This window comes from Burkholderia sp. JKS000303, from assembly GCF_002563755.1.
Taxonomy (GTDB): domain Bacteria; phylum Pseudomonadota; class Gammaproteobacteria; order Burkholderiales; family Burkholderiaceae; genus Burkholderia; species Burkholderia anthina_B.
Genome location: NZ_PDBZ01000001.1, coordinates 4,104,828 through 4,162,498 on the forward strand (window position 1 = coordinate 4,104,828; position 57,671 = coordinate 4,162,498).

General features: G+C 68.2%; 50 protein-coding genes (1 of these 50 only partly in view). 29 read left to right on the plus strand and 21 right to left on the minus strand.

Annotation, left to right across the window (positions count from 1 at the left end):
* Positions 1 to 8: 8 nt before the first annotated feature.
* The gene (locus tag BX604_RS19330) at positions 9 to 695 is read right to left on the minus strand and encodes a type 1 glutamine amidotransferase domain-containing protein (RefSeq protein ID WP_098552213.1); all 687 of its coding nucleotides are present in this window, start codon (positions 693 to 695) and stop codon (positions 9 to 11) included.
* 348 nt (positions 696 to 1,043) lie between these two features.
* Here BX604_RS19330 and BX604_RS19335 point away from each other — a divergent pair, with 348 nt between their 5' ends.
* Positions 1,044 to 1,337 (plus strand): hypothetical protein, encoded by a 294-nt coding sequence (locus BX604_RS19335; protein WP_098552214.1) that lies wholly within the window; start codon positions 1,044 to 1,046, stop codon positions 1,335 to 1,337.
* A 116-nt stretch (positions 1,338 to 1,453) separates the two neighbouring features.
* Here BX604_RS19335 and BX604_RS19340 read toward each other — a convergent pair whose 3' ends face one another.
* The gene (locus BX604_RS19340; protein WP_098552215.1) at positions 1,454 to 2,203 is read right to left on the minus strand and encodes an SDR family oxidoreductase; all 750 of its coding nucleotides are present in this window, start codon (positions 2,201 to 2,203) and stop codon (positions 1,454 to 1,456) included.
* A 135-nt stretch (positions 2,204 to 2,338) separates the two neighbouring features.
* A complete protein-coding gene (locus BX604_RS19345) occupies positions 2,339 to 3,256 on the minus strand; it encodes a LysR family transcriptional regulator (protein ID WP_098552216.1) in 918 nt (305 codons plus the stop codon).
* A 192-nt stretch (positions 3,257 to 3,448) separates the two neighbouring features.
* On the opposite strand from BX604_RS19345, the gene pdxR reads away from it, so the two are divergent.
* From pdxR to BX604_RS19385, 8 genes are all read left to right on the plus strand, one after another.
* Positions 3,449 to 4,933, plus strand: coding sequence for a MocR-like pyridoxine biosynthesis transcription factor PdxR (gene pdxR / locus BX604_RS19350; RefSeq protein ID WP_098552217.1), 1,485 nt, complete (start codon positions 3,449 to 3,451; stop codon positions 4,931 to 4,933).
* A 94-nt stretch (positions 4,934 to 5,027) separates the two neighbouring features.
* Positions 5,028 to 5,465 (plus strand): carboxymuconolactone decarboxylase family protein, encoded by a 438-nt coding sequence (locus tag BX604_RS19355; RefSeq protein WP_098552218.1) that lies wholly within the window; start codon positions 5,028 to 5,030, stop codon positions 5,463 to 5,465.
* Positions 5,466 to 5,475: 10 nt separating this feature from the next.
* Positions 5,476 to 5,895 (plus strand): cupin domain-containing protein, encoded by a 420-nt coding sequence (locus BX604_RS19360; protein WP_096498854.1) that lies wholly within the window; start codon positions 5,476 to 5,478, stop codon positions 5,893 to 5,895.
* Between the two features lie 272 nt (positions 5,896 to 6,167).
* Entirely contained in the window at positions 6,168 to 6,866 is a 699-nt protein-coding gene (locus tag BX604_RS19365) for a TetR/AcrR family transcriptional regulator (RefSeq protein ID WP_098552219.1), read from the plus strand.
* Complete coding sequence (locus tag BX604_RS19370) at positions 6,863 to 7,825, plus strand: HlyD family secretion protein (protein ID WP_098552220.1); 963 nt, start codon at positions 6,863 to 6,865, stop codon at positions 7,823 to 7,825. Before BX604_RS19365 ends, BX604_RS19370 begins: the two co-directional genes overlap by 4 nt.
* Complete coding sequence (locus BX604_RS19375) at positions 7,822 to 8,793, plus strand: ABC transporter ATP-binding protein (RefSeq protein ID WP_098552221.1); 972 nt, start codon at positions 7,822 to 7,824, stop codon at positions 8,791 to 8,793. The genes BX604_RS19370 and BX604_RS19375 overlap by 4 nt, the downstream gene beginning before the upstream one ends.
* Complete coding sequence (locus BX604_RS19380) at positions 8,790 to 9,944, plus strand: ABC transporter permease (protein WP_098552222.1); 1,155 nt, start codon at positions 8,790 to 8,792, stop codon at positions 9,942 to 9,944. The genes BX604_RS19375 and BX604_RS19380 overlap by 4 nt, the downstream gene beginning before the upstream one ends.
* Positions 9,945 to 9,954: 10 nt before the next feature.
* Positions 9,955 to 11,442, plus strand: coding sequence for an efflux transporter outer membrane subunit (locus tag BX604_RS19385; protein WP_098552223.1), 1,488 nt, complete (start codon positions 9,955 to 9,957; stop codon positions 11,440 to 11,442).
* A 157-nt stretch (positions 11,443 to 11,599) separates the two neighbouring features.
* Here BX604_RS19385 and BX604_RS19390 read toward each other — a convergent pair whose 3' ends face one another.
* The 4 genes from BX604_RS19390 to BX604_RS19405 all read right to left on the minus strand — a co-directional run bounded on the left by BX604_RS19390 (position 11,600) and on the right by BX604_RS19405 (position 16,967).
* Entirely contained in the window at positions 11,600 to 12,817 is a 1,218-nt protein-coding gene (locus BX604_RS19390; protein WP_098552224.1) for a porin, read from the minus strand.
* Between the two features lie 474 nt (positions 12,818 to 13,291).
* The gene (locus BX604_RS19395) at positions 13,292 to 14,356 is read right to left on the minus strand and encodes a phytoene/squalene synthase family protein (protein ID WP_098552225.1); all 1,065 of its coding nucleotides are present in this window, start codon (positions 14,354 to 14,356) and stop codon (positions 13,292 to 13,294) included.
* Positions 14,357 to 14,649: 293 nt separating this feature from the next.
* Positions 14,650 to 16,275 (minus strand): rhodanese-related sulfurtransferase, encoded by a 1,626-nt coding sequence (locus BX604_RS19400; protein WP_098552226.1) that lies wholly within the window; start codon positions 16,273 to 16,275, stop codon positions 14,650 to 14,652.
* Between the two features lie 125 nt (positions 16,276 to 16,400).
* Positions 16,401 to 16,967: a cysteine dioxygenase gene (locus BX604_RS19405; protein ID WP_098552227.1), complete on the minus strand. Its 567-nt coding sequence runs from the start codon at positions 16,965 to 16,967 to the stop codon at positions 16,401 to 16,403.
* A 74-nt stretch (positions 16,968 to 17,041) separates the two neighbouring features.
* Here BX604_RS19405 and BX604_RS19410 point away from each other — a divergent pair, with 74 nt between their 5' ends.
* Positions 17,042 to 17,965: a LysR family transcriptional regulator gene (locus BX604_RS19410; protein ID WP_098552228.1), complete on the plus strand. Its 924-nt coding sequence runs from the start codon at positions 17,042 to 17,044 to the stop codon at positions 17,963 to 17,965.
* Positions 17,966 to 18,026: 61 nt separating this feature from the next.
* Here the strand turns inward: BX604_RS19410 and BX604_RS19415 are convergent, their stop codons facing one another.
* The gene (locus BX604_RS19415) at positions 18,027 to 19,340 is read right to left on the minus strand and encodes an acyl-CoA dehydrogenase family protein (protein ID WP_098552229.1); all 1,314 of its coding nucleotides are present in this window, start codon (positions 19,338 to 19,340) and stop codon (positions 18,027 to 18,029) included.
* A gap of 393 nt (positions 19,341 to 19,733) precedes the next feature.
* On the opposite strand from BX604_RS19415, the gene BX604_RS19420 reads away from it, so the two are divergent.
* The 8 genes from BX604_RS19420 to BX604_RS19455 all read left to right on the plus strand — a co-directional run bounded on the left by BX604_RS19420 (position 19,734) and on the right by BX604_RS19455 (position 27,858).
* Positions 19,734 to 20,819: an LLM class flavin-dependent oxidoreductase gene (locus BX604_RS19420; protein ID WP_098552230.1), complete on the plus strand. Its 1,086-nt coding sequence runs from the start codon at positions 19,734 to 19,736 to the stop codon at positions 20,817 to 20,819.
* Positions 20,820 to 20,839: 20 nt separating this feature from the next.
* Positions 20,840 to 21,685, plus strand: coding sequence for a class II aldolase/adducin family protein (locus BX604_RS19425; RefSeq protein WP_098552231.1), 846 nt, complete (start codon positions 20,840 to 20,842; stop codon positions 21,683 to 21,685).
* A 42-nt stretch (positions 21,686 to 21,727) separates the two neighbouring features.
* Entirely contained in the window at positions 21,728 to 22,762 is a 1,035-nt protein-coding gene (locus BX604_RS19430; RefSeq protein ID WP_098552232.1) for an ABC transporter substrate-binding protein, read from the plus strand.
* 4 nt (positions 22,763 to 22,766) lie between these two features.
* A complete protein-coding gene (locus BX604_RS19435) occupies positions 22,767 to 23,858 on the plus strand; it encodes an ABC transporter permease (protein ID WP_098552233.1) in 1,092 nt (363 codons plus the stop codon).
* A complete protein-coding gene (locus BX604_RS19440) occupies positions 23,852 to 24,667 on the plus strand; it encodes an ABC transporter ATP-binding protein (RefSeq protein ID WP_098552234.1) in 816 nt (271 codons plus the stop codon). The genes BX604_RS19435 and BX604_RS19440 overlap by 7 nt, the downstream gene beginning before the upstream one ends.
* Positions 24,668 to 24,720: 53 nt before the next feature.
* Positions 24,721 to 25,902 (plus strand): c-type cytochrome, encoded by a 1,182-nt coding sequence (locus BX604_RS19445; protein ID WP_098552235.1) that lies wholly within the window; start codon positions 24,721 to 24,723, stop codon positions 25,900 to 25,902.
* Between the two features lie 44 nt (positions 25,903 to 25,946).
* Positions 25,947 to 26,900, plus strand: a complete 954-nt coding sequence (locus BX604_RS19450) for an ABC transporter substrate-binding protein (protein WP_098552236.1) — start codon at positions 25,947 to 25,949, stop codon at positions 26,898 to 26,900.
* Between the two features lie 91 nt (positions 26,901 to 26,991).
* A complete protein-coding gene (locus BX604_RS19455; RefSeq protein ID WP_098552237.1) occupies positions 26,992 to 27,858 on the plus strand; it encodes an MOSC domain-containing protein in 867 nt (288 codons plus the stop codon).
* 150 nt (positions 27,859 to 28,008) lie between these two features.
* Here BX604_RS19455 and BX604_RS19460 read toward each other — a convergent pair whose 3' ends face one another.
* Positions 28,009 to 29,424 carry a sensor histidine kinase gene (locus tag BX604_RS19460; protein WP_098552963.1) on the minus strand — a complete coding sequence of 472 codons (1,416 nt, stop codon included), beginning with the start codon at positions 29,422 to 29,424 and terminating at the stop codon, positions 28,009 to 28,011.
* Positions 29,425 to 29,479: 55 nt separating this feature from the next.
* On the minus strand, positions 29,480 to 30,154 hold the full coding sequence (locus BX604_RS19465; protein ID WP_098552238.1) for a response regulator: 675 nt from the start codon (positions 30,152 to 30,154) through the stop codon (positions 29,480 to 29,482).
* A gap of 123 nt (positions 30,155 to 30,277) precedes the next feature.
* On the opposite strand from BX604_RS19465, the gene BX604_RS19470 reads away from it, so the two are divergent.
* From BX604_RS19470 to hpaR, 5 genes are all read left to right on the plus strand, one after another.
* Complete coding sequence (locus BX604_RS19470; RefSeq protein WP_098552239.1) at positions 30,278 to 31,378, plus strand: ABC transporter substrate-binding protein; 1,101 nt, start codon at positions 30,278 to 30,280, stop codon at positions 31,376 to 31,378.
* 114 nt (positions 31,379 to 31,492) lie between these two features.
* Entirely contained in the window at positions 31,493 to 33,265 is a 1,773-nt protein-coding gene (locus BX604_RS19475) for an ABC transporter permease (protein WP_098552240.1), read from the plus strand.
* Complete coding sequence (locus tag BX604_RS19480; protein WP_098552241.1) at positions 33,258 to 34,325, plus strand: ABC transporter ATP-binding protein; 1,068 nt, start codon at positions 33,258 to 33,260, stop codon at positions 34,323 to 34,325. The genes BX604_RS19475 and BX604_RS19480 overlap by 8 nt, the downstream gene beginning before the upstream one ends.
* A 161-nt stretch (positions 34,326 to 34,486) precedes the next feature.
* A complete protein-coding gene (locus tag BX604_RS19485; protein WP_098552242.1) occupies positions 34,487 to 35,578 on the plus strand; it encodes a porin in 1,092 nt (363 codons plus the stop codon).
* 277 nt (positions 35,579 to 35,855) lie between these two features.
* On the plus strand, positions 35,856 to 36,296 hold the full coding sequence (gene hpaR / locus BX604_RS19490; RefSeq protein WP_098552243.1) for a homoprotocatechuate degradation operon regulator HpaR: 441 nt from the start codon (positions 35,856 to 35,858) through the stop codon (positions 36,294 to 36,296).
* 111 nt (positions 36,297 to 36,407) lie between these two features.
* Here the strand turns inward: hpaR and BX604_RS19495 are convergent, their stop codons facing one another.
* Positions 36,408 to 37,607 (minus strand): SDR family oxidoreductase, encoded by a 1,200-nt coding sequence (locus tag BX604_RS19495; RefSeq protein WP_098552244.1) that lies wholly within the window; start codon positions 37,605 to 37,607, stop codon positions 36,408 to 36,410.
* A gap of 655 nt (positions 37,608 to 38,262) precedes the next feature.
* Here BX604_RS19495 and BX604_RS19500 point away from each other — a divergent pair.
* Both BX604_RS19500 and BX604_RS19505 read left to right on the plus strand, forming a co-directional pair.
* The gene (locus BX604_RS19500) at positions 38,263 to 38,610 is read left to right on the plus strand and encodes a DUF3564 family protein (RefSeq protein WP_098552245.1); all 348 of its coding nucleotides are present in this window, start codon (positions 38,263 to 38,265) and stop codon (positions 38,608 to 38,610) included.
* A gap of 378 nt (positions 38,611 to 38,988) precedes the next feature.
* A complete protein-coding gene (locus tag BX604_RS19505; protein ID WP_098552246.1) occupies positions 38,989 to 40,866 on the plus strand; it encodes a peptidoglycan D,D-transpeptidase FtsI family protein in 1,878 nt (625 codons plus the stop codon).
* Between the two features lie 146 nt (positions 40,867 to 41,012).
* Here the strand turns inward: BX604_RS19505 and BX604_RS19510 are convergent, their stop codons facing one another.
* The 5 genes from BX604_RS19510 to BX604_RS19535 all read right to left on the minus strand — a co-directional run bounded on the left by BX604_RS19510 (position 41,013) and on the right by BX604_RS19535 (position 47,824).
* Complete coding sequence (locus tag BX604_RS19510; protein WP_098552247.1) at positions 41,013 to 42,728, minus strand: cation:proton antiporter domain-containing protein; 1,716 nt, start codon at positions 42,726 to 42,728, stop codon at positions 41,013 to 41,015.
* A gap of 152 nt (positions 42,729 to 42,880) precedes the next feature.
* Entirely contained in the window at positions 42,881 to 44,278 is a 1,398-nt protein-coding gene (locus BX604_RS19515; protein WP_098552248.1) for a c-type cytochrome, read from the minus strand.
* Positions 44,275 to 46,053, minus strand: a complete 1,779-nt coding sequence (locus BX604_RS19520; RefSeq protein WP_098552249.1) for a GMC family oxidoreductase — start codon at positions 46,051 to 46,053, stop codon at positions 44,275 to 44,277. The genes BX604_RS19515 and BX604_RS19520 overlap by 4 nt, the downstream gene beginning before the upstream one ends.
* Positions 46,053 to 46,793, minus strand: coding sequence for a gluconate 2-dehydrogenase subunit 3 family protein (locus tag BX604_RS19525; RefSeq protein WP_098552250.1), 741 nt, complete (start codon positions 46,791 to 46,793; stop codon positions 46,053 to 46,055). Before BX604_RS19525 ends, BX604_RS19520 begins: the two co-directional genes overlap by 1 nt.
* Before the next feature lie 614 nt (positions 46,794 to 47,407).
* Positions 47,408 to 47,824 carry a DUF3995 domain-containing protein gene (locus BX604_RS19535; protein ID WP_098552251.1) on the minus strand — a complete coding sequence of 139 codons (417 nt, stop codon included), beginning with the start codon at positions 47,822 to 47,824 and terminating at the stop codon, positions 47,408 to 47,410.
* 350 nt (positions 47,825 to 48,174) lie between these two features.
* Here BX604_RS19535 and ald point away from each other — a divergent pair, with 350 nt between their 5' ends.
* The gene (gene ald / locus BX604_RS19540) at positions 48,175 to 49,290 is read left to right on the plus strand and encodes an alanine dehydrogenase (protein WP_098552964.1); all 1,116 of its coding nucleotides are present in this window, start codon (positions 48,175 to 48,177) and stop codon (positions 49,288 to 49,290) included.
* A gap of 21 nt (positions 49,291 to 49,311) precedes the next feature.
* Here ald and polX read toward each other — a convergent pair whose 3' ends face one another.
* The 5 genes from polX to BX604_RS19565 form a co-directional block, all read right to left on the minus strand.
* Positions 49,312 to 51,078: a DNA polymerase/3'-5' exonuclease PolX gene (polX, locus tag BX604_RS19545; RefSeq protein WP_098552252.1), complete on the minus strand. Its 1,767-nt coding sequence runs from the start codon at positions 51,076 to 51,078 to the stop codon at positions 49,312 to 49,314.
* Between the two features lie 164 nt (positions 51,079 to 51,242).
* On the minus strand, positions 51,243 to 51,635 hold the full coding sequence (locus BX604_RS19550) for a TraR/DksA family transcriptional regulator (protein WP_098552253.1): 393 nt from the start codon (positions 51,633 to 51,635) through the stop codon (positions 51,243 to 51,245).
* Between the two features lie 302 nt (positions 51,636 to 51,937).
* A complete protein-coding gene (locus tag BX604_RS19555) occupies positions 51,938 to 53,110 on the minus strand; it encodes a glycosyltransferase family 4 protein (protein ID WP_098552254.1) in 1,173 nt (390 codons plus the stop codon).
* Between the two features lie 145 nt (positions 53,111 to 53,255).
* Complete coding sequence (locus BX604_RS19560) at positions 53,256 to 54,668, minus strand: undecaprenyl-phosphate glucose phosphotransferase (RefSeq protein ID WP_098552965.1); 1,413 nt, start codon at positions 54,666 to 54,668, stop codon at positions 53,256 to 53,258.
* 11 nt (positions 54,669 to 54,679) lie between these two features.
* Positions 54,680 to 55,462 carry a Crp/Fnr family transcriptional regulator gene (locus BX604_RS19565; protein ID WP_098552255.1) on the minus strand — a complete coding sequence of 261 codons (783 nt, stop codon included), beginning with the start codon at positions 55,460 to 55,462 and terminating at the stop codon, positions 54,680 to 54,682.
* Between the two features lie 913 nt (positions 55,463 to 56,375).
* Here BX604_RS19565 and BX604_RS19570 point away from each other — a divergent pair.
* The 3 genes from BX604_RS19570 to BX604_RS19580 all read left to right on the plus strand — a co-directional run.
* Entirely contained in the window at positions 56,376 to 57,158 is a 783-nt protein-coding gene (locus BX604_RS19570) for a Crp/Fnr family transcriptional regulator (protein WP_179894827.1), read from the plus strand.
* Positions 57,159 to 57,326: 168 nt separating this feature from the next.
* Positions 57,327 to 57,578: an acyl carrier protein gene (locus BX604_RS19575; protein WP_175717055.1), complete on the plus strand. Its 252-nt coding sequence runs from the start codon at positions 57,327 to 57,329 to the stop codon at positions 57,576 to 57,578.
* A protein-coding gene (locus tag BX604_RS19580) for an acyl-CoA dehydrogenase family protein (protein WP_098552258.1) crosses the window boundary here: on the plus strand, positions 57,575 to 57,671 show its 5' portion. 1,100 nt of this gene lie beyond the right edge of the window; only the first 97 of its 1,197 coding nucleotides appear in the window; its start codon is at positions 57,575 to 57,577; the stop codon falls past the right edge of the window. The genes BX604_RS19575 and BX604_RS19580 overlap by 4 nt, the downstream gene beginning before the upstream one ends.

The following is a 57,671-nucleotide window of genomic DNA, read 5'->3' on the forward strand; positions in this document are numbered from 1 at the left end:
GCGAACTTTCATCGACGGCTGAGCTGCGCGAGCAGCGCCTCGGCCGCGGGCGCCGACGACGCGGGGTTCTGCCCCGTGATCAGCAGCCCGTCGGTCACGACATGCGGCGCCCAGTCGGCGCTGCGCTCGAACTGCGCGCCGTTGGTCTTCAGCATGTCCTCGACGAGGAACGGCACCACTTCCGTCAGTTCGACGGCCGCTTCCTCGCTGTTGGTGAAGCCCGTGACATGCTTGCCGCGCACGACCGACTCGCCGGTTTTCGGGTCCTTCACGTGACGCAGCACGCCCGGCGCGTGGCACACGGTCGCAACCGGCTTGCCGGCCGACAACGCGCGCTCGATCAGGCCGATCGAATGCAGATCCTCGGCGAGATCCCACAGCGGGCCGTGGCCGCCCGGATAGAACACCGCGTCGTAATCGTCGACCGACACGTCGGCCAGCTTGCGCGTGGCCGCGAGTTCGGCCCTGGCCGCCGCATCCGCATCGAAACGGCGCGTGGCGTCGGTTTGCGCGGCCGGATCGCTGCTTTTCGGGTCGAGCGGCGGCTGGCCGCCCTGCGGTGACGCGAGCGTCAGTTCGACGCCGGCATCCTTGAATGCGTAATACGGCGCGGCCAGTTCCTCGAGCCAGAAGCCGGTCTTCTTGCCGGTGTCGCCGAGCGTGTCGTGCGAGGTCAGGACAACCAGAATCTTCATGATCGGACACTCCTTCGAAATGGGGGAACGGGGCCGCGTTACGCGGCGGCCAGCATGGCGCACGCTGCGTGCCGCGAACGACGCGCGCCTGCCGGTTAGTCCGCTGGCGGACGCCAACGTGCCGGTCGCGCATCGAAAAAAATGTTGGTTGCTCGATGCTATTAGACCAGTCGTCTAGTCTTGGCGTCGAAAAAACGACACCTCTCCTGTACGAGCAGCATCGCAGCGCGATATGGCATTTTCGCGTCTGCGCCACGCTCCAGAAACGGCGTCGCATTCATGAGGCTGGATGATAGCCCCGGATTAGACCGGTCGTCTAGAGATCAGGGATTCAGCCCTGCCATCGTCATGGCTTTTGCCGACGGAGCGCATCCGGCGACGTCCATTGTTGATCGCGCCCCTTTCCGCTCCAGCGCAGCGGCGTTCGCGGGCCCGTTCAGCCGCGAACATATCGACAATCTGCCGCGCGATGACGGCCGCCTGCAGGGCTGGCTGGAAATCGTCATCTATCGCGGTTCGGTCGACGTGTTCGCGACCGGCGGCCGCGTTGCGCTGACGGGCCCGACCTTTCCGCCGCGCGATGCGGGTCGCGGCGCCGTATTCGCCGGGCAGGACCGGCGATACTCCCAGGGCCGACGGTGACGCGGCGCGATGCCGCTCCTGACGACTTGTGCATCGCGCCAGCGATACGCATTACCGGCCGAGACACTGCACCGCCCGACGTCGCGTCAGGCGGTGCGGCCCCGCCGGTTTCACGCTCAGAGCAAGCCCATCCCGCCCGAAGCGATGATTTCCGCGCCGACGATGAACGCTGACTCGGGCGCGCTCAGGTGCAGCACCGTCGACGCGATTTCGTCCGGCGTGCCGAACCGGCCGATCGGCACGAGGCCCTTGATCTTTTCCGAGGTCTCGTCGAGCGTCGCCGCATCGAACCCGAGCTTGCCGTACAACGGCGTCTGGACCGGCCCGGGGCTCACGACGTTCACCCGCACGCCGTGCGGCAGCAGTTCCGTCGACAGTGTCTTCGCGAACGAATTGACCGCCGCCTTGCTTGCCGCGTACACGGACGAACCCGGCATCCCGATGTGCGCGTTGATCGACCCGTTGATCACGATCGACGCGCCGCGGTTCAGCAGCGGGACGAGCGCCTGGATCTGGAAATACGCGCCCTTCACGTTGGTGTTGAACACGAGGTCCCACAACGCCTCGTCGCTATCCGCGAACGGCGCGAGTTTCGCGACGCCCGCATTGATGAACACGGCGTCGAGCCGCGCGCCAGACGCCGCGATCGCATCCGCCAGCGCCCGCGCCGACGCGACGCTGCCGGCTTCGTTGCGGATCGCTAGCGCGCCTGCGCCGAGCGTCTCGCGCGCGGCGGCGAGCGTCTGTTCGTCGCGACCGGTGATGACGACCCGCGCGCCTTCGGCCGCGAATGCCCGTGCGGCCGCCAGGCCGATGCCGCTGTTGCCGCCCGTGACGAGTACCGTTTTTCCTTCGAAGCGTTGCATGATGTTCTCCTGTGAACCGGTGAGTTGACCGTGAACACAGGATGCGCGCGGCGCCGGGGGTTGCCGTACGACGGGCGCGGCAGACACGTTCGAAATCTTCGAACGTGTCTGCCGGAGGGCGCCCGATCGGCGCACTCAACCCGCCACGTCGATCCCGTCGAGCAGCCGCTGCGCGAGCCGCGGTTCCCGCAGTTGCTCGAGCCACCATTGCAGCGCGCGACCGTCGCGATCGCCACGCCACGCGACATACAACACGTTCGGTTCGCGCGGATCGGCTGTTTCCTTCTCCACCAGTTCGCCGCGCGCAAGCAGCGACGCGACCCGCCGGCGCGGCACCCATCCGACGCCGAGCGCGTCGCGCTGCGCGAGGATCTTCGCGCGCATCGACGGCACCGCGAGCACCGCCTGCCCGCCGAGCAGCCCGTACGCCCGGCCGGCCGAGCGCCGCGACGAATCGGCGACGACGACCGCGCGGTGCGCGCCGATCGCATCCCGCGTGAGCCGCTCGCTCGACGCCGCAAGCGGATGGCGCGGCGATACCGCGAACACCCATTCCATCGCGCCGAGCTCGAACCACTTGAAACCCGGAATTGCCGGCGGCTCGTTGGTCGCGCCGACGACCAGATCGGCGCGACCGTCGCGCAGCGCCTCCCAGGTGCCGCCGAGGACTTCGTGCGTGAAGCGCAGCGACACGCCCGAATCGAGCGCGTCGAACGCACGCACGACCGGCAGGAGCGTATCGAACTCCAGTACCTCGTCGCTGACGATCCACAGCCGGTCCTCCCAGCCGCTCGCGACCTGCCGCACGCGCTGCGTGAGCCGCGCGACGTCCAGCGCGAGGCGCGATGCCTCGTCGGTCAGCAACTGGCCGGCCGGCGTGAGCTGCAGCCGGTAGCCGCGCCGGTCGAACAACAGCGCGTCGAAGCGCGTTTCGAGCTGCCGCGCGGCGTGCGACACCGTCGACGGCGCCTTGCCGAGCCGCGCGGCCGCCCGCGACAGGCTGCCGGTGGCGCGGATCGCATCGAGCAGCGCGAGTTCGTCTTCGGACAACATGAGCGGCACTCCGGTCGGGGGGTGTGGTGGATCGTAAGGCAGCGGCGGGCGGCGGTCCAATCGAATGGCGCTGCGCCCGGTGTGTGGCGGATCCAGGCCCGCCCTCCCGAGCGCCAGTCCGGCGCCAATCCAGCCATGAACTTCCGGTATGCTGATCGATACCAAATTTCAGCATCCGAGGTAACCACTGCGATGGACATCGCGATCCGCATCGAAGGCCGCCACGACCTGACCGGACAGATCTTCCGTCAGTTGCGCACCGCGATCGTCGACGGGCGGCTCGAAGGCGGCGCCCGCCTGCCGTCGACGCGCGACCTCGCGAAACAGCTCGGCGTTTCGCGCAAGACGACGCTCGACGCGTTCGAGCGCCTCGTCGCCGAGGGCTACCTGAACACGCGTGCCGGCGACGGCACGTTCGTCGCCGACGGCCTCGCGCGGGTGCCGCATGCGGCACCCGCGGCAACGCCGTCGCTGATCGAAGCCACGCCGCAGGTCCATGCCGTCGACGCGCGCGAACTGTGGGACGACCTGCCCGACGCGCTTGCAATGCCCACGCCGCAGGACTCGCCCGCCTTCGACTTTCGCGGCGGCGTGACCGACAAGACGCTGTTCCCGTTCGACGCATGGCGCCGCTGCCTGCATCACGCGCTGCGCCAGCAGGCGCGCGGCCCCGGCCAGTATCACGACCCGGCCGGCGATCCGCAGTTGCGCGGCGCGATCGCGCGCTACGTCGGATTCAGCCGCGCGGTCGCGTGCGGCTGGGACGACGTGCTCGTCACGCAGGGCGCGCAACAGGCACTCGACCTGATCGCGCGCGTGGTCGTGCGGCCGGGCGACGTCGTCGCGGTCGAGAATCCCGGCTATCCGCCGGCGCGCGCGGCGTTCGCGTCGCTCGGCGCGACGGTGATCGGCGTGCCGGTCGATGCGCACGGCATCGTCACGGAGCGGCTGCCCGACGACGCGCGCCTCGTCTACGTGACGCCGTCGCACCAGTTCCCGCTCGGGATGCCGATGACGCTGGAGCGGCGCGTCGCGCTGCTCGAATGGGCGCAGCGCCGCCGTGCCGTGATCATCGAGGACGACTACGACGGCGAGTTCCGCTTCGAAGGCCGTCCGGTGGAATCGCTGAAAAGCCTCGACCGCACCGGCCTCGTCGCGTACGTCGGCACATTCTCGAAGACGATCTTCCCGGAACTGCGGATCGGCTACGCGATACCGCCGCGCGCGCTGCGCGGCGCGCTGTCCAAGGCCAAGCAGATCGTCGACTGGCATACCTGCTCGCTGACGCAGGCCGCGCTCGCGCGCTTCATGCTCGAAGGCGACTTCGCCCGGCACCTGCGGCGCGTGCAGAAACACTACGACGCGCGCCGCAAGATGCTGATCGCGCACCTGCGCGGCGGACTCGCGCCGTGGTTCGACACGATCGTGCCGACCGCCGGCATTCACCTCGCCGCGCTGCTGAAACCCGGGCTCGACGAAACCGCGCTGGTCCGGGCCGCCCGCGCGCACGACATCGGCCTGTACGGGATCTCGGCGTTCCACGTCGGCGCGCCGGCCCGGGCAGGCCTGCTGTTCGGCTATGGCGGGATCGACGCGCTGCGTATCGACACGGCACTCGCGAAACTGGCCGCGCTGCTGGGTTCGGACGACACCGGCGACACGCTACTGGTTACCTGAATTTTCCGGAAATTGGACATTCAAGCGGGCCAGTGAGCGGCATACAGTAGGTCCTGTCGCGCCGCCGTGCGCATCAACCCGCCAAGGACCCGCCATGCAACCGCGCCTGAACTTCTACGCCGCCAGCCCGAACGCCATCAAGGTGATGCGCAACGCCGAGGAATTCCTCGCGAAGAGCTCGATCGAAAAGCCGCTCGCCGAACTCGTCCGGCTGCGCGCCTCGCAAATCAACGGCTGCGCGTTCTGCGTCGACATGCACACGACGGACGCGCGCAAAGGCGGCGAAACCGAGCGCCGCCTGGCGACCGTCGTCGTGTGGCGCGAAACGCCGTTCTTCACCGAGCGCGAACGTGCGGCGCTCGAATGGACCGAAGCGCTGACGCTGGTCGCCGACAACCACGTGCCCGATTCGGTCTGGGAAGCCGTGAAGCCGCATTTCAGCGACACGGAGCTGTTCGAGCTGTCGCTGCTGATCACGACGATCAACGCGTGGAACCGCTTCGCGATCGCGTTCCGCAAGATGCCCGAATAAGGAGACGACGATGATGCGCTCGACTCTCCGCCATACGTTCCTGTGCGCGTCGCTCGCGCTCGGCGCCGCGCTGCCGGCCGCCGTCCATGCGCACGACGCAGGCGACAACGTGCACGCGATCATGCGCCAGGCCGTGCCCGAAGCGCCCGGCAAGCTCGCGGTCGTCGCGACCGTCGACTATGCGCCCGGCCAGGCGTCGGAACCGCACAGGCACCTCGGCTCGGTGTTCGCCGTCGTGTCGAAAGGCGAAGTGTTGTCGCAGGTGAACGGCGGCCCGGTGCGCCGCTATCGCGCCGGCGAAGGCTGGTACGAGCCGCCCGGTTCGCGCCATCAGGTGTCGCGCAATGCGAGCGCCACCGAACCCGCGCAACTCGTCGTGTTCGGGCTGACCGGCGAACACGATCCGCTGACGTCGCCGATCGATCAGTGACGACGTTTCAGGCGCGCGTGCCGCGGCGCACGCGCGCCTGCTTCACGACCGGCTTCCCTGCCGGCTCCGTGCCGATGCCTCAACGTTTCGGCCGTCTGCCCCTCCGCCGTTTCCGCATTAACCGCTCCCTACACGCCGCCACCCGCGCACCGCCCTCCGTCGAGCCACCTCCCCGCTCGTCCGCATCGCCATTCGACACGCGCCTGATCTCGATCAACGCGGGCGAAAACCCTTCCTTGAAATTAACTAACTCATCAATTAGCGTCGATTTCATGAACGCGAAATCCACCGTCGCCAGGCCGCGCGGGCGCCGCCCGTCGGTGGAGGACTTCGACCTGCGCGACCACATGCTCGACGTTGCGATCCAGCTGTTCGCCGAGCGCGGCATCGCCGCGACCACGGTTGCGCAGATCGCCGCGGCCGCCGGCGTCACGTCGGCGATGGTTCACTACTACTTCACGAGTCGCGAGCAACTGCTCGACGCGATCGTCGAGGAGCGGCTCGCGCAGGTCATCGCGTCCGTGTGGCGACCGACCGCGCCGCAGATCGAAAACGATCCGTTCGCGCTCGTTGCCGAACTCGTCGACCGCTTCTTCGACGTCACGCATCGCATGCCGTGGCTGCCGTCGATCTGGCTGCGCGAGATCGTCCACGAAGGTGGCCTGCTGCGCGAGCGGATGGTCCGCCGCATTCCGCTCGAACATGTCGGACGTTTTGCCGAACGCATCCGCGCCGCGCAGCAGGCCGGCACACTGAACCCGTCGCTCGAACCCGCATTCCTGTTCCATTCGATCATCGCGCTCGTGATGCTGCCGCTCGCGACCGCGAAGCTGTGGCAAAGCGCGCGCGGCCTGCCGCCGATCGATCGCGACGTGCTGCATCGCCACGTCCGCGCGCTGCTCGACTCCGGCATGCAGGCGCCCGCCACAGCGCCGGATGCGCGCTCGCGTGCGCCACGGAGGCCGTCGTGAGCGCCGCCCGCGCGCTGCCGCTCGCGCTGGCCGCCACCGTGCTGCTCGCCGGTTGCGGACGTTCGGCCGACACCGGCACGACCTACCAGGGCTATGTCGAAGGCGAATTCGTGTACCTGTCGTCGTCGCAAGCGGGCACGCTGACCCAGCTGTCGGTCGAGCGCGGCCAGACCGTCGCGGCCGGTACGCCGGTGTTCGCGCTCGAAGCCGTCAGCGAAACGGCCGCGCTGCGGCAGGCGCAACATCAGCTCGAAGCCGCACGCGCGCAGCTTGCCGATCTGCAGACCGGCAAGCGTCCTCCGGAAATCGCGGTCACGCGTGCCCAGCTCGCGCAGGCCACCGCACAAGCGGCGCGGGCCGCCGCGCAACTCGCGCGCGACGAACGCCAGTACGCGGCCGGCGGCCTGTCGAAGCAGCAGCTCGACGATACGCGCACGTCCGCGCAAACCACTGCCGCGCAGATGCGCGAGCTGCAAAACCAGGTCGAAGTCGCGCGTTTGCCGGGCCGCGAGCAGCAGGTCGCCGCCCAGGCCGCGCAGGTCGACGCCGCGCAGGCGGCAGTGGCCGAAGCGCAATGGAAGCTCGACCAGAAGCGCATCGCCGCGCCTGCCGCCGGGCGCGTGTACGACACGCTGTACCGCGTCGGCGAATGGGTGCAGGCCGGCAACCCGGTCGTACAGATGCTGCCGCCGCAGAACCTGAAGGTGCGCTTCTTCGTGCCGGAGGCAGCCATTGCATCGCTCGCGCCAGGGGAGACGATCTCGGTCCATTGCGACGGCTGCCCGGCCGACTTGCCCGCGCACATCACCTACGTGTCGAGCGAGGCCGAGTACACGCCGCCCGTGATCTACAGCAACGCGAGCCGGACCAAGCTCGTGTTCATGGTCGAGGCGCGCCCCGCGCTCGCCGACGCGCCGAAGCTGCATCCGGGCCAGCCCGTCGCCGTGAGGGTGCGATGAACCTGCCGCCCGCTCCGTACGCGATCGACGTCGACCGCCTGAACAAGCGGTTTGGCGACAAGCACGTCGTGAAGGACGTATCGCTGCGCGTCGCGCGCGGCGAGATCTTCGGCTTTCTCGGACCGAACGGCAGCGGCAAGACCACGTCGATCCGGATGATGTGCGGCCTGCTCACGCCCGACTCCGGCAGCGGCACCTGCCTCGGCTACGACATCGTGCGCGACAGCGCGCAGATCAAGCGGCGCGTCGGCTACATGACGCAGCGCTTCTCGTACTGGGAAGACCTGTCGATTCGCGAGAACCTCGATTTCGTCGCGCGCGTGTACGGGATGCCCGATCGCCGCGCGGCCGTCGCGCGCGCGCTCGACGGGCTCGGCCTCGCAAGCCGTGCGGACCAGCTCACGGGCGCGCTGTCCGGCGGCTGGAAACAGCGTCTCGCGCTTGCCGCGTGCATGCTGCACGAACCGGAACTGCTGCTGCTCGACGAACCGACCGCCGGCGTCGATCCTGCCGCGCGCCGCGACTTCTGGGAAGAACTGCACCGGCTGGCCGCGCAAGGGATCTCGGTGCTCGTCAGCACGCACTACATGGACGAAGCGGAGCGCTGCCACAAGCTCGCGTACATCGCGTCCGGCGAACTGCTCGCGCAGGGCACGTCGGCCGAAATCGTCGCGTCGCAGCACCTGTCGACCCGCGCGATCACGGGCGGGCACCTGGCCGAACTGTCCGCGCAGCTGCGCACGATGCCGGGGGTCGACCAGACCGTCGTGTTCGGCGCCGCGCTGCACGTGAGCGGCCGCGATGGTGCGCTGCTCGACGCCACGCTCGCGCAGGTCGCGGCACAGGCCGGCGCGCAGACGGACGGCCGTGCATCGCTGCAGGTCGCGCCGATCGACACCGGGCTCGAAGATGTCTTCATCTACATGATGGGCCGTGCATCCGGGCCGCCCGGCGGAGCGTCGTCATGAACGCGTGGACGGGCCTGCGCGAATCGTTCTCGGTCGCGCGCTGGTGGAGCATCGTGATGAAGGAATTCCTGCAGCTGCGCCGCGATCGCGTGACGTTCGCGATGATCGTCGGCGTGCCGATCATCCAGCTCGCGCTGTTCGGCTTCGCGATCAACACCGATCCGAAGCATCTGCCGACCGCGGTGATCGTCGCCGATCCGAGCCCCTTCGCACGCAGCTTCATCGCCGCGATGCGCAATTCCGCGTATTTCGACATCGTCGCGGCGCTGCCCGACGAAGCGGCCGGCCGGCATGCGCTCGCGCGCGGCGACGTGCAGTTCGTGCTGAGCGTGCCGGCCGATTTCTCGAAACGGCTGCTGCGCGGTGAGCATCCGTCGCTGCTCGTCGAGGCGGACGCGACCGATCCCGTCGCGACCGCGTCGGCGATCGGCGCGCTGCCGGGCCTCGTGCAGCCCGTCGCGGACAAGGACCTGACGGGCCCGCTCGCGCACCTGAACGGCCGCCCGCCCGCGTTCGACGTTGTGCTGCACCGCCTGTACAACCCCGAGGGCATCACGCAGTACAACGTCGTGCCCGGCCTGATGGGCGTGATCCTGACGATGACGATGGTGATGATGACGGGCCTCGCGATCACCCGCGAACGTGAGCGCGGCACGATGGAAAACCTGCTCGCGACACCCGTACGGCCGCTCGAGGTGATGACGGGCAAGATCGTCCCGTACGTGTTCATCGGGCTGATCCAGGTGTCGATCATTCTCGCCGCCGCGCGGTACGTGTTCGACGTGCCGTTCGTCGGCGGCGTATTCGCGATCTACCTGGCCGCGCTGCTCTTCATCGCCGCGAACCTGACGGTCGGCATCACGCTGTCGTCGCTCGCGCAGAACCAGTTGCAGGCGATGCAGCTCGCGGTGTTCTACTTCCTGCCGAACATCCTGCTGTCGGGCTTCATGTTCCCGTTCGCCGGGATGCCGAAGTGGGCGCAGTTCATCGGCAACCTGCTGCCGCTCACCTACTTCAACCGCCTCGTGCGCGGCATCCTGCTGAAAGGCAACGACTGGACCGACTTGTGGCCGTCCGTGTGGCCCGTCGCGCTGTTCACCGTCGTCGTGATGGGTGTCGCGCTGCGCTTCTACAAGCGCACGCTCGATTAGGGGGCGCGCGATGAAACCGGCTTCGCGTCGCGCCTCTCTCGCTGCCCGCGGCAGCATGCTGGCCGCCGTCGCACTGCTCGCCGGATGTGCGGTCGGGCCGGATTTCCGCGCGCCGGATCCGCCGGCCACGCAGCAGTACACGCGCGATGCAGCGCCCACGACCACGGCGGCCGCCGCCGGCCCGGCCGGCGACGCGCAGACGTTCGCGCCGTCCGCACACACGCTGCAACGCTGGTGGACGGCGTTCGGCTCCGATCCGCTGGACCGCCTCGTCGATACCGCCTGGCACAACAGCCCGACGCTCGCCGAGGCCCGCGCGCGGCTCGACGAAGCGCGGCAGAACCATGCGGCCCAGGCGGGCGCGACGATGCTGCCGCGCGTCGACGCAAACCTGTCCGCCACGCGCGAGCAGGTCGACATCGCCTCGTTCGGGCTGCCCGCCAACGTGCCGAATCCCGGGCCCTTCACGCTGTATGACGCGTCGGTGAGCGTGTCGTACGCACTCGACGTGTTCGGCGGCAACCGGCGCGCGCTCGAGGCGCTGCGCGCCCAGGTCGACTATCAGGCGTATACGCTCGATGCCGCTCGCCTGACACTCGCGGGCAACGTCGTCGCGACCGCGATCCTGCGCGCGTCGCTCGCGCAGCAGGTCGCGCTCACGCGGCAGCTCGTCGACGCGCAGGCGCGGCAATTGCGCATCGTCGAAGCGCGCTTCGCGGCGGGTGGCGTGTCGCAGGCCGACGTGCATGCACAGCGTGCGTTGCTCGCGCAGACACAGGCATCGCTGCCGCCGCTCGCAGCGCGCTACGCGCAGGCCGGCCACCGCCTCGCGATCCTGCTGGGCGCGCCGCCGTCCGCCGCCGCGCTGCCCGACCTCGCGCTCGACGCACTCGTGCTGCCGCGCACGCTGCCGGTCGCGCTGCCGTCGGCACTCGCACGCGAACGGCCCGACATCCGCGCGGCGGAGGCCGTGCTGCACCAGGCGAGCGCGAACGTCGGCGTGGCCACGGCGAACCTGTATCCGCGTTTTTCGATTTCGGCAGGGGTCGGGTCGGAGCGCACGCGCATCGTGGATATCGTGAGCGGGCTCAATGTGTGGAACGTCGGCCTGGGCCTGACGCAGCCGCTCTTTCACGGCGGCGAACTGCGCGCGAAGAAACGCGCGACCGAGGCGGCGTACGACGCCGCCTTCGCGAGCTATCGGGAAACCGTGCTGCTGGCGCTTCAGCAGGTCGCCGACGCAATGCGCGCGGTCGAACACGATGCCGCCGAATTGCAGGCGAGGGACACCGCCGCGCAACAGGCAGCGGCGAGCAATGCGATTGCCGGCGACCGCTACGCGGCGGGCGGAATCAGCCTGATCGACCTGCTCGACACGCAGCGACAGGCACTGCAGACCGCGCTCGACCGGACACGCGCGCAAGCCGACCGGCTGGCCGACACGGCAGCGCTGTTCCAGGCCCTGGCGGGAAACTGGGCGGATGATTCGCACCCCTGACCGCAGGATGGCTCGAGCACGCGTCGTCGAATGCGCCTGACCGACAACCGCACTCACTCGCGCTGCGCGGCCCGTGCGTACGCACGAAAAAAAACCGGCCCGAAGGCCGGTTCTTTCATACCGCGTGCCGTGAGCGGCGCTCGCGCGCCGCGCGACATCAGAAGCGGTGGATCATGCCGACGCCGACAGCGATCTGGTTCTGCTTCGAACCTGCGCCCACGCCGTCGCCGATCGACGTCGTTGCCGCAACGACGCCGAGCGTCGGGTTCCACGTGTTGCCGCTCGAGTGCTGGTAAGCCTCAAGCGCGTACAGACCCGTACGCTTGGACAGGCTGTAGTACTGCGACAGCGTGACCTGGTGGTACTTGGCTGCGCTCGTGATGCCGTTCGACTGCGTGGCCGCCGTGTACGAGTAGCCTGCCGCGAAGTCCCACTGAGCCGCCGCCTTCCAGTGCAGCACGGCGCCTGCCGTGTTGAAGATCGCGGTGTTGCGGAACGACGAGCCGACGCCCGGCGTGTACTTGACGTTCGAGTACGACGCCGAAATGTCCCATGCCGGCGTGAACTGGTAGCCCGCCGTCACCGCGATACGCTGCTGCGATTGCGCCGTGGCATAACCGTTGTTGATCGACGAAACGGCCGGCTGGTTGCCGTCGCCCGAGGCCGTCAGGCCGTTCTGCACCGTCGAGTTCGCACCCCACGCGCCGCCGCCGAGCGTCGAGTTGTTGACCTTCTGGTAGCCGACCGCGATGCCTGCCGGGCCGTTCAGGTACTGGACCGCCGCGCTCCACGTCGAGCCGCGGTTCGTGCTGCCTGCAACGCCGCCGAACGAGTACGAACCGCCGACCGTGAAGCCGTAGAACTTCGGCGACATGTAGACGAGCGAGTTGTTCGCGCGGTAGCTGGTATCCAGCGAGTCGATATCGCCCGGGTGCGCGCCGTAGTAGCCGGTCAGCCAGGTCGTCGGGCTGTACGGCGACAGCAGCGTGTAGTACGCGGTGTACTGGCGGCCTGCCGTCAGCGTACCGTACGTCTGGTTGGTCATACCGACCCATGCCTGACGCGTGAAGATGCCGCCCGAGAATTGCGACGTGCCGTTAGCCGTGCTGAAGCCGGCTTCCAACTGGAAGATCGCCTTCGTGCCGCCGCCGAGGTCTTCGCTGCCCTTCAGGCCGAAACGGCTGCCTGCCCACACGCCGGTGGACATTTGCACCTTCGAGTGACCGCCGGAAGTCGCGCCGGTTGCCGACGAGTTGTTCTGGTAAGCGATACCGTTGTCGACGATACCGTACAGGGTCACGCTGCTCTGGGCGTGGGCTGCGGTAGCGGCTGCGAGACCTACTGCCGTCATGGCGAAAGCGACGCGCTTTTTCATTGATTCTCCGTCCTCAAAGAATGATTTCTTATCTGGTGTGGTTTTTTATGACACATGTGCGAGTACATGCCGGCGCAATTCTGACGGATTACCAATTGTTTCCCAATACGCACAGTCGGTCATCGTATGATCGACGCAACGCACGGGTTCACCAAGCGGTTACATAACACCTTGAAACGCTTATGCGGCGGGCCTCTCCGGCATTTGACAGTGAAAACCCTAGCTTTACATTTTTACTGGTGCAACGCGACCGTCCGATGTCGTCAGACGCCTTCCGGCAAAAACATCTTACAAATGCGCGACCGCGCCTGACACCGCGATTCACGCCGGCGGGCAGGATCGCTGACGTTCATGACACCCACATTTCGGGACGCGAAATCATGAAAACGTTTCAGTCGGGGGCGGGAGAACGGGCGGGAGCGGCCCGGCGAATGCGGGCCGAAGGAGGATGCCGGCGCCGTGCGCCGGCGGCATTCAACGTGAGGCGGATGGCGCGATCCGTGCGTTGACCGCATCGACCAACGCGTTCATCCGCGCGCGGATCGCCGTATTCGAACCGACGAGCGCGAGCGACGACGCCATGATCCGGTAGATCCGCTTTCTCGGCACCTTCGCCGGGCTGGCCGGATCGAGCCACGCATCGTGCGCGGCCAGCAGTTCGAGCGTTTCGAGGCCGATCATGATCGGCCACAGGCAGGCCAGCCGCAGCCGCACGAAGCGGCGCGGAATCGCGAGCGTATACAGGCACGCGTCGCGATACTGCGCGAGCGTCACGCGCAGCAGGTCGAACAACACGCCGCGCGCGCGCGCCGACGCGGCGGGCGACATCAGGTCGGCGACGCTCAGCCCGTGCACGGCCAGCACGTCGTCCGGCAGGTAGCAACGGCCGATGGGCAGGTCCTTCGCGCAATCGCGCAGGATGTTGGTCATCTGCAGTGCCTTGCCGAAACGGATGCCCTTCTCGCGCATGTCCGGCAAGTCCCAGCCGCGCGCGGCCTTCGTATGCGCGCCGGTCATGTCGGTCCAGAATTCGCCGACGCAGCCGGCGACCAGATACGTATAGCGGTCGAGCAGGTCGCGGGTAGGCAGCGACGCGACCTGTCCCGACTGCTCGTCGGGAAACGTGCGCAGGTCGAACTCCATCCCCGACGTCAGCGTCGCGACGACCTTGCGGATCGATGCGCTGTCCGCGGCCGGCTGCGCGCGCAGCAATCCGAGCATCGGCTGCATCGACCCGAGCAGCACGTGCTCGTGCGAATCCGTCTGCATCCGCGTCACGTCCTCGAGCGAGCGCGACAGCGCCACGCCGTCGCCGAGCCGCTCGACCTCGTCGCGCAACTCGGTGAGCAGCGCCGCGCGACGATCGGGCGCGACGAGCGCCGTGTCGGCGATCGTGTCGGCCGCGCGCGCCAGCAGATAAGCGAGGCCAACCGGGTCGCGCATGCCGTCCGGCAGCACGCGCAGTGTCAGGTAGAAGGAGCGGGAAACGTTCTTCAGCAGGTCGCCGAGCAGGTAGGCGGGATCGGTATGAGTCGTCATGGATCGGTAAAAATCGGCCGGCGCGGGCCCCGGACGCCCGTGGGCGCCGGGCGCCCGCGCCGGCCCGCGAGTCGCCGCATCGTCGTGCACGGGCGGGTGTCGGCCCGGCACGGCGATGCAAAAGTCCCGCAAGTTTAGTGCATCCGGCCTGCCGCCTGCCCCGAGACGGCCGGAATGCGCCGGATTCGCCTGCCGTCGTCCGTCCATGCGATGCATCACCCGCAATGAGCCGCCGAGCATGCGGCGACCGGGCGCGGCGAGCGTCGTGCCGCGCGCCGGTTGCCGCGCCGTGCTCAGATCACGCCGAAGTGATGCGTGCCGTCCCGCTTCAGTTGATCGACCAGCCCGTATTCCCAGTCGAGATACGCCTGCATCGCGGCCGTCGCGTTGTCGGTGCCTTCGTACGGGCGCCGGTAGCGATCGACGCGCGGCGACGCCAGACGCGTCTCGCCGTGTTCGAGCGGCAGCCCCGCGTCGATCCACGCGGCCGTGCCGCCCGTCAGCACCGCGATTTCGGCGGAAGCCGGCAGCAGCGCGCGCGCATCGTCCGCCGCGAACCGCGCGAGCAGGCTCGAGCCGCACGTGAACACGTAGCGCTTCGCCGGCGGGATCGCGGCGAGCGCGTCGCGCAACTGCGCGCGCACGACGAACCACGCGCCGGGGAGATGGCGCTTCACGTAGTTCGCGCTGGTCGTCACGTCGACGATCGCGATCTCGCCTTCGGCGCCCTCCTTCAGCCAGCCCGCGAGCGTCGCGGGCGACACCTCGGCGGCCAGCGGCGTCGCCGGCACGTCGCGCGGCGGCTGGCCGCGCTCGGTGAACGCGGCCGTACCGGCCGGCTCGACGACGCGCACGTCCCAGCCCATCTGCGCGAGCCACGATGCGCTCATGTCCGCGCGCACGCCATCGTCGTCGGCAAGCACGATCCGCGCGCCGCGCACGGCCGCGTGGTGATCGGTTTCCTGCACGAGCTGGCCGCCCGGCGTGCCGAGAAAGCCCGGCAGATGGCCGGCCTCGTATTCCTCCGGCGTACGCACGTCGAAGCGGTACAGCGTGCGGCCCGGCTCGTCGAGCGCGGCGACGTCCGCGAGCGCGATGCGCGGCACGCCGGCGCGTTCGGCCACCGCGCGCGCGGCGCGGCGGGCTTCGTCGCGTTGCGCAGGGTCGAGGTCGTCCGGAAAGCGTCGCGCGGCGCCGCGCTCGAGCGTCTGGCCGGCCAGCGTCCAGCCGATCGTGCCGTTGCGCAGCGCGGCGATCGGGTTCGGCAATCCCGCGTTGATCAACGACTGCGTGCCGATGATGCTGCGCGTGCGGCCCGCGCAGTTCACCACGACCTGCGTCTGCGGGTTCGGCGCGAGCGCGCGCACGCGCAGCACCAGTTCCGCGCCCGGCACGCTCGTCGACGTCGGGATGTTCATCGTCTGGTATTCGTCGAAGCGGCGCGCGTCGACGATCACGACGTCGGCCTTCGCGTCGATCAGCGCCTGCACTTCCTGCGCCGACAGCGACGGCGTGTGGCGCTCGGCCTCGACCCATTCGCCGAACGACTTGCTCGGCACGTTCACGTCGATGAACAGCTCGCCGCCCGCGGCGAGCCAGCCCGCGAGGCCGCCTTCGAGCACGCGCACGTCGGTATAGCCGAGCTGCGCGAGCTTCGCGGCCGCGCGCGGCGCGAGATCCTCGCCGTCGGCTTCGCCGTAGACGACGATCGGCGTATCGCGGCGCGGAATGCGCGTCCACGCGTCGAGCTCGAGTTTCGACAGCGGAAAGTTCGCGGCCCACAGCGGGTGGCCCTGCGCGTACGGGTCTTCCTCGCGCACGTCGATCAGCGCGATCTCGTCGCGGGCCAGCAGGCGCGCGCGTACGTCCTGGTACGACGCGGCGGGAAAACGGGAAGTGGAATCAGCGGATTGCGTCACGATGTCTCTGTTGAATTCTGTTGAAGTCGGTGAAGAAAGCGAACGAAAACGAATGAAAGCGGATGAATCTTGCGGCTGCCGGCACGCGCGTGGAACGAGCTGCGTCACGTGCATCCGGCAGCGCGTCAGGCGTTCGAATAGCCGGACACGAACGGTTTCACGGTGCCGTCGTCGAGGAACACCGCGCGCTCGACCTTGCCGATGTCCGCACCATACACATGGATGCTGATCGACACCTGGTCGGCGAACGCGTTGGTCACGCGATGCACGTCGCCGATGCGCGGCGACACGGCCTCGACCTCGCCGGGCTGGAGCCGCACCGCATCGCCCGCCGGCACCGGCTTGCCGGTCGCGTCGAACCGGTACGGCTGCGAAAACTCGCCGCCGCGCAGCATCCCGATCAGCCCCCACACCGTGTGGTTGTGGATCGGCGTCGTCTGGCCGGGCCCCCACACGAAGCTGACGACGGAGAACCGCTCGTCGGGGTCGAGATACAGCAGGTACTGGCGGTAGCGCGCGGGATCGGGTTGCGCGAATGCGTCGGGCAGCCAGTCGTCGTGCGCGACGAGCGCGCCGAGCAGCGCACTACCCTCGTCGAGGATGCGCGCCTCGTTCGCGCCGGACGCGAGCAACGCGCCCAGCCCGTCGACGAACGGACGCAGCGGCGTCTGGTGCAACGAAAGCGTACTCATCGGCTGCCTCCTCGAATATGATGCCGAATATGATGGATCGTCATGATGCACCTGAAATACCATGCAGAACAAACATGAAAATTAGCGATATCGATGCTTTTGCAGCGGTCGTGCGCTGTCAGACCCTGAGCCAGGCCGCGGCCGAGCTCGGGATGACGCAGCCCGCGATCACGCGACGCGTGCAGAATCTCGAGGAAGCGCTCGGCGTGACGCTGCTCGACCGCAACACGAAGCCGCCGCGCCCCACCGACATCGGGCGGCAGGTGTTCGAGCAGTGTCGCGCGATCCTGCGCGAAGTCGACGCGTTGCGCGAACTGACGGCCGGCCAGCGGCCGCCCGCCGGCGAATTCCGGGTCGGTCTCACGCAGGGGCTCGGCGAACTGATGCTGCCCGGCCTGATCGCGCGGCTCGCCGAACCATGGCCCGCGCTCGCGACGCAGGTCACGACCGCGTGGGGCGGCATGCTCGTCGAGCGCGTCGCGCGTCGCGAACTCGACGCCGCGCTGGTATTCCTCGCTCGCGAGATGGTGCTGCCGCCGCAGGTCGAAGGCGTTCGGCTGCTGGCCACGCGGCTCGTCGCGGTCGGCCGCAAGGGCGACTGGCCGCGCCGCAGCTACCGGCTCGCGGATTGCCACGCGCGCGGCTGGGTGCTCAATCCCGACGGCTGCGGCTTCCGGGCCGGCCTGCGCCGCGCGCTCGACGCGCAAGGGCTGCCGATGCCGGTCACGCTCGACACCTATGGCCGCGACCTGCAACTGCAGAGCGTCGCGAACGGATTCGGCATCGGGCTGATGCCGCTGCCGCTCGTCGACGGCAGCCCGCTGCGCGATGCGCTCGACATCGTGCCGCTCGCCGATTTCAAACCGCAGATCGACCTGTGGCTGCTGCACCGTCAGGATGCCGCGCGCTTCACGGCGCCGCTCGCGGCCGTGGCCGCGCATGCGCGCACGGCGTTCGCCCTGCCCGCGCAGACGGCCGAGCACGACGAAGCCGCCTGAGCCCGACCGGCGCCGCCTGCGCGGCGTCGTCCCGGTCCCGCCGGCTGCAACCCCGCTCCGCTCACGCATCGTTTCGTCCGGCCGCCGGCGCGTTGCGTGACGACTCGTCGGCCACCCCGGCACGTCGCGCCGCCGCATCGAGCGCGGCGCGGCCGGCTGCGACCGCGATCGCATCATCCTGTGGCGTATGCACGCGGCTGCACAGCACGTCGCGATAGTGGCGTTCGAGCGGATTGCGCCGGCTCAGCCCGTGATTGCCCGACAGCTTCAGCGCGTGCTCGACGACGCGGATCGCATGCTCCGTCACGGTTCGCTTGACGAGCCCGCTCGTCGTCACCGACGGCGCGTCGCCCGCATCGGTGCGCGCGATGTGGTCGTCGAGCAGCACGCGGTTCGCATGCAGCCAGCCTTCGATCTCGCCGACGGCCTCCTGCACGCGCGGCAGCGTCGCGAGCGACGCACCGAGCCCGCTCGGCGCGCGGGTCGTCGCGAAGTCGAGCAGCCAGTCGCGCGATGCACGCGCCACCGCGTCGTAAAGACTGCCGAGCAGCGCGACCATCCACGCCTGCTGGTCGGTCTGCGCGTCGACATCCGCGTGACTCGCGGCCGACACGGCCCAGGCATCCGGCGCGCGCACGTCCACCGCATGATCGGCGGGCAGCGGCACGTCGTCGAACACCACCTCGTGACTGCCCGATGCGCGCAGGCCGAGGTGATCCCAGCTTTCGATCACACGGATCCGCGCATCGTCCGCGCCACGCTCGCGCGGCACCAGGAACACGCCAACGCGCGGCTCGGGTTCGTCGGTGCGCGCCCACACGGCCAGCCAGCGCAGCGCCGGAATGCCGGTGCTGTACAGCTTGTGGCCGGACAAGCGCCAGCCGTCGCCGTCGCGACGCGCGATCGTTTCCGGCAGACCGCCTCGCGATGGCGAGCCGAGCGCCGGCTCGACGCGCAATGCGTTGATCAGCGCGCCTTCGTCGACCGCGCTATTGAACACCGCCGCACGCAGGCGCGCGGGCCAGCGGTTGTCCGCCCGGCCGAGCGCGCGATGCTGCAGATACGTCATCGTCAGCACCAGAGCGGTGGCGGGGTCGGCGCGCGCGACGGCCGCCACGATCCGGCTCGCCTGCGCGAGCGTCGCGCCCGCGCCGCCATGCTCGCGCGGCACGACCTGGGCGATCAGCCCGGCCCGATGCAGCCGGGCGAAGTTCTCGTGCGGGAAGCGCCGTTCGGTGTCGTTGCGGGCCGCGTCCGCGGCGAGTTCGGGTGCAAGACGCTCGAGCAGCGCGGCAACGCGCGCATCGTCGGCAGGCAGGTGGCGCAGCGACGACTGCTGCGGAAGCGGCGAGGAGGCAGCAAGGCTGGCGGACATCGGTACGGATTCCCTCGGTAACGGCGTCATTGACTGGGTGACGCAACGGCGGAGATCGACAGGCAGGTGGCGCGGCGGCGCTCGGCCGAAGGTCCTTCGACCCGGCGTCGCCGAGGCCCGGCGTTCGAAGCGGACGGCGCACGTCGAACGGCATCCCGATCCGGCGCATACCCGCGCCGAAGCCTTCCGCGACACGCAGCCGCCACCCGCCCGATTCGATCGCGAGCCCACAGCGTATGCGCAACGCTCAACCGCCCAAACCATGCAAATCTGATATTCAAATCGGGATTGATTATTTCCGTTCCGCATGATCGCGGCGGTAATCTGCGCTCCATTCCCGCCCCGGACGGCCGCCGCTGGCCGCGCCGGGCCGTCCCAGCACCGGAGACCCAGATGAGCGTCGAATTCATCGGCATGATCCAGAGCCAGAAGCAGTCGGAAATCCATCCGCCGTCCGGCCCCGTCGTCGATCCCGACTATGTCCGCGCGTTCGCCCGCGCCCACGAAGCAGCCGGTTTCGACCGGATCCTCGTCCCGCATCACTCGACCGGCCCGTCGGCGACGCTGACGATCGCGTTCGCGGCCGCTGCGACCGAGCGCATCCATTTCATGCTCGCGCATCGTCCGGGCTTCACCGCGCCGACGCTCGCCGCGCGGCAGATCGCGACGCTCGACCAGTTCAGCCGCGGCCGGCTCGCCGTGCACTTCATCTCGGGCGGCTCGGACAGCGAACAGCAGCGCGACGGCGATTTCCTCGACCACGACGCGCGTTATGCGCGCACCGACGAATATCTCGGCATCCTGCGGCGCATCTGGACCGACACGCAGCCGTTCGATCACGACGGCGCGCACTATCGCTTCACGCAGGGCTTTTCGGAAGTGAAGCCGTTCCAGCAACCGCATGTGCCGATCTACTTCGGCGGTGCGTCGGAAGCGGCGCTCGAAGTGGCCGGCAAGCACGCGGACGTCTATGCGCTGTGGGGCGAATCGCTCGACCAGGTGCGCGACCTGACGACGCGCGTGCGAGCCGAAGCCGCGAAGCACGGCCGGCAAGTGCGCTTCTCCGTGTCGTTCCGCCCGATTCTCGCGGCGACCGAAGACGAAGCGTGGGCGCGCGCGCACCGGATCCTCGACGAAACGCGCCGGCTGCGCGAAGCGGCCGGCCTCGGCACGGGCGGCCCGCAGCAGAGCGAAGGCGCACGCCGCCTGCTCGCCGCGGCCGATCGCGGCTCGCGCGTCGACAAGCGGCTGTGGACCGAGATCGCGAAGCTCACCGGCGCGCGCTCGAATTCGACCGCGCTGGTCGGCACGCCCGAACAGGTCGCCGATGCGCTGCTCGACTACTACGACCTCGGCGTGACGACGTTCCTGATCCGCGGTTTCGACCCGCTCGACGATGCGATCGACTTCGGCCGCGAGCTGATTCCGCGCGTGCGCAGCGCGGTCGCGGCACGCGACGCCGCGCGTCGCGCAGCCTGACGCCTACGGAGACGCCCGCCATGTCCGCCGTCCTGTCCTCTTCCTCGCCCGTACGCACCGCGTCGGGCCTCGTGCTTGCCGACACGCCGCGCCAGTATTTCTGGTTCGAACCGTCCGCGCCACGCGTCGACGTCGCCGCCGAGCGCCGCCATCGGCAGGAGCGGCTCGCGGCCGCATTCCGCCTGTTTGCGCGCTTCGGCTTCGCATCGGGGCTCGCCGGCCACATCACCGCGCGCGATCCGGAATTGCCCGATCACTTCTGGGTGAATCCGCTCGGCGTGCATTTCTCGCAAATCAAGGTGTCGGACCTGCTGCTCGTCAATGCGCGCGGCGAAACCGCGATCGGCAACCGGCCGCTGAACAAGGCCGCGTTCGCGATCCATGCGGCGATCCACGACGCGCATCCGCACATCGTCGCAGCCGCGCATACGCATTCGACCTACGGCAAGGCGTGGTCGACGCTCGGCCGCACGCTCGATCCGCTGACGCAGGACGCATGCGTGTTCTACGAGGACCACGCGCTGTTCGACGACTTCACGGGGATGGTGGTCGATACGCGCGAAGGTGCGCGAATCGCCGACGCACTCGCGAAACCCGACGGCACGACGCACAAGGGCGCGATCCTGAAAAACCACGGGATCCTGACGGCCGGCCCGACGGTGGAAGCCGCCGCGTGGTGGTACATCGCGCTCGACAACGTCGCGCATACGCAGTTGCTCGCCGAAGCCGCCGGCACGCCGCAACCGATCGACCATGCGACCGCGCAGCACACGCACGGCCAGATCGGCGGCCCCGACGGCGCGCTGCATGCGTTCGACAGCCTGTTCGCGCGCGTCGTCGCCGACGAACCCGACCTGCTCGACTGAACACCCTCGCACAAGACCGGAACCGCAACCGGAGACCACACCATGACCGATACCACCGCATCCGCGCCGCCCGGCGCGCACGACGACAAACGCCGCCGGCTGCTGCGCGCGGCTGGCGCGGCCGCGCTCGCCGCGCCGGCCATCACGCTCGGCCGCAAGGCCTGGTCGGCGCCGCCGCTGAAGAAGCTCTCGTTCGCGTGGAACCAGACCGCGTTCTGCCTGACGCCGATCGTCGTCGCGCAGGAGCACGGCATCTTCGAGAAGAACGGGCTGAAGGTCGAGCTGATCAACTACAGCGGGTCGACCGACCAGTTGCTCGAATCGATCGCGACCGGCAAGGCCGACGCGGCGGTCGGGATGATCCACCGCTGGCTCAAGCCGCTCGAAGCGGGCTTCGACGTGAAGATCATCGGCAGCTCGCACGGCGGCTGCGTGCGGCTGCTCGGTTCGAAAACGGCCGGCGTCACGACGCTGCAGGCGCTGAAGGGCAAGACCGTCGGCGTCAGCGATCTCGCCGCGCCCGGCAAGCACTTCTTCTCGATCCTGCTCGCGAAGAACGGCATCGATCCCGAACGCGACATCACGTGGCGGCAGTATCCGGCCGACCTGCTCGGCGTCGCGGTCGACAAGGGCGAGATCCAGGCGATCGCCGACGGCGACCCGAACCTCTATCTGCTCGAGAAGCGCAGCAACGGCGCGTATACGGAACTCGCGACGAACCTGTCCGGCGAATACGCACACAAGGTGTGCTGCGTGATCGGCGCGCGCGGCGACCTCGTGCGCAACGACCGGCCGGCCGCTGCCGCGCTCGCGCGCTCGATCGTGCAGGCCACCGAATACACGCACGACAACCCGAACGAAGCGGCGAAGACGTTCGCGAAATATTCGCCGAAGATCAGCCCGGAAGACCTGCGCAAGCTGTACGCGACGCTGACCTATACGCACCACCCGACCAACGTCGACCTGCAGCAGGAAATCGCGTTCTATGCGGACGATTTCCGCCGCATCAACGTGCTGAAGAAGAGTACGGACCCACAGCGCTTCGCGCAGCAGGTCTATGCGAACGTGTTGGGGTGACGCGATGTCGACGATCGAACACGCGTCCCCTGCACGCCCCGCACCGGCACCGGCCGGTGCCGATGCCGCTGCGCCGTCCCGTGCCGCGTGCACGGCCTGCGACGCGACGCTCGCGGCCGACGCCCGCCGGGCCCGCACCTGGCCGACCGGCATCGTCGCGGCGCTCGCATGGGCCGCGCTCGGCGCGCTCACGCAGCTGTGGCCGAACCGTGTCGTCGGCTTCACCGACTGGGCGTACACCGACACGTTCGGCACCGCCGCGTGGGTGATCGCCGCGCTGCTGCTCGTCGCAGCGACACTCGGCCATCGCGTGCCGGCCACGCGCGCACGGCTCGCCCGTGTTCAGCCCGCCGGCCCGTGGCTCGTCGCGCTGCCGCTCGCGCTCGCCGCGTGGGAAATCGTCACCGCGAAAACCGGCTGGCTGCCGACGCCGTTCTTCGCGCCGCCGCAGGCGCTGATCGAGGTGTACGTCGACGACTGGCCGCGCCTCGCCGGCAGCGCCGGCAACACGCTGAAGCTGCTCGCGCTCGGCTTTGCGTACGGCGTCGCGGTCGGGTTCGCGGTCGGCGTGTCGATCGGCTGGTCGCGCCGCATCGGCTACTGGGTGCATCCGGTGCTGCGCGTGCTCGGCCCCGTGCCGGCCACTGCGCTGCTGCCTCTCACGTTCTACTTTTTCCCAACCAGCTATTCGGCCGCCGCATTCCTGATCGCGCTGGCGACCGGCTTCCCGGTCGCGGTGCTGACGTGGTCGGGCGTCGCGAGCGTGAACCGGCAGTACTACGACGTCGCGCGCACGCTCGGGGCGAACGCGCGCTTCCTGGTGCTGCGCGTCGCGATTCCGGCCGCGCTGCCGCACGTGTTCGTCGGCATCTTCATGGGGCTGAGCGCGTCGTTCACGGTGCTGGTCGTCGCCGAGATGATGGGCGTCAAGTCGGGGCTCGGCTGGTATCTGAGCTGGGCTCAGGGCTGGGCATCGTACGTGAACATGTATGCGGCGCTGATCGTGATGGCGCTGCTGTTTTCCGGGCTGATCGCGCTGCTGTTCGCGGTGCGCGACCGTGTGCTCGCGTGGCAGAAAGGAACCGTCAAATGGTAAGCGCCGCCGTTCTCGAATCGTCCGTTTCAGCGTCGCCCGATGCGGCAGCGCCGCGCGGCGCGCGGATCGACATCCGTCACGTCAGCCACACGTTCGACGGCCCCGGCGGCCCGCTGCCGGTGCTCGACGACGTCACGCTGTCGGTCGCGGCCGGCGAATTCGTCGCGCTGCTCGGCCCGAGCGGCTGCGGGAAATCGACGCTGCTGCGGCTCGTCGCGGGCCTCGATGCCGCACGGCAAGGCACGATCGCGCAGGACGGCGCGCCGATCGAGCAGCCCGATCCGTCGCGCATCGTCGTGTTCCAGGATCCGACGCTGTACCCGTGGCGCCGCGTGCGCGCGAACGTCGCGCTCGGCCTCGAAGCGCGCGGCGTGGCGCGCACCGCGCAGCATCGCGTCGACGATGCGCTCGCGCGCGTCGGGCTGCAGGAATTCTCGAACGTGTTTCCGCATCAGTTGTCGGGCGGGATGGCGCAGCGTGTCGCGCTCGCGCGTGCGCTCGTCAACGATCCGCGGCTGCTGATTCTCGACGAGCCGCTCGGCAAGCTGGATTCGCTGACGCGGCTCACGATGCAGGCCGAGCTGACCGCGCTGTGGCAACGCGACGGGTTCTCCGCACTGCTCGTCACGCACGATGTCGAGGAAGCGTTGTTTCTCGCGCAGCGCGTGATCGTGTTCGGGCCGCGTCCCGCGCGGATCGTCGCGGAACTGCGTGTCGACCTGCCCTATCCGCGCCATCGCGGCGACCCGCGCCTTGCCGAACTGCGTCACGAAGCGCTGCGGCATCTCGGACTCGATGCGAGCTGGTAGATGCGCGGTGTCGTTCACTGGCTGGCCGGTGTGCTGCGGCAAAGGCCGCACCGATGAGCGCGCCGCCGTTTGCCGACTGGGCGCTCGTCTTCCTGCAACTGCTGTATCGCGTGCAGACCGCGTTGTCGCAAGCGCTGCATGCGGCCGGCCTGACCGGCGACGCCGACGGGCAAGCCGCGTGGCCGTGGGCGCACCGGATCGCGCTGGAAACGCTGCGCATCGACGCGGGGCTCACGCGGCAGCTCGCGTTCGCCGTTGCGGCGACCGCCCTCGCCGTCGCGCTTGGCGGCATCGCGATCGCCTCGCGCAAGTGGCGGGTGGCGTCGGCCATCGCCGCGCTGGCCGTCGCGTGGTTCGCGCCGTGGCCGCCGTCGTCGCTGTGGCTCGCACCCGCCGTGCCCACGAGCTTCCAGCGCAATCCCGCGCCCTTTTCCGTGGCACACGTGATGCACGGCGCGCATCTGTATGCGCAACGCTGCGCGGCCTGCCACGGCGCGGACGGCCGCGGCGAAGGGCCGCTCGCGGCAACGCTCGCGCACTGGCCGCCGACCTTCGCCGGCACGCTGCTCGCGCGCCGGCTCGACGGCGAACTGTACTGGCGCGTGCGGCATGGCACGCACGACGAACGCGGCGCGCCGTCGATGCCCGGCTTTGCCCCGACGCTCGACCCCGCCGACACCTGGGCCGTGCTCGACTACCTGAAAGCGCTGTCGGCCGGCAGCGGTGCGCAGGCCGAAGGTGCGTGGCCCGTGCCCGTCCCGCTGCCGGTGCTCGACGTGCGCTGCGGCAATGCCGCGCCGCAACCGCTCGACCGCTGGCGCGAAGGCCAGCGCGTGCGCATCGTCGCGCTCGCGCCGGGCGGCACGCCGCCGGCGGAAGACCCGCGCTGGCAGACGTTGCTCGTCACCGACGGCGCGACGCCCGCGCCATTGGCCGGCGGCTCGCGTGCGAGCTGCGTCGCGTCGACGCCCGGCGCATGGCAAGCGTTCGCGACGATCGCGGGCGTGGCGCCCGATACGCTCGGCGGCACGCAGTTGCTCGCCGACCGGCGCGGCTGGCTGCGCGCGCGTGCGTTGCCGGGCAGCGCGGGCTGGTCGGCCAACGACCTGCTGTGCCGCTCGGATGCGACCGCACGGCCGTCGACCGTCGCCACGAACGCCGATCCGCTGACTGCACTGCTGCTGCGCGTGGATGCCGAACCGGTGCGCGACGTGCAGGCCGGCCTTCCGCATTGAATCCCTGAACCGCTTCCGAATCATTTCCCTCACCGAACTTCACGATGAATCCGACCCGACGCCAGTTCCTCGCGCAAGCCAGCGCCCTCGCCACCGTCGCCCTGGCTCCGGCCGCCCTGCACGCGCAATCGGGCGCCCGGCCGCTGCTGCGCGCCGGCGACCAGAAAGGTGGGCTGCGCGCGCTGCTCGAAGCCGCCGGCGAACTGAACGGTCTTGCATACGACATCGCGTGGACCGAATTCCCGGCCGCCGCGCCGCTGGCGGAAGCGCTGAACGCGGCGGCCGTCGACTGCGGGCCGATCGGCGACGCGCCGGTGATCTTCGCGCTCGCATCCGGCGCACGCATCAAGGTGATCGGCGCGAACCGCTCCGACCCGTACGGCACCGCCGTGCTCGTGCGACCGGACGCAACGCTCAAAGGCGCGGCCGACCTCAAAGGCAAGCGCATCGGCACCACGCGCGGCTCGATCGGCCATTTCGTCACGCTGAAGGCGCTCGACGCGGCCGGGCTGCCGCCTGACGCGGTGTCGTTCCGCTTCCTGTCGCCGGCCGACACGATGCTTGCGCTCGCAACCGGATCGATCGACGCGTGGGCGACGTGGGAGCCGTACACCGCACTCGCCGAAACGAGCGGCCGCGCGCGCGTGCTGGTCAACGGCCGCGGGCTGTGGTCGGGCCTCAGCTATGTCGCGGCAACCGACTCGGCGATCGCGTCGAAGCGCGACGTGCTGCGCGATTTCGTGCAACGCGTCGTGCGCGCGCAGGTGTGGTCGTACCGGCACGTCGACGCGTATTCCGCTGCGCTTGCCCGCATCATCGGCATTCCGCCGGCCGCCGCGAAGCTGCAGTTCGAGCGCCGCAACACGCGCTGGCAGGCGATCGACGCGACGGTGATCGCCGAGCAGCAGCGCACGGCCGACTTCTACCTGAAGGCCGGGCTGCTGCGCCAGCCGCTCGACGTGCGCACGACGTTCGACCTCGGTTTTCCGCTGGCGTGAGCGGCCGCGCGGCGGTGCGCAACCGCCCGAACGGCTTTCGCCCGATCTGGCACAATCGCGATTCGACCCACCTCGCCTGTCCGCCAGCGTCATGCCAGCCATCTCCGAACTCTTCGTCTATCCGATCAAATCCTGCGCCGGCATCGCGCTGTCGCGCTCGCAGCTGCTCGAAACGGGCCTCGCCTACGATCGCCACTGGCTGATCACGACCCCGGACGGGATGATGATCACGCAACGCACGCACCCGCGCCTCGCGTTGATCCGCACCGCGCTCGAAAGCGATGCGCTGGTGCTGAACGCGCCGGGCATGCCGGCGATCCGCACGCCGCTCGACGGCGACGCGACACCCGCGACGCCGAAGATGGCCGCGACCGTCTGGCGCGACACCGTCGACGCGATCGACACCGGCGCCGAAACGGCTGCGTGGCTCACCGAATTCCTCGGCACGCCGCTGAAGCTCGCGCGCTTCGGCGCCGACGCACGCCGCGGCTGCAACCGCAAATGGACCGGCGACATCGATACGCATACGCAGTTCGCGGACGGCTATCCGCTGCTCGTGATCGGCCAGTCGTCGCTCGACGACCTGAACGCGAAGCTCGCCGCGAAAGGCGCGCCGGCGATTCCGATGAACCGTTTCCGTCCGAACATCGTCGTGACGGATCTCGATGCGTATGAAGAGGATTTCGTCGAACACCTCGACGCCGACGGCGTGACGCCCGTGCGGCTGCGCCTCGTGAAGCTGTGCACGCGCTGCCCGATGCCGACGATCGACCAGGTAACCGGCGCGCCGAACCCGGACTGGCCGCACGAGCCGACCGACACGATGCAGACCTATCGCGCGAACCCGAACTACGAAGACGCGCTGACGTTCGGCATCAATGCGATCGTCGTCGAAGGCGCGGGTGCGTGGCTCGAAGTCGGGCAGCCCGTCGAAGCGGAAATCGGCTTCGGCGATTGAGCGGCGCTCGAGGCACCGTATAACCGTCGCAATCGGAATGCGGCCGGTCGGGCGTCTCGCTGCCGGCTGACGGATCGAACCGGAACGTGCGCCGATACGTGCAGGTACGGTCCACGGCCGTCACCGGATCGTCGCACGCTTGCCCGCCCCTCACGCGCCGTCCCGCCCGGCATGCTCGTCGGCCTGCGCCACCGGCAGCAGGATCGTCACGATCAACCCGCCGCCCCCCGCATCAGCGAGTGCCACACTGCCCTGGTGCACGCGCGCGATTTCCCGCACGATCGACAACCCGAGCCCCGTGCCTTCGACCGTCTGCGTCTTGCTGCCACGATGGAAGCGCTCGAACACCGCGTCGCGCTCGCCGGCCGGAATACCCGGCCCGTTGTCGATCACGTCGAGCCGCGCCTGCTCGCCGTCACGCGACACGCGCACCGTGATCACCGCGTGGTCGCCCGAGTAGCGGATCGCGTTATCGATCAGGTTGCCGATCATTTCGCCGAGCAGGTCCGGCTGCCCGAGCACGTCGACATCGGCCTCGTGCTCGAACCCCAGGTCGATGTCGCGCGAGCGGGCAACCGGCGACCAGTCGAGCGTCACGCTGCGCGCGAGCCGGTGCAGCGCGAGCCGCTGGTGCGCGACGGCCTGGCCGCTGTCCGAATCCAGCCGCGACAGCGACAGCAGTTGCTGGACGATCTTCGCGGCCTGCCGCACCGCGCCGTTCACGCGCCGCAGATGCACGTTCACGCGCGGCTGCTCGTCGGGCCGCAACGCCAGCTCGACGCCGGCCTGCACGGCCGCGAGCGGCGTTTTCAGCTGATGGGCCGCATCGGCGAAGAAGCGCCTGCGCGCGACCTGCATCCGCTGCGTGCGGCCGATGTACTGGTTGATCGACTCGACGAGCGGCGCGAGCTCGCTCGGCATGCCGCCGGTGTCGAGCGGCGTCGGATCGCCGTCGCTGCGCGCGGCGACCGTCGCCGACAGCCGGTTCAGCGGCCGCAACCCGCGCCCGACGCCGAGCCACACGATCCCGAGCGCGAGCACGACGAGCAGCCCCTCCTGCAGCAGCGAGCCCATCAGGATCTCGCGCGCGAGCGCCTGGCGCGCCTCGATCGTCTCGCCGACCATCACCCAGACGATGCGCGTCTGCGCGGTCGGCACGTCGTGCACCGGCACGCGCAGCGCGGCCATGCGCAACTGCTCGCCGCGATAGACGACGTCGTAGTAGCGCGTCGCGAACAGCGCGCCGCCGCCCTGCGGCAGCGGCAGGTCCGGATAGCCGGTGATCGTATGGCCGTTGTCCTCGCGGATCAGGTAGTAGATCTTGCCGCCGTCGCCCGACTCGAACATCTCGAGCGCGAGATACGGCAGGTCGACCTCGATCTCGCCCTCGTTGAGCCGCACGCCTTCGCGGATCGACTTCAGCGACGACGACAGCGTGCGGTCGAACGCGACGTGCGCGGCGCTCATCGCGCGCTGGTACGTGAGCCACGAGTCGAGCGCGAGCAGCCCGAGCAGCGGCAGCAGCAGCCACAGCGCGACCTGCGTGCGCAGGTTCGGACGGCGCATCATGCGCGCCGCCGGGCCGTATCGACGACGGAACGAGCGCGGGTGCGGAAGCGGCTCATTCCGCCGCCTTCGCTTCGAGCAGATACCCGAGCCCGCGCAACGTGACGATCGCGATGCCGGTGTTCTCGAGTTTCTTGCGCAGCCGGTACACGTAGATCTCGATCGCATCCGCATTGACCGACTCGTCGAGTCCGAAGATCTTCTCCGACAGCGTCTCCTTGTTGATCGCGCGGCCGTTGCGCAGGATCAGCACCTCCAGCACCGAGCGCTCGCGCGGCGTGAGCGGCAGGGGTTCGCCGGCGAGGCGGAAACTGCGATCGACGCTGTCGTACGACAGCGTCCCGCATTCGACCTGCGAATGCTCGTGGCCGAGGCTGCGCCGGATCAGCGCGCGGGCGCGCGCCTCCAGCTCGGTCAATTCGAACGGCTTCGCGAGATAATCGTCGGCCCCGAGGTCGAGCCCCTTCACGCGGTCCTCAACCGAGCCGTGCGCGGTGAGGATCAGCACCGGCACCGGATTGCGGCGCGCGCGCAGCCGCCGCAGCACCTCGAGCCCGTCGAGCTTCGGCAGCCCGAGATCGAGGATCACCAGCGCGTAATCCTGCGTGCGCAGCACGTGGTCCGCCGCCTCCCCGTCCGCCATGTGATCGACCGCGAAACGCGCGGCGCTCAGCGCGTCGTTCAGCGATTGCGCCAGGTTCGGGTTGTCTTCGACGAGCAGCACACGCATGGGGACCTCGGGAAATCCATGACTCAAAGGCCGCTATTGTGAACCGAAATGAAAGCGGGCTGAAAGTGCATCGCAATTAACATCCGCGTCACTCGAACAACACACAGGTAACTGGAGGAAGACATGCCGTTTGCACCGAAGCACCTCGCCGCCGCGCTGGCGATCGTCCTGGGCACCGCCGCCGGCGGCGCCGCCGCGCAGGTTCCGGCCGGGTATCCGGGTAACTACCAGGGTGTGGTCGACGCCGCGAAGCAGGAAGGCAAGCTGATCGTCTACTCGACGACCGACACGGGCCTCGTGCGTCCGCTGATCAAGGACTTCGAAAGCCTGTACGGCGTGAAGGTCGAGTACAACGACATGAACAGCACCGAGCTGTACAACCGCTACATCAGCGAAAACGCGGCGAGCAGCACCAGCGCCGACGTGCTGTGGAGCTCGGCGATGGACCTGCAGGTCAAGCTCGTCAACGACGGGCTGATGGCGTCGTACGATTCGCCCGAAAGCCCGAACGTGCCGCAATGGGCGCAATACCAGAAGCAGGCGTACGGCACCACGTTCGAGCCGCTCGCGATCGTCTACAACAAGCGCCTGATCCCCGAGAGCGAAGTGCCGAAGACGCGCGCCGACCTGATCAAGCTGCTCACCACGCAGGCCGACAAGTTCAAGGGCAAGGTCACGACCTACGACATCGAGAAGTCGGGGGTCGGCTTCAACTACCTGACGCAGGACGCGCACGTGAACGAGAAGGTCACGTGGGAGCTCGTGAAGGCGATCGGCGCGACCGGCCCGAAGCTGCAGTCGAGCACCGGCGCGATGATGGAGCGGATCTCGTCGGGCGAGAACCTGATCGGCTACAACATCATCGGCTCGTATGCGTACGCGAAGGCGAAGAAGGACAAGTCGATCGGCTACGTATTTCCGAAGGACTACACACAGGTCGTGAGCCGCCTCGCGACGATCTCGAAGAAGGCGAAGAACCCGAACGCCGCGAAGCTGTGGGTCGACTACCTGCTGTCCAGGCGCGGCCAGACGCTGATCGCGAACCAGGCGAACCTGTATGCGATCCGCTCGGACGTGAACGGCGAAACGTCGGCCGCGAGCCTCACGAAGGAACTCGGCGATTCGCTGAAGCCGATCCAGATCGGCACCGGCCTGCTCGTCTATCTCGACCAGTCGAAGCGCCTCGCGTTCCTGAAGCAATGGCAGCAGGCGATCAAGCGCTGATCGGCTGATCGGCTTCGGCTGACCACGGGCCGCCGCCGCACCTGGCGCGCGGCGGCCCCTTCCCCTTACCGACTTCCTAGAGGCGGCCATCCGGATGGCCGCAGGGGTGAACTCATGCTTTCAACCAGCACACGCGGAACGGCGCCGGCCGCTCCCCCCTCCACCGGCCACGGCAATGCGATCCCCGCGCTGCCGGCCAACAGCCTGCAGCCGCTCGCCGGCATGCTGCGCTGGATCGTCGTCGCGGTGCTCACCATCGCGGTCGCGCTGCCGCTCGGTTTCATCCTGTTCCAGAGCTTCCTGTCCGCGCCGTTCTTCGACGCGAACAAGGCGCTCGGCATCGAAGGCTTCCGCTTCATCTTCACCGATCCCGACTTCTGGTCGGCCGTGAAGAACTCGTTCATCATCGCCGGCGGGATGCTGTTCATCTCGATCCCGCTCGGCGGCATTCTCGCGTTCCTGATGGTACGCACCGACCTGCCCGGCCGCCGCTGGCTCGAACCGCTGCTGCTCACGCCCGTGTTCGTGTCGCCGATGGTGCTCGCGTTCGGCTACGTGGTCGCGGCCGGCCCGGTCGGCTTCTACTCGGTGTGGTTCAAGGAACTGTTCGGGGTGCAGAACGTACCCTGGAACGTGTACTCCATCTTCGCGATCACGGTGATCGTCGGCCTCACGCACGTGCCGCACGTGTATCTGTATTCGTCGGCCGCGCTGCGCAACCTCGGCTCGGACGTCGAGGAAGCCGCGCGCGTGACGGGCGCCCGCCCGTTCCGCGTCGCGCTCGACGTGAGCCTGCCGATGACGATGCCCGCGCTGCTGTTCGCCGGCGTGCTCGTGTTCTTCCTCGGCTTCGAGGTGTTCGGGCTGCCGCTCGTGCTCGGCGATCCGGAAGGCCACCTCGTGCTCGCGACCTACCTGTACAAGCTGACCAACAAGCTCGGCGTGCCGTCGTATCACCTGATGGCCGCGGTCGCGGTGTGCATCGTCGCGATCACGTTCCCGCTCGTGCTGCTGCAGCGCCGCCTGCTGAAGACCGCGAACCGCTTCGTGACCGTCAAGGGCAAGGCCGGCCGCGCAACGGTGCTGCCGCTCGGCGTCTGGCGCTGGGTCGCGCTCGCGATCGTCGCACTGTGGCTGATGCTGACCGTGATCGTGCCGATCTCCGGCATCGTGCTGCGCGCGTTCGTGACCAACTGGGGCGAAGGCGTCGCGCTCGGCGAAGTGCTGACGCTGTCGAACTTCACCGAGCTGTTCGAGCAGGACAACCTGGTGCGCGCGATCGTCAATACGCTCGGCATCGGCGTGATCGGCGGCGCGCTCGCGGTCGGCTTCTACTCGCTCGTCGCGTTCGCCGGCCACCGCCGCCACGACTGGGCGACCAAGCTGCTCGACTACCTCGTGCTGCTGCCGCGCGCGGTGCCGGGCCTGCTCGCCGGTCTCGCGTTCCTGTGGATCTTCCTGTTCGTCCCCGGCCTGCGCGAGCTGAAGAACTCGATGTGGAGCATCTGGATCGCGTACACGGTCGTGTGGCTCGCGTACGGGATGCGGCTCATCCAGAGCGCGCTGCTGCAGGTCGGCCCGGAGCTCGAGGAAGCCGGCCGCAGCGTCGGCGCGACGCGCAGCCGCGTGTCGCTCGACGTCACGCTGCCGCTCGTGCGGTTCGGCCTGCTCGCCGCGTGGCTGCTGATCTTCATGATCTTCGAGCGCGAATATTCGACCGCTGTCTACCTGCTGTCGCCCGGCACCGAAGTGATCGGCGCGCTGCTCGTGTCGCTGTGGGCGACCGGCGCCGTCGACCAGGTCGCCGCGCTCTCTGTCATCAACATCGCGATGGTCGGCGCCGGTCTCGGCGTGGCCCTGCGTTTCGGAGTGAAACTTCATGGATAAGCTCATCGTCGACGACCTGCATCTCAGCTACGGCGCCAACCCGATCCTCAAGGGCGTGTCGTTCGAACTGAAGGCCGGCGAAGTCGTGTGCCTGCTCGGCGCGTCGGGCAGCGGCAAGACCACGCTGCTGCGTGCGGTGGCCGGCCTCGAACAGCCGTCCGACGGCCGCATCCAGCTCGACGACCGCGTGTTCTTCGACGGTGCGCAGCGCGTCGACCTGCCCGTCGAACAGCGTTCGCTCGGCCTCGTGTTCCAGTCGTACGCGCTGTGGCCGCACCGCACCGTCGCCGACAACGTCGGCTACGGGCTCAAGCTGCGCCGCGTCGCGGCGGCCGAACAGAAGCGCCGCGTGCAGACCGCGCTCGACCAGCTCGGCCTCGGTCATCTCGCCGAGCGCTTTCCGCACCAGTTGTCGGGCGGCCAGCAGCAGCGCGTCGCGATCGCACGTGCGCTCGTCTACAACCCGCCGGTGATCCTGCTCGACGAGCCGCTGTCGAACCTCGATGCGAAGCTGCGCGAGGAAGCGCGAGCATGGCTGCGCGAGCTGATCGTGTCGCTCGGGCTGTCGGCGCTCTGCGTGACGCACGACCAGACCGAAGCGATGGCGATGTCCGATCGCATCCTGCTGCTGCGCAACGGCCGCATCGAACAGGAAGGCACGCCGGCCGAGCTGTACGGCGCGCCGCGCTCGCTGTACACCGCCGAATTCATGGGCAGCAACAACCGGATCGACGCGCGTGTCGCGGCCATCGACGGCGAACGCGTGACCCTCGCCGGCGACGGCTGGGAACTGCAGGCGCTCGCCCGCGACACCTTCGCGCCGGGCCAGGACGCGCAGGCCGTGATCCGCCTCGAGCGCGTGCAGGTCGCCGACGGTCCGGGCGCGAACCGGCTGCAGGCCGATCTCGTCACGTCGATGTATCTCGGCGACCGCTGGGAATACCTGTTCCATTGCGGCGAGATGCGCCTGCGCGCGTTCGGCCACGTGCCGCGCGCGGCCGGCAAGCACTGGATCGAATTCCCGACCAACGACTGCTGGGCGTTCGCGAAAGCGGGCTGACCCGGGCGCGGCGGCCCGCGCACGCCGCCGCGCATGCATTCCAGCGCACCTCCCGTCCCGACACACACGATCGGCGGACGCTTCCGGGCGTGCGTCGCGGACGGTTGCGCGCCGCGTATCCGCTTTACCCCAACCCACAAGAAACCAAGGAGACACCGTCAATGAAGTCACGCGCAGAACGTTCCCTTCGCACCGCCGTCCTGACCGGCTCGGCCGTCGCCGCCGGCCTCGCGGCAAGCGCCGCGCATGCGCAGTCATCGGTCACGATGTACGGGATCATGGACGCCGGCATCGAATACACGAATCATGCGGCGCCCGACGGCGGCAATTCGTTCAAGCTGAAATCCGGCAACAAGAACACGTCGCGCTGGGGCCTGCGCGGCGTCGAGGATCTCGGCGGCGGGCTGAAGGCCGTGTTCCGCCTCGAAAGCGGGATCGATCTCGCGAACGGCACGTTCGACGACGGCGCCGACTCGATCTTCGCGCGCCGCGCGACGGTCGGCCTGAAAGGCAAATGGGGCGAACTCTCGCTCGGCCGCAACTTCACCGTCACCTACGACTACATGCTGCCGTTCGACCCGATGGGGTATGCGCAGAACTACTCGTGGGCCACGTCGTCGATGGCGACCGGCGGCCGCAAGGACGGCCTCTTCACGCGCTCGTCGAACGCCGTGCGCTACGACGGCGAATTCGGCGGCTTCAAGTTCGGCGCGCTGTACGGCTTCGGCAACGTGCCCGGCAGCGTGAAGACCAGCTCGAAGTACGACTTCGCGCTCGGCTACGAGACGGGCCCGTTCGCGGCGGTCGTCACGTTCGACCGGCAGAACGGCGCGGCCGACAGCGTCACGCCGGCCGATACCGTCAACTATATCCAGGGCATCCATGCGGGCCTGAGCTACGACTTCGGCAACCTGAAGACGATGGCCGGCTATCGCAACTATCGCCGCACGTATCACACGAGCGCGGCGAATCAGTTGAGCGACATGTATTGGCTGGGCGGGTCGTACCAGTTCACGCCGACGTTCTCGCTGATCGCGGCCGTCTATCACCAGAACATCAAGGGCGGCAGCGATGCGGACCCGACGCTGGTGTCGGTGCGCGCGCAATATGCGTTGTCGAAGCGCACGGTGCTGTATGCGGCCGGCGCGTTCGCGATCGCGCAGCATGGGGAGAAGGTCGGCGTATCGCGCGACTTTGCCGGGTACGGGACGACGCAGGTCGGCGTGACGGCCGGGATCCAGCAGCGGTTCTGACGTTCGCGGGGTGATGACGCGGAGGGGAACGCGGCCTGGGTCGCGTTGTCCTCTGCATCGCGGCCTGTCATGTTTCGGTCGCTTGCGCGGATATGCGACGTGCCAGGGGACCTGCCCGGAGAATCATCGCGTGGCCGCCGCAAGTCTCGGCGCATCACAAATAGTTAACATCTAAAGTAAACAATCGTACGCCAGCAACCTCGATTACCCTGATACATGAAATTCATCAACGCCGGCTGTTAAGATTGATGCGTCCCCCCGCCTACTTCCGACCCCGATGAACCGTACGCTCGACCATCGCAATCTGGCCATGCTGCTGCTCGAGGCCCGCGAAACGCTGATGGGCCTGTTTCGCCCCATTCTCAAGGAATTCGCGCTGACCGAACAGCAATGGCGGATCATCCGCGTGCTCGACGGCGAACCGGCGCACGCGCTCGAAGCAGGCCAGATCGCGCGCCGCTGCTGCATCCTCAGCCCGAGCCTCACGGGCGTGCTGGAGCGAATGGAACGAGACGGGCTGATTACGCGCATGCGCGCGCAGGAAGATCAGCGCCGGCTGCTGGTGAGCCTGACGCCGCAAAGCCGGAATCTGGTGACCGAAATCGGTCCGCGCATCGACGAGCAATATCGGCAGCTCGAAGCGCGCTTCGGCGCGGACGGCCTCGACGACATCTATCGCGCGCTCGACCGGCTGATCGAACTCGGCAACGCGCCCTAGCGCCTACCGCCGCCGGACGGCGGAGACAGATGGCAGATGGCGGCGAACAGGAACCGGCGGCGCCGCTGCGTGGCACATGCAGGCCGTGTGCCTGACTCGCCTCGCCTCAGCTCACTGCAGCGCGCCGCGCATCAACTCGGTCACGGCGACGCCGCGTGACGTCCGCATGCACTCCTCGACGTAATCAATGAACGGCAGCGGCTCGAAATCGATTTCGTCGCGCACGCGACGGTTGTCGAACACGCGATCGACCGTCGCGAATTCCGCGCAACGCTGCAGCGCCCGGCCAATCACGCGCTCGAGCCCCGGATCGGGTCGCCCCAGCACGTCACGCACCACGAGCGGCAACTCGGCCGGCGCGCAGGCCGCGTAGCGCGGCGCGCCCGTCATGCCCGCCGCCTCGTCCATCGCGCGAACGATCTGCGCGACCTGCGGCGCCTCGTCGCCCGCCGACACGTGATACACGTCGTGCATCAGCGTCGGCTTCACGGCGAGCAGCATCGTCGCGCGCGCGACGTCGTCGACCGACACGATGTCGATGCGCGTCATCGGCCGGGCCGTGAAACGGCGCGCCGCATGCGCGACGCGAAACATCCAGAACGAATTCGGCGCGGGCCGCGTGCCAAGCACCGTGTGACCGACGACATGCGACGGCCGCACGACGACGAGCGGCAGCCCGAGCGCGCGCAGGCTTTGTTCGGTGTGCGCCTTCGCATGCAGGTAGTCGGCCGCCAGCACCGCGCCGGGCAGCCCTTCGTCGTCGCGTGCCGCGTCGAGCGCGACGTCCTCCTGCACGATCCCGCCACGGCCCGCATGCGCATAGGCTGTGCCGACGTACACGAAACGCTGCAGCCGCGGCGCATGCGCGAACCGCTCGGCGAACGACAGCGAATCGGCGATGTCCGCCTGCAGGTGCGCGCCGTCGGCCGGCGACGCATGGCCCGCGCAGTGAATCACGTGCGTCGCGCCGGCAAGACGCGACGCATCCGCGCCCTGCCACACGTCGCCGAGTGCGCCGACGATCACGTTCGCATCGCCCAGGCGCGACGCCCAGTACGGCGCGAGCCCCGCGCGCAACGCCGCTTCACGCAGCCGCGCGACCGCATGGCCGCGGTTCTGCGCGCGCACGACGCAGACGATACGGTCGAGCAACCCCGCGTTGACGAGCGCCGTCAGCACGGTACTGCCGATGAAGCCGGTGGCGCCGGTCAGCACCAGCCGGCTGACGTTGGCCGCCGCGACCGGTGCGCTGGCCGGCGACACGAGGCTGGTCCGCCAGTTGAGCGACAACGCGGTTTTCCAGATCAGCACGATAGTCTCCTTCGAAGGGGCGGCCGGACGGCAAAGCTGCCCCGTTCGGGGCTGCGCACTGCCGTGGGCCGGGCCGGGGCCGATGCTCGCCCCGGCCGTCCCGATCAGGCTTGTGGCCCGCGATCGCATCGATCGCGTCTCTGGCACGAGGCGGCGACAACCCGCCACGGACGGGCGTCCATGACGCAGATCGGGAAAGTCCCAGTGTGGGGCCCGAACGCCCGCAAGTCTGTCCCGAAAGTTTTGTGAAAGTGTGTGGATTTGTACGCGAATGTCTGAGTGTGTCGCGCGAGCCATGCTGTCAAATCACCGCAACATCCGATCCGGCCGCCGCCGGGCCGGGTTTGCGGGGCCGCAGCAGCCCGCCGGCCCTTTACTTCAGCCGCCGCCGCGGCGCGACACATCGACGCGCCCTTCTGCTAGTCATCGCATGTCCCTGTCACGTCAGCGGCGGCGCGTCGCATGCCGCGCACGGTGTCGTCTGCGTTTGCGCGCAGCAATGGAATCGCTGGCAATCGTCAGACGTCGTTTCATACGAAACGCCAATAGCCCCCATTCGGATTTATTGCGGATTATCGCTTGCGTTTCGCGGCAGTCTATCTAGACTGTTCAAACCAAAACGGTCGAATGTGTCATTTTCTCAGGAGACGATCCAATGCGCCTCACCATTCGGATTAATGGCAGTGAATCGGCAACCCGGCATGCATTCGCGGTGCTGTGGGTCGATACCGACGAGGGGCTGTGGTCGCGCGAAGCACATCAGGGCATCGACCTTCCGACCTGGGGCAAAGTCCGGGACGTCGAAGGCGCAATGGCCCTCTGCGCGGCCGACGGCGGCAGCGCCGTGTGCCAGTTGAAGGGTCTGTCGTTCGATGCAACGCAGCGCGAACAGGGCCCCGCCGTACTCGCCGGCGAGCACCCGGACGGTGCGTGGCGGCTGCAGGAAGTCGATCATTGCAAGGTCGAACCCGAATACGAAGGATTTATTTCCGTCCCACGATAGGTATTTCTGACGGTAATCCTCTGCGGTTTTCGGGTTTATTCCAGTTTCAGCGATATTCATTTCGATATTCAGCAATAAGAGCGCCTCGATTCGGGGCGCTTTTTTATTACACGCTTCAAAATAAATAAGGGCCGGGTTAATTCTCCGGCGCCGTCGCTATCCGCATCCGCCGTCCACCACGAATTCCGGACCCGCGCCACGAACGGCGCTCCGCCGCCTTGCACCGCCCCCTCCCCCGGTTGGCCGCCGTCGCCCGATAAAACCGCCGTCTTTTCTCGTGCCGACGCACACTTTCCCCACATGATGTTTACTCATTTATTACAATCGCATTATTCCGATTGACCCCGCCGCCGTCTGGCGGCCCGACCCGGCCCTTGCATGAGCGTAAAAAAGAAGACCCACCCCGCCGATCCGTACGCAGCCGCGACCAAACATCCGATGCTCGCGTCGCGCCTGCCGATGTGGCGCTCGAAGCTGGTCGTGATCCTGGTGTCGCTCGCTTTCGCCGCGCTCATCGGACGCGCCTTCTGGGTGCAGGTCGCGAACCAGGATTTCTATGTCGGGCAAGGCCAGAAGCGCTACCAGCGCACGATCGAGCTCGATGCGATGCGCGGCCGCATCGTCGACCGCAACGGCGCGATGCTCGCGGTCAGCCTGTCGACCTATGAAATCTGGGCGAACCCGAAACAGGTCGCCGAAACCGACTATCCGCAGATCTCGAAGCTGCTCGACATGCCGCTCGCGGAAGTGAAGCGCCGCCTGCGCAACGATCGTACGTTCGTGCTGCTCAAGCGGCAGATCGATGCCGAGACCGCGAGCCGGCTCGACAAGCTCGACATCGACGGCATCACGCAGATCGCCGATTCGAAGCGTTTCTATCCGGAAGGCGAATCGGCCGCGCACGTGGTCGGCTTCACCAACGTCGAGGACAAGGGCCAGGAAGGCGTCGAGCTCGCGGCGAATGCGCGGCTGCTGGGCACCGCCGGGCAGCGCGAGGTGATCCGCGACCGGCTCGGCCGCATCGTGTCCGACACGCGCCCGCTCGTGCCCGCGCAGCACGGCGCGACGATCGAACTGACGATCGACCGGCGCATCCAGCAGCTCGCGTTCAGCCAACTGAAGGCCGCGGTGGTCGAGAACAACGCGGTGGCCGGCAGCGTCGTGGTGCTCGACGCGCAGAACGGCGAAATCCTCGCGCTCGCGAACTACCCGACCTTCGACCCGAACGACCGTGCCCGGCTCACCGGCCAGCAGTTGCGCAACCGCGCGGTGATCGACACGTTCGAGCCCGGCTCGACGATCAAGCCGCTCGTCGTCGCGCTGTCGATCGACGAACGCAAGGTCACGCCGAACACGATCATCAACACGTCGCCGGGCACCTACAAGATCGGCCCGGCCGTGATTCACGACACGTCGAACCACGGCGCGCTGACCGTCTCGCAGGCATTACAGAAGTCGAGCAACGTCGCGCTCGCGAAGCTCGCGCTGAACCTGCCCGCCGAAACGATCTGGAACAAGTATCAGGAATACGGGATCGGCCGCGCACCGGAACTGACGTTCCCGGGCGTCGCGTCGGGCCGCCTGCGCGGCTACAAGCGCTGGCGGCCGATCGAGCAGGCGACGATGGCCTACGGCTACGGCCTGTCGATGTCGCTGCTGCAGATCGCGCAGACCTACACCGCGTACGCCGGCGACGGCACGCTGCACCCCGTGTCGCTGTTGAAGAACGGCACCGATCAGCAGTCGATCGACGCGCATCGCGGCCACCGCGTGACCTCCCCGCAAACGGCGGCGGCGATCCGCACGATGCTGGAGTCGGCGGTCGGCGAAGGCGGCACCGGACGCCGGGCGCGCGTCGACGGCTACCGGATCGGCGGCAAGACGGGGACGGCGCGCAAGCAGGTCGGCGCGTCGTATGCGAAGGGCAAGTACCGCGCGCTGTTCGCGGGGATGGCGCCGATGAGCAACCCGCGCCTGATCGTCGCGGTGATGATCGACGAGCCGCGCGGCAAGGGCTACTACGGCGGCACGGTGGCCGGCCCGGTGTTCTCGTCGGTCACGAGCGGCTCGCTGCAGTTGCTCGGCGTGCCGCCCGATGCGCCGATCGACCCGGCACCGAATGCGCCGGCCAAGGCAGCGGCGCCGCAGAAGACGGTCGCGGCCCAACCGAAAACGGTCGCCGCGCGGAACACGTCGGCTTCGATGAAGACGGCCGCGCAATCCGGCGCGGCCATGCAGGCCAAGGCGGCAGGCTAACGCCGCCGGGCGGCGCTGCGCCATGTGCGTCATGCGCGCGGCGACAGCATCCTGCGTTCGCTTCGCTGCCGCCTCCTCCTCAGTGACGCCGGCCTGCTGTCGCAAACCCGTCGTCGGCGGGAACGGCCGGAAGGCCGCCCCGCCCGTCAATGCGCAGCCGCCACCGGCTTCGCCATCCTGCCGAGCACGTGCTCGGTCATCCCGCGCGCGAGCTCGCTCTCGCCCATGAACACGGTGCCGACGCCCTCGCTCGACAGCAACGCGGCCTCGTCGCCGCTGTTCGTGCACAGCACGACCTCGAGCGTCGGATTCAGCGTGCGCGAGATCTCGACGATCTGCCGCACGTCGAATACGTCCGGCAGCGTGACGACCAGCATCCCGGCGCGCGCGATATGCGCCTGGACGAGCACGATCGGCTCGATCGCATCGCCCGACACGGCCGCGACGCCATCCGCGCGCAGCTTCTCGACGAGCTCGCGATTCTGCTCGACGACGACATAGGCGATCCCGCGCTCGTCGAGCGCGTGCGCGATCCGCGTGCCGACCTTCCCGTAACCGACGATCACGACCTGCCCGGTCAGGTGAGTCTGCGGCGTGGACATCGGCAGCGCGGCAAGCGGATCGTCGCGCGCCTCGAGCTTGCGCGCGAACGCCGAATGCTTGCGAATCCATGCAAGCGCCGGGTCGATCATCGCGAACAGCAGCGTGTTCATCGCGATCGAGATCAGCGCGACCGCGAGAATCAGGCTCTGCCCTTCGGCCGACAGCAGCCCGAGCGCGCGGCCGAGCCCGGCGAGGATGAACGAGAATTCGCCGATCTGCGCGAGGCCCGCGCCGACCGTCAGCGCGGTGTTCAGCGGGTAACGGAATGCGATCACGAGCGCGACCGCCGCCAGCGTCTTGCCGATCAGCACGATCGCCGCGACCTCGATCACGTGCAGCGGCTCGGTGAGCAGCACCTTCGGGTCGAACAGCATCCCGACCGAAATGAAGAACAACACCGAGAACGCATCGCGCAGCGGCAGCGTCTCGTCGGCCGCGCGCCGGCTGAACTCCGACTCGCGCATCATCATCCCGGCGAAGAACGCGCCGAGCGCGAACGATACGTCGAACAGCTTCGCCGCACCGAACGCGATGCCGACCGCGGCCGCGATCATGCACAGCGTGAACAGCTCGCGCGAGCCGGTGCGCGCGACGAGCCACAGGATCCGCGGAAACACGCGCTTGCCGACCACGAGCATCAGCGCAATGAACGCGGCGACCTTCAGCATCGTGACGCCGAGCGTGCCCCACACGCTGCCGCCGGCCGCATGCGCGTCGCCGGGCGGCGTGCCGCCGAGCAGCCCCGCGACGGGCGGCAGCAGCACGAGCACCAGCACCATCACGAGATCCTCGACGACGAGCCAGCCGACCGCGATACGGCCGTTGACCGTCTCGACCAGCCCGCGCCCTTCGAGCGCGCGCAACAGCACGACGGTACTCGCGACCGACAGCGCGAGTCCGAACACGAGCGCCGCGCCGAGGCTCCAGCCCCAGGTGAGCGCGAGCCCGCCGCCGAGCAGCGTCGCGACGGTAATCTGGACGATCGCGCCAGGCAGCGCGATCTTGCGCACGGCGAGCAGGTCGCCGAGCGAGAAATGCAGGCCCACGCCGAACATCAGCAGCATCACGCCGACTTCCGCGAGTTGCTGCGCGAGCGACAGGTCGCCGACGAAACCGGGCGTGCCGGGGCCGATCACGATCCCGGCGAGCAGATAGCCGACCAGCGGCGGCATCTTCAGCAGCGACGCGAAGTAACCGAAAATCATCGCGAGACCGAAACCGGCCGCGAGCAGTGCAATCAGGCTGACGTCATGAGGCATCCCCCCTCCCGAGTTCTTGTAACTATTTAGTAAGGTTCAAGAAACAAAGGATAAGGGATGACACGAAAAAATGGCGCGCCGCCGCGAAAATTTCACGCGGCGCGCGCCATTGCGGGGTGCAACCCCGGCCGGACGGGACGTGCTGCGCCGCGTCAGCGCGACGCCTGCGGGAACCGCGCGCCCGGCGGCGGCTCGGGCCGGGTCGACGGCACGCTCTTGCGCACCTTCGCAACCTGCGCGGCCGTGACCGCCGCGCCCGTGTTGCCCCAGCTCGTCCGCACGAAGTTCGATACGTCGGCGACTTCCTGGTCCGACAGGCGCCAGCCGAACGGCGGCATCGTGAAGGTCGACGGCGCCGTACGCGTGCCCTCCAGCGCGCTACCCTCCAGCACGACGTGGATCAGCGACGTCGGATCGTCCCCCTGCACGACCGGGTTGCCGGCGAGCGCCGGGAACACGCGCGTGTAGCCGTGGCCGTCGCTGCGGTGGCAGGCCATGCAGTTGTCGCGATAGACCGCCGCGCCCGGCTTGCTCGCGTCGCCACTTTGCAGCGCCTTCGCGGCGGCCGCGTCGTACACGTGCGGCTGTTCGCCCTGCACGCGCGGCGGCAGCGTCTTCAGGTAGCGCGCGATCGCGGTCAGGTCCTCGTCGTTCATGTGCTGCATGCTGTGGCCGACCACGTCCGTCATCCCGCCGAACGCGGCCGTGCGCAGCGTGCGGCCCGTCTTCAGGAACTGCACGATCTCGGTTTCGTTCCACGTGCCGAGCCCCGTGCGCTGTTCGCCGCGCAGGCTCGTCGGCACCCAGCCGTCGATCGCCGCGCCGCCCGCCAGGAAGTCGAGCCCGCCCGCGTCCGTCAGCGCGCGCTCCTGCATCGTCACCGCGCGCGGCGTATGGCATGCGCCGCAATGGCCGAGACCCTGCACGAGATACGCGCCGCGTGCGATCACCGGGTCGCTGTACTGCGCCGCATCGAACGGCTTCGGCGTCGGCGCGAATAGCTTGCGCCAGAACGCCAGCGGCCAGCGCATCGACAGCGGCCACACGATGTCGACCTTGCGGTTCTCGTGCTCGACCGGCGCGACACCGTGCATGAAGTACGCGTACAGCGCCTTCACGTCGTCGTCGGACAGGCGCGCATAGGACGGGAACGGCATCGCCGGGTACATCGTGTCGCCGTTCTTGCGCACGCCCTCGCGCACCGCGCGGGTGAAGTCGTCGAGCGTCCAGCCGCCGAGGCCCGTCTTCGCGTCCGGTGTGATGTTGGTCGAGTAGATCGCGCCGATCGGCGTATCGAACTTCAGTCCGCCCGCGAACGGCTTGCCGCCGACCGCGGTGTGGCACGCGATGCAGTCGCCCGCGCGGGCGAGATATTCGCCGCGCTTGACGAGGTCCGCGTCGGCCGACCGGGCGGCCGGTGCGGCCGCCGCCGGCGACGCCGGTTGCGCGAACGCCGACCCGCCGGCGAGACCGAACGCGGCCCATGCCGTACCGATCGCCAGTGCGCGCGACACGTGGCGCGCGGCGTAGTGGTTCACTGTCCTCTTCATGCGGTCACCAGCGGGGCGGGATTTTTCAGGTATTGCTCGCGGATCGCGCGGGCCGACCAGTAGGCCAGCGCCGCGATGATCCCGGTCGGGTTGTAGCCGATGCCTTGCGGCAGCGCCGAGGCGCCCATCACGAACACGTTGTGCACGTCCCAGCATTGCAGGTAGCGGTTCAGCACGCTCGTCTTCGGATCGGTGCCCATGATCGCGCCGCCGACCAGGTGCGTCGTCTGGTATGCGCGCGAATCGAAGTGCTTGCCGAACTCGCGCGTCGACACGCCGATCGACTTCGGCCCCATCGCCTCCGCGATCTTCTTCATCTGCCCCGTCACGTACTGCGCCATCTTGATGTCGTTGTCCTTCCAGTCGAAGGTCATCCGCAAGAGCGGCTGGCCGTACGAGTCGCGATAGGTCGGATCGAGATCGAGGTACACGTCGCGATACGACATGTTCGAGCCGTGCGCGTCCATCGAGATCGTGTGCGCGTAGTTATCCTTCACGGCCTTCTTCCATGCCGAGCCCCACTGCGGCGTGCCGGCCGGCGTCGCGATGCCGCTGATCGGCTTCACGCCGGCCTGGTTCACCCACAGCGGCGAGCCGCCGACGAAGCCGAGCGGGCCGTGATCGAAGTTGTCCGCGTTGAAGTCGTCCACCGCGACACCGTTGCCGCCCGCGCCGATGAACGGGTTCGTGAAGGTGTCCTTGTCGAAGAACGCCTTGATCGTCGACAGGTTCTGGTACGCGAAATTGCGGCCCACGACGCCTTCGCCGGAGATCGGGTCGTACGGCTTGCCGATGCCCGACAGCAGCAGCAGGTGCACGTTGTGATACTGGAACGCGGCGACGATCACGAGATCGGCCGGCTGATGCACTTCACGGCCGGCCGGGTCGACGTAGGTGACGCCCGTCGCGCGCTTCTTCGTGTCGTCGAGATCGACGCGCAGCACGTGGCACTTCGAGCGCAGCTCGAAGTTCGGCACCTGCTTCAGCGCGGGCAGGATGTTCAGGTTCGGCGACGCCTTCGAATACATGTAGCACGCGTAGCCGCTGCAGTAGCCGCAGAAGTTGCACGGCCCCATCTGCACGCCGTACGGGTTCGTGTACGGCCCCGACGTGTTCGCCGACGGCAGCCGGTACGGATGCAGCCCGAGCGATTGCGCGGCATCGAAGAAGCGCTGCGCCGAATACGTGTTGAGCTGCGCGGGCAGCGGGAAGTTGTCGCTGCGGTTCGCCTCGAACACGTTGCCGTCGCCGACCACCTTGCCGCCGACCTTGTATGCCTGGCCCGACGTGCCGAACACCTTCTCGGCAAAGTCGAAATACGGCTCGAGCTCGTCGTAGCTGACGCCCGTGTCCTGGATCGTCATCCCGTCGGGGATGAACTTCTTGCCGTAGCGCTCTTCGTAGTGGCTGCGCAGTCGCAGCTCTTCCGGCGTGATCCGGAAGTGCACGCCCGACCAGTGCAGCCCGGCACCGCCGACGCCCTCGCCCGGCAGGAATGCCGCGAGCTGCCGGTACGGCAGCGCGGTGTCCTGCACGCCGTGGCGGATCGACACGGTCGTCTTCGACAGGTCGAGGAACAGCTTCTTGCGGATGTTGTAGGTCAGCTCGTCGATCGTGTTCGGATACGCGCCGTCCGGATAGGTGTCGCGATACTCGCCGCGCTCGAGCGCGACCACGTTCAAGCCCGCTTCGGTCAGTTCCTTCGCGAGAATCGCGCCGGTCCAGCCGAAGCCGACGATCACCGCATCGACATGCGGCTTCTTTTCTGCGGCCATCAGGTACGCTCCCCGTTGATCGAGACCGGGCCGTACGGATACGGCTTGCCACTCTGGTTGACGAAATCCATGAAGTCGGCGCGCGCGCCCGGGAAACCGATCATCTTCCACGCGGCCATGTCGTGATTGCCGCCGTGCACCGGATCGCAGAAGTAGCCTTCGCGCGTGTTCTGCAGCAACTGCCCGAAGAACACCGCGGACGGCACGTCGTCGATCTGCGCACTGCCTTTCTCCAGCTCGCCGAGCACGGTGTCGCGGGTCGCGGCGTCGAGGTCGGCGAACGCCTTGCCGTGATTCTTTTCGCTGTAGCGGTTGACCGCCGCGATGCCGAGCCGGTAGATGTCGCGCGGCACGAGTTTCAGCTGATAGCCGAGCTCGGGCACGCCCTGCTGGAACGGCCCCTGCATGTACCACGTCGCGCCGTTCGCGTACGGGGTTTCCATCTGGCGGTCGATGAATTCGGGCACGCCGGATTCGAGTGCGCCGGGGCCTTCGGCGTCGGCCGGGATCAGCCGGTCGACGGCGGCCTGGACGAACGCCCATTCCTTCGCATCGAAGAAAGTCGGCTTGTACGGGGCGCGCTCGGCGCCGGCCGACGCGGTCGATGCGTTGCCCGCCGTGGTGGCGGACGATGACGACGAGCGCAGGTCGCAACCGGCGACCGAGGCGATCGGCACGAGCGCGACCGACGTGCGCAGGAAGCGGCGACGCGAATTGGGTTTGTCAGGTGGCGTGGACATGGTCGGATGTTGATCGTTGGGGAGCGTTCGAGCCCGCGCATTCCGCATGCGGCGTGCCCGCCACGATAGCCATGCCGCACGCGGCCGGCCGTCCTTGTTGTTGCTGTGCTGCGAACAACCTCGATACGGGCGCCGGCCGCGCGAGGCGCGGCGGCGCCGTCAAGCAACCGCGTTGCGCCGGTTTCGGAGCGCCGCGCGGATCGACCTCTTCGCGGGTCTGATCGGACGAATACGGCCTGTCGGCCGCTGTCCGTCCACCATCGCCATGACCCTGATTCAACTTAGACGCCGCGCGAGCCGACGGCAAGCGCAACGTGCACGACCCTCATTTCGGGCCCGGCGAAGCGTGCCGCGGATTATAGATGGAACCGGTTCCAACTCCAAAGGGTTGGATGCAATTCATTACATCGAAAATCGCAACAATCGAGAAATTGACTTGTGGAATGCACAAGAACGGTGCATTGGGCGCACCGGGCGATTGAGCGCCGGTTTCGCGGTCCCGCGCTATTTCGCGGACGCGCGCGGCTTCGGCCGACGCCGGCTGTCACGGCGCCGCGATGCGCGTTCCTGAGTCGCCCCCGCGCGTTACGCGCCGGTCGCGATCCGCTGGCCGCTCACCACGGCCACAGCATCGACCCGGTCGACAACGCAAGCGCCGCGCACAGCGGCGAGTAACAAAGGCTGTCCATCCGCGCGAAACGCGATCCGCGAATCCGCTTGGAGAAGCCGACGTAGCGAAAATCGCCGACCGCGCGCACCGCGAAGATCAGTGCGAGCACAACGACCGCGAATGCGATCGCCCCGGGATACAGGTTCGGCCACAGCCAGCCGGCGCGCGACGCCACCGCGCCTGCGCCGGCCAGCAGTGCCGCCGCGACGGCGAACGTGCCTGCCCTGCTCGGCCGCAGCAGCGGTACGCCGTCCTTCTCCGGAATGGCCGCACGCTTGCCGAGCCGCCCGCCGAACGCCCAGTACACGTGAACGAGTGCAATCGCGCAAAGCGTCGGCACGCTGAAATACGCGCCCATCATGTTGGTCGTGTCCGTTGTCTCATTGTGTCGCCGGGTCGTGTGAAGCCGACAAACGTCGGCGTGCGGCCCCGTTCCGCACAACCCACGAAGATACCCAAACCGCACGCGATATGCATTGCGACGTCCGGTCGCAATACGCCATGCCGCGTGTGCTGCGATGCAATGCGCGCGACCGTCGCGACGGGCCGCCGCTTGACTTCGCTCCGCGCACCACTACCCTTTTATTCCAGCACGGCAATCGAACCGTGCATGCGCCAGCGCCGCCCGCGTGCCGTCGTGCCGACACGCGCGATCGACCGATGGCAACGCGCATGCCCGGCAACGATGACGAATACCCATGGAGGCGACTCATGCTGATCGGCGTGCCGAAAGAGATCAAGAATCACGAATACCGTGTCGGCCTCACCCCGGCCGGCGCACGCGAGCTGACGCGGCATGGCCACCATGTGCTGGTGCAACGCAGCGCAGGCACCGCGATCGGCCTGCTCGACGACGACTACACCGCCGCCGGCGCGACCCTGTGCGACGACGCGAGCGAACTGTTCGCGCGCGCCGACCTGATCATCAAGGTCAAGGAGCCGCAGCCGGCCGAATGCGCGATGCTGCGGCGCGGGCAGATCCTCTATACATATCTGCACCTCGCGCCCGATCCGGAACAGGCGGCCGCGCTCGTGAAGTCCGGCGCGGTCTGCATCGCATACGAAACCGTGACGGGCCCCGGGGGCGGCCTGCCGCTGCTCGCACCGATGAGCGAGGTGGCCGGACGCATGTCGATCCAGGTCGCGGCCACGCACCTGGAAAGCCCGCGCGGCGGGCGCGGCGTGTTGATGGCCGGCGTGCCCGGCGTGCCGGCCGCACACGTCGTGGTGCTGTGCGCCGGCGTGGTGGGCACCGGTGCGCTGCAGATGGCGGTCGGCCTCGGCGCGCGCGTCACCGTGCTCGACACCAACGTCGGACGGCTGCGCCAGCTCGACCTGATCTTCGCGAACCGCATCACGACCGTCTGCTCGAACGCGCACACGATCGACGAAGCCGTGCGCGACGCCGACGTCGTGATCGGCGCCGTGCTCGTGCCGGGCGCATCGGCGCCGCGCCTCGTCACGCGCGAGATGATCGCGACGATGCGCACGGGCGCCGTGGTCGTCGACGTCGCGATCGACCAGGGCGGCTGCTTCGAAACCTCGCACGCGACGACCCACGCGGAGCCGACCTTCGTCGTCGACGGCGTCGTGCACTACTGCGTCGCGAACATGCCCGGCGCGGTCGCGCGCACGTCGACGTTCGCGTTGAACAACGCGACGCTCGGCCATGCGCTCGCGCTCGCCGACAAGGGCTGGAAACGCGCGATGACCGACGATCCGCATCTGCGCGCGGGGCTGAACGCGTGCAACGGACACATCACGTACGAGGCCGTCGCGCTGGCGCTCGGCCTGCCGTACGTACCGGCCGAAGACGTGCTGCGCTGACGTCGGCGTGCGTGCACGCCGTCACGTGCCCTTCGGGCGGCTGCGTTTCGACGCGCCGCTTGCCCCCATCGTACGTGCGAGCAGCGGCCGCAGTTGCGCGAGCGTGCGCGTGTTGAGCACGTCGTGCCGCGTCAGCCAGCCGCGCCGCGCCTGATCGATGCCATAGGCAAGGCGGTCGAGATCGTCCGCGCACTGCGCATCCGAGCCGATCGCCACTACGACGCCGGCTTTTGCAGCCTCGCGGCACCAGATGTCCGACAGATCGAGCCGGCGCGGATCGCCGTCGAGTTCGACGAAGCAGCGACGCGCGGCGGCTCCGGCGATCACGCGCGGCACATCGAGTTCGCAGGCGTCGCGCTCGCCGAGCAGCCGGCCGAGCGGATGCGCAAGGATCGTGAAATGCGGATGGTCCATCGCGCGCAGCATCCGCCCGGTCTGCGCCTCGCTCGGCAGGTCGAAGTGGTCATGCACCGCGCCGACGACGAGGTCGAGCCGGCCGAGCAGGTCGTCGGGCACATCGAGGCTGCCGTCCTCGCCAATGCCGGCCTCGACGCCCTTCAGCAACACGAAATCGTCGAACGATGCGTTGAGGCGGTCGATCTCGTCGATCTGCCGCACGAGCCAGTCAAAACCGGTGCGGCCGCCCGCCGTGTCTGGCGCGCGGTCGGTCACGGCCAGATAGGCCAGCCCGCGCGAGCGCGCCGCCTCCGCCATCGTGCGCAGGGCGTCGCGACCGGCCGACGCATCGGTATGGGCATGCAGGTCGCCATGAACGTGCTTGCGTTCGACGAGCGCGGGCAGCGTGCCGGCGCGCGACGCATCGATCTCGCCGCGATCCTCGCGCAGTTCGGGCGGCACCCAGTGCAGACCGATTGCCTCGTACACGGACGCCTCCGTCGCGCCCGCGATCCGCTCGTCGCCGCGAAACACGCCGTACTCGTTGATCTTCAGCCCGCCGGCCTGCGCGAGCCGTCGCAGCGCGATGTTGTGCGCCTTCGATCCCGTGAAATAGACGAGCGCCGCGCCGAACGCGTCGGCTTCGACGACCCGCAGGTCGACCTGCAAACCGTTGCGCAGCACGACGCTCGAGCGCGTCTTGCCGTTCGCGAGCACGCGCGCGACGTCGCCATAGCCGACGAACGCGTCCGCCACCGCGGCCGGATCGCCCGCGGTCACGAGGATGTCGAGATCGCCGACCGTCTCGCGGCCGCGTCGAAAACTGCCGGCCGGCACCGCTTCGCCGACACCGGGCACCGCACGCAATCGATCGAGCAGCGGCATCAGCGATTGCGCGGCATCGGGCCGCAGGAAGCGTTGCGGCTCGCGTTGCAGGCGATCGTCGATCGCATCGAGCAGATGTGCTTCGATTTTCGCGCCGAAACCCGGCAGCGCGCGCACGTGCCCGCTTTTCGCTTCGGCGCGCAGTTGTTCGAGCGAATCGACGTGCAATGCATCATGCAGCGCCTTCACGCGTTTCGCACCGAGCCCCGGCACGTCGAGCAGTTCGACGATCGCCCCCGGAAATGCATGGCGCAGCGTCTGCTGCAGTTCGCAGGTGCCCGTCGCCGCGATCTCGCGCAGCTTCGACGCGAGATCGGGGCCGATCGACGGAATCTGGCCGAGGTCGCCGCCATTCGCGATCATCGTCGGGATGTCGCGCCCGTAGTCGGCGATCGTGCGGGCCGCGTTGCGGTACGCGCGCACCCGGAACGGGTTGGCGCCCTGGATCTCGAGCATGTCGGCGATTTCGGCGAACACGGCCGCGCACTCGGCATTGTGGATCGGCATGATCGGCGTGGCTCCCTTCCACGTGGATGGCGCCGTGCGCTGGCGCGACGACGTCTGCCCGCCCGGGGCCGCATGTCGACGGCCGCGAGCGCCCGTTGGTCATCCTGCACCGACTTCCCGCATCGTGCAGCACGCGGCGCGCCGATTTCGCGGCGGCGCCCGTGTCACAGCGATGCGCGCGGCGTCGTCGCGTAGTGACGCTCGTACACCGACTGGCAATGCGTGCAGCGCTCGGCGCTCGGTCGCGCGAGCAGCCGCTCGTAGCCGACCGGCGCATCGCAATCGATGCATTCGCCATAGCTGCCGTCGCGCATACGCTGCTGCGCACGCCCGATCGCGCGCAGTTCGGCCAGCTTCATGCCGATCAATGCGTGGTCCATGTCGACGAACAGATCGGCGTTCGCCTCGTCACCCTCGTCCGGCGCCGCGCCGGCGAGATCCGCATAGGACTCCGACGCGCGCTGGTCCTCGCTCGTGCGAATCTCCGCGCGCAGCGCCTGCTCGCTTTCGGTCAGCCGCTGCTGCAGCGTCTGCCGTTGTTGTTGGTCGAGCGCCATCGCCGTCTCTCCTTTTCCGGGTTCCGCGCAATGAGGCATGCGGCGCGCGGTTGTCGCGCCGGTGTGCGACGAGCCTGCATGATCCGCCCGTCGTGAACCGGGGCGCCCGGCCATCCAGTGCAGCGGGCGCATTCGACGCAGGATAAACCCAATGGGCCGGCGCGTGTTGACCGTCGTCAGTCGCATGGACGAAGACGGCGCAACACGGTGCAGTGCGGGAACCGGGGACGGACGCGAATACGCGGCAGGCACGCGCGTCGTCTTACAAACACCCGACCGGCTCGTCCGGCCGATGTGTCGCGTTACACGTCCGCGCGCACGATGTCGAGCAGCGCGCGCGCCGAACGTTGCCAGCTGAAATGCTGCGCGCGCTCGCGGCCGGCCGTGCGCAGCCGCGCGCGCAGCTCGGCATCGTCCATCACGCGTGCGATTGCCGCGGCGATGTCCGGCGGCGAATACGCATCGCAGAAGAATGCGGCACCGCCGCACACCTCCGGCAACGCGCCCTCATGCGACACGATGACCGGGCAGCCGCAGCGCATCGCTTCCAGCGGCGGCAGCCCGAAGCCTTCATAGAGCGACGGGAACACGAAGCAACCGGCATGTTCGTACAGTGCCTTCAGTTCATGGTCGGTCACGTAGCCCGCCCACGTCACGTACGGATCGTCGGCGCGCAGGCCCGGCACGCTCCCGCCGAAGATCTTCGCATTGGCGCCCCCCACGATCACGAACCGCAGCGTCGGATGCGACGCGCGCATCAGTTGCATCGCCTCGAGTGCGCGTACCAGGTTCTTGCCGGGCGCCAGCGAACCGACGAACAGCACGTAGCCGTCCGTCTCGAGGTTCAGGCGGGCCAACACGCCGGGATCGGGATCGATCCGGTCGATATGGTCGACGGCGGCCGGCACGACCGTCAGGCGCGCCGGTGGTACGCCAAGCTTCGCGGCCAGACGCGCGCGCGAGAAATGCGAAATCGTGACGATGTGGCGTGCGCGTCGCTTGAGCACCGAGAACGCGAAGCGATACCACATCCGGAATACGACGGAGTAACCGGCGGGCAGGTCGAAAATCGCCGCATCGTAGATCAGGACGAGTTGATCGCGCTTCGCGAGCGGCCCGACATTGCACAGACTGAGCAACATCCGGCCGTGCGTCGCGCGCGGCAGCGTCAACTGCTCCCAGAGCGAACCGCGCAAACCGTCGGCGACCTGCCTGCGCGCACCAGCCGGCAACGCCGCCGGATCGTGATCCGCCGGCACGACCAGCGCCGGCACATCGTCGGGGCTCGCGAGACGCGTGAGCTCGGCCGTCAGTTCATATGCGACCCGCTGCACGCCCGTCATCCGCTGCGCAGTGAATTTTCCGTTGACCGCGATGCCGCTCAGCCGCGCGACGCGCGCGGCCGTCCCGGCGCCCCGTTCCGCGCGCCCGTCCCGCAGCGCAGTTTCACGACCTTCCCGAATCGACGTTGACATGATCACTCCGATGGCTGCGACGCAATCGCGCCGCCAGACATCCCGCGCCGCGGGATGCTCCTATGCCGTCAGTGTGTCGACCTGCGTCGATGCGGTCGGTACGTTCGACCGCATAATAGTTGATGCGACGATCACTTCGTGATCCTCAGAATGCGTTGCGCCCGATGAAGCCGCGCACGATCGTCAGCAGGATGATCTTCATGTCGAACCAGAAGCTCCAGTTCTGCATGTAGAACAGATCGAACTTCACGCGCGCGGCCATCGCCTCGACCTTGCGCGTCTCGCCGCGATAGCCGTTCACCTGCGCCCATCCCGTGATGCCCGGCCGCACGCGGTAGCGATACATGTAGCAGTCGATCAGTTGCCGATAGAAGTCGTCGTGTTCGATCGCATGCGGACGCGGGCCGACCACCGACATCTGGCCGAACAGCACGTTGAAGAACTGCGGCAGCTCGTCGAGCGACGTGCGGCGCAGGAACGCGCCGACCGGCGTGATGCGCGAATCGTTGCGCGACGCCTGTCGCAAGACGCCGGGCTGTGCGCGATGCGCGCGCATCGTCCTGAACTTGAGGATATGGAATTCGCGCCCGTCCGCGCCCTTGCGCCGCTGCCTGAACAACACGGGCCCCGGCGACGACAGCTTCACCGCGATCGCCAGCACCGCGAGCAACGGCAGCAGTGGAATCAGCACGGCGACCGCGAACAGCCGGTCGAACGCGAACTTCGCCCACAGCTCGGGCGCCGAACGCGGCGTGGTCGCGAGATTGATCGCCGGCATGCCGAGCACGTCGGTCGCCGAGCGCTCGACGACGGCCATCTGCCGCACGTCGGGCAACAGCCGCAGTTCGACAAACTCGTCGCGCAACTCGCGCACGATGCGCTGGATACGCCACTCGTGCGACATCGGCAACGTGAGCCAGACTTCGTCGATCTCGCCGCCGCGAATCATGCGGCGCAGCTCGGCCCAGTCGTCGATCACCGGCACGCCGCCGATCGCATCCGACGCAGTCGCGGCCGGCGCATCGTCGTCGAATACGCAGGCCGCCGCGAACGCGCCGTCCGGTTCGAGCTGCATCCGCTCGATCGCCACACGTCCGTATGCCGTCGCGCCGACGACGGCGACCCGCCGCTGCCGCGCACGCGCATCGCCGCGCCTCAGCGTGAGCGCGCACAGCGCCAGCCGGCCGATCAGCAGCGCCGCGTCGCCGGACAACACCGTGCGTGCGATCCAGCGGGTGGTCATCGTGCCGCCGCGGTTCATGATCCACGTCGCACCGGCCGCCGTCAGCGTGCTCGCGCAGACGATCGCAACCACCATGCGCGTCAGCACGGGCTCGGCGCGATACGTCGACGCGCCGCCGCGTACCGCGCGCAAGCCCCGCGGCAACAACCCGACCGTCAGCACGCACAGCAATGCGATCGTCCCGCGCTGCGCATCCGACAAGCCGTGCCACGCCAGCCCCATCGCGGCCTGCGCGGCAAGCGCACCGGCCAGCACCAGCGCAACGTCCGCCGCGGCAATCGCGGTGCGGCGCATCGCATTCGTTCCTCCGGACATCGAATGCATCGTCATGCACCGTGCGCGGAAAATCCGCCATGCATTTCAGGCTTCCGGGGCAGCACCGGCATCAGCCTCGCACTCTCGCGCGGGCCGAGCAGCCGGCGATAGTCCGCACGAATCAGCTCGTAGCATTCGCACGAATTGCGCTCGAGGCCCTCGCGATCAAGCACCGTGATGCGGCCGCGACGCTGCCGGATCAGCCCGGCTTCCTGCAGATTGCCGGCCGCTTCCGTCACGCCTTCACGGCGCACGCCGAGCATGTTCGCGATCGTCTGCTGCGTGACGGCCAGCTCGTCGCCGTCGATCCGGTCGTGCGCGAGCAGCAGCCAGCGGCTCAGTTGCTCGCTGACCGAGTGATGCCGGTTGCACAGCGCGCTGCGCGAGATCTGCGCCATCATCGCCTGGCAGTAGTTCAGCAGCAGCCGGTACGTCGCGGGCGAACGTTCGAACTCGGAGCGCATCACGCAGGTCGGCACGCGATAGGCCATGCCGCCGATGCGGACTTCGACCCGGTTCGATACCGTGGCGCCGCCCACGAGCGTCGCCAGGCCGACCGCACCTTCCCGGCCGACCACCGCCACCTCGACCATCGCACCGTCCTCCATCAGGTGCTGCACCGACATCATGGAGGAGGTCGGGAAATGCAGGTGGCGCATGGGCTCACCGACCCGGTCCAGCATGCCGGCCTTGATCCGCACCAGTTCGAGGTGCGGTGCGATGGCGCGGATGCTGTCCTCCGGAAGTGCCGCAAGGATGGCGTTCGCCGAATAGCTCGAGTGAAGATGTAGCATGTCTGTATCCCTCGTTATTGTCCGCGGCGCAGGCGCCGCGTCTGGAACTGTTATCGCGATGCGCGTCCCCAAGGTGATGCGGGTTGCGGCCACAACCCTGATTCCGATCGACCCTCGGCATCTCGCCGCCGGATCGAATCGATCGCCTCGTTTCGACTCGCCGGCCCGGATAAGCGATTTACGTGCCAATACCTGTCCGTCCTTAATATATAAACGGCCTCGGTTTTAGAGCGCCGAATAGCCGGCCGGCAACCGCCAAAAAGCGTCTCATTTCCGGACACTCACCGATGCGGCGGACACCGCAGGTGAATCAACTGAACAATTCCAGGATGCCCGGCGGCAGGCGCCTGCAGCGGCCCGCGAGTCTTATCGTTCAACTACTTACAGGATCTTTTCAATTGTTTCCGTGACGTTCCGCACGATGCCCGACAGCCATTCGGCATCTCGAATGAGTGTTTGAAACTGTCTCAAATTTGGATCGCCGAATTAATTCAATGCTCTGTAACCAAACGCACACATCGCTTGCAGGCATCTGATTTCATTGAAAAATTGATTCGCGATATCTCAAATGTCAAAGAATGTTCAATGCGAACTGGATTTTTTCCTTGTACGATGCACATCGCCGGGCATTGATTCCAGATCGAAGTTGATTTGCCGCTCGCCACACGATTCTTTTCAGGGTGTTTAATGCAAGAAAACAGGAACTTTAAATCTGTATAACGTTTGCTTTCGCCAAAAATCGTCAAACTTTGTGAAGTGACGTAATACGCAATTGACTCGATTCAACTGCGTGCTAGCCTTTTTCCGGCTATCTGCACTCGAATTCCGTTGAACACACAATTCGCACGTGCGTGCTAAATCCCGCCGGGATGCTTTCGCGCCATGTGCGACCGCCACGCTACAAGGATGCGCCGTGACTCAACAAGCCCCTGACGCCGTCGCCCAGGCGACCGGCATGATCGAGCTGTCGCACAGCTTCGACGCCAACCGGTTTCTCGCGGCGCTCGACCGTGACGAACGCGCCACGCTGATCGCCAACCTCCAGTTGGTCCACCTGAAATCGGGGCAAGTGCTCTGCGAGCCCGGTGAAACGCTGGCCGCGGTCTACCTGCCCGTGACGACCGCGATCTCGCTGCAGTACGTGTCGTCCGGCGGCATGACGCTGGAAGTCGCCGAAATCGGCAGCGAGAGCATCGTGTGCGACGACGTGATCGGCGGCAGCGGCCGGATGCCCTGCCGTGCCGTCGCCTGTCGCGACGGCTTCGTCTACCGGCTCGACCGGCGCGTGTTCGCCACCGCGTTCGACGTGTCGCCGGTGATTCGCCATCTCGTGTTTGTGTGCGTGCGGCTGCTGATGGCCCAGGTCTCGCAGATCACCTTCTGCAGCCGCCATCATGTGCTCAAACATCAGTTATGCAGATGGTTCCTGCTCGCCTACGATCGTTCGCGCAGCATCGAGATCCAGGTCACTCACAGCATGCTCGCGCAAATGCTCGGCGTGCGGCGCGAAACGGTCACGGACGCCGCGGGCGAAATCCAGAAGCTCGGGTTGATCCGGCAGTACCGCAGCTCGATCGAGCTCGCCGATCTCGATGGTCTCGAGAAGCTGTCGTGCGGTTGCCGCGCGATCGTGCGCGACGACATGAAACGCATCCTGTCGGCGGACTCGGGCGTGACGGCTGCCGCGCGCGCGTGAGTCGCGCGGCATTTCGGCGTGCCGATGCGGGCGGGGTCAGCAGACTGTAGGGTGGCGAACAGAACACTGTGCGGGCGAATGGTCTACTGATGCTGGACTGCCGGGGGGATGTCAGCGCATTGTGCGCGTCCGCCCGCGCGGACGACACCACGCACGCCGGAGCCGCACGTGAAAAACGAAATCAGAACCATCCTCAAGCACGTCGCCCATCTCGAAGCCGCGATCGACTCGATCGGTGACGGGGACGACCTTTACGAAGCGGGCCTTTCGTCGCTCGATACGATCCAGCTGATGCTCGCGATCGAAAAGCAGTTCAACATCGAGATTCCCGACGAGATGCTGAACCGCAATCTGTTCCGCAGCGTCGATGCGCTCGCGGAAACGATCGCCACCCTGCAACGCGCCGAGCATTCCGCATGAGCGCGCTGCTTCCCGAACTCGCTGCCGACGACGAAACGCATCGGCTCGACGAGGCCGCGCGCGCCGTCGCGCTCATCGCCGCCCAGCACGCCG

Coding starts and splice junctions, on each gene's coding strand:
- BX604_RS19520 (WP_098552249.1), bottom strand. CDS start 46,053: ATGGCCGCAGAAAAGAAGCCGCATGTCGATGCGGTGATCGTCGGCTTC.
- BX604_RS19565 (WP_098552255.1), bottom strand. CDS start 55,462: ATGCTACATCTTCACTCGAGCTATTCGGCGAACGCCATCCTTGCGGCA.
- hpaR (WP_098552243.1), top strand. CDS start 35,856: ATGAACCGTACGCTCGACCATCGCAATCTGGCCATGCTGCTGCTCGAG.
- BX604_RS19480 (WP_098552241.1), top strand. CDS start 33,258: ATGGATAAGCTCATCGTCGACGACCTGCATCTCAGCTACGGCGCCAAC.
- BX604_RS19485 (WP_098552242.1), top strand. CDS start 34,487: ATGAAGTCACGCGCAGAACGTTCCCTTCGCACCGCCGTCCTGACCGGC.
- BX604_RS19455 (WP_098552237.1), top strand. CDS start 26,992: ATGCCAGCCATCTCCGAACTCTTCGTCTATCCGATCAAATCCTGCGCC.
- BX604_RS19465 (WP_098552238.1), bottom strand. CDS start 30,154: ATGCGTGTGCTGCTCGTCGAAGACAACCCGAACCTGGCGCAATCGCTG.
- BX604_RS19550 (WP_098552253.1), bottom strand. CDS start 51,635: ATGGCGCTCGACCAACAACAACGGCAGACGCTGCAGCAGCGGCTGACC.
- BX604_RS19535 (WP_098552251.1), bottom strand. CDS start 47,824: ATGATGGGCGCGTATTTCAGCGTGCCGACGCTTTGCGCGATTGCACTC.
- BX604_RS19555 (WP_098552254.1), bottom strand. CDS start 53,110: ATGTCAACGTCGATTCGGGAAGGTCGTGAAACTGCGCTGCGGGACGGG.
- BX604_RS19380 (WP_098552222.1), top strand. CDS start 8,790: ATGAACGCGTGGACGGGCCTGCGCGAATCGTTCTCGGTCGCGCGCTGG.
- BX604_RS19525 (WP_098552250.1), bottom strand. CDS start 46,793: ATGTCCACGCCACCTGACAAACCCAATTCGCGTCGCCGCTTCCTGCGC.
- BX604_RS19435 (WP_098552233.1), top strand. CDS start 22,767: ATGTCGACGATCGAACACGCGTCCCCTGCACGCCCCGCACCGGCACCG.
- BX604_RS19365 (WP_098552219.1), top strand. CDS start 6,168: ATGAACGCGAAATCCACCGTCGCCAGGCCGCGCGGGCGCCGCCCGTCG.
- BX604_RS19335 (WP_098552214.1), top strand. CDS start 1,044: ATGGCTTTTGCCGACGGAGCGCATCCGGCGACGTCCATTGTTGATCGC.
- BX604_RS19330 (WP_098552213.1), bottom strand. CDS start 695: ATGAAGATTCTGGTTGTCCTGACCTCGCACGACACGCTCGGCGACACC.
- BX604_RS19355 (WP_098552218.1), top strand. CDS start 5,028: ATGCAACCGCGCCTGAACTTCTACGCCGCCAGCCCGAACGCCATCAAG.
- BX604_RS19475 (WP_098552240.1), top strand. CDS start 31,493: ATGCTTTCAACCAGCACACGCGGAACGGCGCCGGCCGCTCCCCCCTCC.
- BX604_RS19470 (WP_098552239.1), top strand. CDS start 30,278: ATGCCGTTTGCACCGAAGCACCTCGCCGCCGCGCTGGCGATCGTCCTG.
- BX604_RS19510 (WP_098552247.1), bottom strand. CDS start 42,728: ATGCCTCATGACGTCAGCCTGATTGCACTGCTCGCGGCCGGTTTCGGT.
- BX604_RS19515 (WP_098552248.1), bottom strand. CDS start 44,278: ATGAAGAGGACAGTGAACCACTACGCCGCGCGCCACGTGTCGCGCGCA.
- BX604_RS19440 (WP_098552234.1), top strand. CDS start 23,852: ATGGTAAGCGCCGCCGTTCTCGAATCGTCCGTTTCAGCGTCGCCCGAT.
- BX604_RS19360 (WP_096498854.1), top strand. CDS start 5,476: ATGATGCGCTCGACTCTCCGCCATACGTTCCTGTGCGCGTCGCTCGCG.
- BX604_RS19340 (WP_098552215.1), bottom strand. CDS start 2,203: ATGCAACGCTTCGAAGGAAAAACGGTACTCGTCACGGGCGGCAACAGC.
- BX604_RS19505 (WP_098552246.1), top strand. CDS start 38,989: ATGAGCGTAAAAAAGAAGACCCACCCCGCCGATCCGTACGCAGCCGCG.
- BX604_RS19500 (WP_098552245.1), top strand. CDS start 38,263: ATGCGCCTCACCATTCGGATTAATGGCAGTGAATCGGCAACCCGGCAT.
- BX604_RS19395 (WP_098552225.1), bottom strand. CDS start 14,356: ATGACGACTCATACCGATCCCGCCTACCTGCTCGGCGACCTGCTGAAG.
- BX604_RS19420 (WP_098552230.1), top strand. CDS start 19,734: ATGAGCGTCGAATTCATCGGCATGATCCAGAGCCAGAAGCAGTCGGAA.
- BX604_RS19345 (WP_098552216.1), bottom strand. CDS start 3,256: ATGTTGTCCGAAGACGAACTCGCGCTGCTCGATGCGATCCGCGCCACC.
- BX604_RS19415 (WP_098552229.1), bottom strand. CDS start 19,340: ATGTCCGCCAGCCTTGCTGCCTCCTCGCCGCTTCCGCAGCAGTCGTCG.
- BX604_RS19430 (WP_098552232.1), top strand. CDS start 21,728: ATGACCGATACCACCGCATCCGCGCCGCCCGGCGCGCACGACGACAAA.
- pdxR (WP_098552217.1), top strand. CDS start 3,449: ATGGACATCGCGATCCGCATCGAAGGCCGCCACGACCTGACCGGACAG.
- polX (WP_098552252.1), bottom strand. CDS start 51,078: ATGCCGATCCACAATGCCGAGTGCGCGGCCGTGTTCGCCGAAATCGCC.
- BX604_RS19410 (WP_098552228.1), top strand. CDS start 17,042: ATGAAAATTAGCGATATCGATGCTTTTGCAGCGGTCGTGCGCTGTCAG.
- BX604_RS19405 (WP_098552227.1), bottom strand. CDS start 16,967: ATGAGTACGCTTTCGTTGCACCAGACGCCGCTGCGTCCGTTCGTCGAC.
- BX604_RS19460 (WP_098552963.1), bottom strand. CDS start 29,424: ATGCGCCGTCCGAACCTGCGCACGCAGGTCGCGCTGTGGCTGCTGCTG.
- BX604_RS19375 (WP_098552221.1), top strand. CDS start 7,822: ATGAACCTGCCGCCCGCTCCGTACGCGATCGACGTCGACCGCCTGAAC.
- BX604_RS19560 (WP_098552965.1), bottom strand. CDS start 54,668: ATGTCCGGAGGAACGAATGCGATGCGCCGCACCGCGATTGCCGCGGCG.
- ald (WP_098552964.1), top strand. CDS start 48,175: ATGCTGATCGGCGTGCCGAAAGAGATCAAGAATCACGAATACCGTGTC.
- BX604_RS19385 (WP_098552223.1), top strand. CDS start 9,955: ATGAAACCGGCTTCGCGTCGCGCCTCTCTCGCTGCCCGCGGCAGCATG.
- BX604_RS19390 (WP_098552224.1), bottom strand. CDS start 12,817: ATGAAAAAGCGCGTCGCTTTCGCCATGACGGCAGTAGGTCTCGCAGCC.
- BX604_RS19425 (WP_098552231.1), top strand. CDS start 20,840: ATGTCCGCCGTCCTGTCCTCTTCCTCGCCCGTACGCACCGCGTCGGGC.
- BX604_RS19450 (WP_098552236.1), top strand. CDS start 25,947: ATGAATCCGACCCGACGCCAGTTCCTCGCGCAAGCCAGCGCCCTCGCC.
- BX604_RS19445 (WP_098552235.1), top strand. CDS start 24,721: ATGAGCGCGCCGCCGTTTGCCGACTGGGCGCTCGTCTTCCTGCAACTG.